Here is a 44,425-nt window from a genome sequence, read left to right as displayed (position 1 = left end):
CATGGAATGATGCAAAGGGATTGGTTAAGGAAAAGCAATTGGAGAATTTATTTTACTCATCGGACACGCATTTTGTTAAAATGAAAGCCGATGAGTAATATGTGTCTGTCAGATTAAGTTTGAGCTACTACAGACTAGATTCACTTTAGTTATTTAAACTAATAACATTTTATTATTAATTAATAAAATGTTATTATTGATTAATAATACTACATATAGTAACAAATTCAATTAATAGGTACTACATATTGTATATTTTGATAAATATCAATTATCATAACTCAAAATATATATTAATGTTGGAATCAAAGCATGAATAAATCAATACTCGTTACTAAAAGAAATGGACAGAAAGAACCTATCAATCTTGATAAAATCCACAAAGTTATTACGTGGGCCGCTGAGGGGTTAGACAATGTCTCGGTGTCGCAAGTTGAATTACGTTCTCACATTCAATTTTATGATGGCATTCGTACTTCCGATATTCATGAAACAATTATTCGTGCTGCTGCCGACCTTATTTCACAAGATGCGCCAGATTATCAATACTTAGCAGCTCGTTTGGCCGTTTTTCATTTACGTAAAAAAGCTTATGGTCAATTTACTCCACCATCACTTTATGATCATGTGAAAAAACTAGTTGATAGTGAACGTTATGATAGGCATTTACTTGAAGATTATACTCAAGAAGATTTTGAACAGATGGACAAAATTATTGACCACTGGCGTGATATGTCGTTTTCGTACGCTGCGGTTAAACAACTTGAAGGTAAATACTTAGTACAAAACCGTGTTACAGGTGAAATATACGAAAGCGCACAGTTTTTATATATTTTAGTTGCGGCTTGTTTATTTGCCAACTATCCCAAAGAGACACGGCTTAACTATATCAAACGCTTTTATGATGCAGTTTCAACTTTCAAAATTTCGCTACCAACGCCAATTATGGCGGGGGTTCGTACTCCTACTCGTCAGTTTAGCTCTTGTGTATTAATTGAATGTGATGATAACTTAGATTCAATTAATGCAACGGCAAGTGCTATTGTGAAATATGTATCACAACGAGCAGGAATTGGGGTTAATGCAGGGCGAATTCGTGCGTTAGGAAGCTCAATTCGTGGTGGTGAAGCTTTTCATACAGGCTGCATTCCATTTTATAAATATTTCCAAACAGCGGTTAAATCTTGTTCGCAAGGTGGTGTGCGAGGAGGAGCAGCAACTGTTTTCTATCCTCTTTGGCATTTAGAAGTTGAAAGTTTATTAGTATTACGTAACAACCGTGGCGTTGAAGAAAATCGTGTCCGTCATTTAGACTATGGCGTACAAATCAATAAATTAATGTATCAACGTTTAATCAAAAACGAAAATATTACTCTATTTAGCCCATCGGACGTTCTTGGACTTTATGATGCCTTCTTTGCCGATCAAGATAAGTTTGAAACGCTTTATCACCAATACGAACAAGATCCAAATATTCGCAAACGCGAAGTTAAAGCCGTTGAACTCTTTGCATTATTAATGCAAGAGCGCGCATCAACTGGACGTATTTATATCCAAAATGTCGATCATTGTAATACTCACAGCCCATTTAATGCACAATTAGCACCTGTTCATCAATCTAATTTATGTATGGAAATCGCACTGCCAACAAAACCGCTTAACAACGTTAATGATGAACATGGCGAAATTGCCCTTTGCACATTATCAGCCTTTAATTTAGGTAAAATAGAATCTCTAGATGACTTTGAAGAGTTAGCCGATTTAGCGGTACGCGCTCTTGATTCACTACTTGATTACCAAGATTACCCTGTACCTGCAGCTCGTAATTCTTCATTAAATCGTCGTACATTAGGTATTGGTGTTATTAACTATGCCTATTATTTAGCAAAACATGGGGTTAAATATTCCGATGGCAGCGCCAACAATTTAACTCACCGTACCTTTGAAGCCATGCAATACTATTTGCTAAAAGCATCGAATAATCTAGCTAAAGAAAAAGGAACCTGCCCATTATTTAGTCAAACCACATATTCGCAAGGTATTTTACCTATTGATACTTATAAAAAAGATTTAGATACCATTACTAAAGAGCCGTTACACTATGACTGGGAATCACTACGAGCATCAATTAAAACCTATGGACTTCGTAATTCGACATTATCGGCATTAATGCCATCAGAAACTTCGTCACAAATTTCCAATGCAACAAATGGTATTGAACCACCACGTGGTTTTATTAGTGTAAAAGCATCAAAAGATGGTATTTTAAAACAAGTGGTTCCTGAGTATAACCATCTGAAAAATTTTTACGAATTACTTTGGCAAATTCCAAATAACACTGGTTATTTACAATTAGTAGGCATCATGCAGAAATTTATTGATCAATCAATTTCTGCTAATACTAATTATGATCCGGCTAAGTTCCCAAATAATAAAGTACCCATGAAACAGCTATTATCAGACTTATTGACTGCTTATAAATTTGGCGTAAAAACACTCTATTATCATAATACACGCGATGGCGCTGAAGATATTCAAGGTGATATTGTTCCAACAACCCATTCGGATGATGGCTGTGAAGGTGGCGCTTGCAAAATTTAACCTTGATTAAAACTAAATAGCTACACGCTAAAATTCAATTTTTTATCGGGGAAAACTAGTAATTTCCCCATTTAACTTGCCTTTTACACTGTCAAAAGGAAGCGGTAAAAGCAACAGTAAATGAGTAGGAGTTCTTTTATGAGTATGAATTACAGTACCTTTTCGCAAGTGCATAACGACCAGCTTAAAGAACCAATGTTCCTTGGACAATCAGTGAATGTTGCGCGTTATGATCAACAAAAATATGAGATGTTTGAAAAGCTAATTGAAAAACAACTTTCTTTCTTTTGGCGCCCAGAAGAAGTCGATATTTCACAAGACCGTATTGATTATGCTGCGTTACCAGAGCATGAAAAACATATTTTTATCAGCAATTTAAAATATCAAACTCTGCTTGATTCCATCCAAGGTCGTAGCCCTAATGTTGCTTTACTGCCACTTATTTCAATACCTGAATTGGAAACATGGGTAGAAACTTGGTCGTTTTCTGAAACCATTCATTCTCGTTCATATACTCATATCATTCGTAATATCGTTAACGATCCATCTGTGGTTTTTGATGATATTGTCACTAATAAAGAAATTCAAAAACGTGCTGGGGACATTGCAGGTTATTATGATGATCTTATTAGCTATGCAAGTTACTATAATTTATTTGGTGAAGGTGAACATAATATCAATAATCACACTGTTTGCATTAATTTACGTGAACTTAAAAAGAAACTTTACTTATGTTTAATGAGTGTCAATGCACTTGAGGCTATTCGCTTCTATGTTAGTTTTGCCTGCTCATTTGCTTTTGCTGAACGAGAACTAATGGAAGGGAATGCCAAAATCATTAAACTTATTGCCCGCGACGAAGCGCTGCATTTAACAGGCACTCAGTTTATGATCAACACACTACGCAGTGGTGAAGACGATCCCGAAATGGCTGAAATTGCCAAAGAGTGTGAACAAGATTGTTATAACTTATTTTTACAAGCCGCTAATCAAGAAAAACAATGGGCCGAATACCTGTTTGAGGGTGGCTCAATGATTGGTTTAAATAAAGATATATTATGCCAATATGTCGAGTATATAACGAACATTCGTATGCAAGCGGTCGGACTAAAATTACCCTTTGAAGCTAAATCCAATCCAATTCCATGGATTAATAACTGGCTTGTTTCTGATAATGTGCAAGTAGCACCACAAGAAGCCGAAATGAGTTCATATCTAGTTGGACAAATTGATTCTGAAATTAATGAAGATGATTTAAGCGATTTTACATTATAATTTTATACTCAAACGCATGCTTTTCCTGAAAGTTTTTTACAAAAGGAATAAATTATTGTAGATAAAGTTATCTAATAATCACTTGTTGTTTTAGACAATAATTTGATTTTATAGATAAAAATAATTTTTAGTGCCTATTGTTTAATTTATTTACTTTGATGGTAAACTACATATTGAAGCTTGTAAGATCTGCATCGTAAATGTTTTTTTTAAATAAAACCCACGTGGGCGAGTTAAAATAATTTGCCCATTTTCACCAATTGCTTCGGTAAGGGCTTTTCCGTTGGCGGCTTTAGGTCTAATTTGTAAATAAGTGCCATATCGAGCAGTAATTTTTTCAACTTTGCCAAGCGTTACCATATCCATTAATTCTTCCCAATCTTGTTTTAGCTGTTGTTCTTGTTCTTGAGTTGGTTCCCATAAAATCGGTTTTCCAACTTTTCGCTCTACAAGAGGAATTGTTCTGTCACCTTCAATTGGAATCCAAAGTACCTTGGCAAGTTTGTATTTAACATGACTTGTTTCCCAAATAACGCCATGATTAGCCATTAATGGCGTAACACTGACAAAAGTTGTTTCTAATGGTTTTCCTTGTTTATCAACGGGGATTGTTTTTAACTCTATACCTAGTTTAACAAAGTCTCGTTCGGCTTTACTACCTGCATTTGCGCCTAAAAAAGTTTCGATGAGGTTACCAACCCAGCCTTTTTGTTTGTTTAAATTAGCAGGTATGGGAATGTTTAAATATTGTGCTATTTCACCAAAGCTATAACCTGCAACTAACTCTGCCCGATTTAATAATTCTTGCTCGCTTGTTGGAATAGATAAAATCATTACAAAAAATCTGAATTAGTTATTAATAAAAAAACAGCCAAAAAATTTGGCTGTGAATATAAAAATCTATATCAATTAGCTTAACTTTTCAACCCAAGCAGCATAAGTATTGATAAATAATGATAAAAATTCTTTGCTTTTTTCGGTAATATTGCCTTGTTCGTCAAAGGCGGTACTTACTCCACCAAAATAAGCTTCCGGTTGCTGTAAGGTAGGCATATCAAGAAACACTAATGATTGACGTAATTGATGATTTGCACCAAATCCACCAATTGCGCCCGGAGAAACAGAAATAATAGCCGCTGCTTTTTTTGACCAAACACTTTTACCATAAGGACGTGAGCCTACATCTATGGCATTTTTAATAACAGCAGGTAAACCTCGATTGTATTCAGGTGTGACAAATATAGCACCTTGGCATTGAGCTATTTCTTGGCGAAAACGAGTATACGAGGCAGGAGGGGTATCAATATCAATATCTTCATTATATAAAGGTAGATCCCCAATTTGAATAATTTGTAACGAAAGTGATGGTGGTGCAATTTTTTGAAAGACTTTTGCTACTTTTAAGTTATAAGAATCTTTACGTAGACTTCCAACTAATACGGCAATTTTTTTACTCATCTTAAATCTCCACTTATTTTAAATAAGAGGCAATGGTTATGCCTCTTATTATTGTCATTAATAGTTAGTTATTAATGTCCTGATGAGTCGACTTTTCGGCCAGCTTCAAATAAGAACCATGCACGTTGTTCTGTTTGATCTATCCACTCTTCAATTAAACTTGCAGTTGCAGTATCGTTATATTTATCACAAATATCATGTGCTACACGCATACGTTCAGTGAGTCTTACATTATCTTGACAAAGTTCAGCAAGCATATCTGATGGTTCGACAAAATCGGCATTATTATCAGAAATGCTTTGTAATTTAGCAATATGACCAATTGATCGTAGCGTTGTGCCACCTAATTTACGTACTCGCTCAGCAATTGGATCTGTCATAGCAAATAACTCATCGCCATGATCGTCCAACATCAAATGGTAATCACGAAAGTGAGGGCCACTAACATGCCAGTGGAAGTTTTTAGTTTTTAAATATAAAGCAAATACATCTGCTAAAACAGAATTCATTGCTCCAGAAATATCTTTTGATGCCTGTTGACCTAAATCAGTTGGAAACAAAATCGCTGATTGTTGTAACTTTTTAGCAGAAGTCGTACTTTTAGCCATGATATATTCTCCTTTAAATTGAATAATAAATACCCGTATTGACAAAATTACGCCAACTTAATGTTAATGTCCAATGAAAAAAGTTATTTTTTTACTATTATTGCCATTACAGTAACCTATGACTTTTTTTATTTTTTCATTATTTTTATTTAAAATATTTTCTTTCAAAATAAAAGAAAATATTTTAAATTGTGATCTAGTTAAAAGTTTTATTCTTTCTTAATTGATAATATTTTCTCGAACTTTAACAAAAACAGGAGGAAATATGATCGACGCTATCTCATTTGGTGCCGAATGGTTTATTGGTTTATTTCAAGAAGGTGGAAAAGTCTTTGTTGGGATGGTAACAGGTATTTTACCTTTGTTAATTTCACTACTTGTTGTAATGAACGCTGTAATTAAATTTATTGGGCAAGATCGTATTGAGCGTTTAGCTCAAGCATGTGCAGGTAACCCTATCTCTCGATATCTTTTATTACCATTAATTGGTACCTTTGTTTTTTGTAATCCAATGACATTAAGCTTAGGGCGTTTTATGCCTGAGTTTTACAAACCAAGCTACTATGCGGCTGCTTCTTATAGTTGCCATTCAATGAATGGATTATTTCCACATGTTAACCCCGGTGAGCTATTTGTGTATTTAGGTATTGCTGCTGGTTTAACTAAATTAGGCCTGCCACTTGGTCCTCTTGCTGTGAGCTATTTTTTTGTTGGTTTAGTGACTAACTTTTTTAGAGGTTGGGTTACTGACTTTTGTACAGCCATTTTTGAAAGAAAAATGGGAATTAAATTAGAAAGAAAAGTTCATCTATAACAGTAATAAGGAATATAAAAATGGCTAAATTTATTCGAATTGAAAAAGGTGAAGCAGGTTGGGGTGGTCCATTAGAGCTTCCAGTAATTGAGGGTAAAAAGATTGTTTATATTGCAGCTGGTACTCGTCCAGCAATAGTTGATACCTTAGTTGAATTAACGGGGTGGCAAGCTATTGATGGTTTTAAAGAGGGTGAACCACCTAAAGATGAAATTGGTGTTGCCGTAATTGACTGTGGTGGTACGTTACGATGTGGTATTTATCCTAAAAATCGTATTCCAACTATCAATATTCACGCAACAGGTAAATCAGGACCTCTTGCTCAATATATTGTTGAGGATATTTATGTTTCTGCGGTTAAATCAAACAACATTAAGGTGGTTGAAAAAGAAAGTGATGTAATAACCGAAGTTCAATCAAATCATAAACAGCAACAAGCCAATAACGCATCATCTGAATATAAAGAATACGATACTAGTAAAAAAATCACTGAGCAAAGCGATGGGTTATTAGCAAAAATTGGTATTGGAATGGGATCTGGTGTTGCGGTCTTTTTTCAGGCTGGTCGAGACACCATAGATACTGTACTTAAAACAATATTACCATTTATGGCGTTTGTATCTGCAATTATTGGGATCATTATTGCATCAGGTTTGGGGAATTTTATCGCTCATGGCTTAGTTCCACTAGCAAACAATCCCATAGGGCTTGTTACCTTAGCTTTAATTTGTTCTTTTCCATTACTTTCACCATTTTTAGGGCCAGGAGCTGTTATTGCACAAGTTATTGGTACATTAGTTGGGGTGCAAATTGGTTTGGGTAATATTCCGCCTCAATTAGCGTTACCTGCACTTTTTGCGATTAATGCTCAAGCTGCTTGCGATTTTATTCCTGTTGGTTTATCGCTTGCAGAAGCAAAACAAGATACGGTACGTGTTGGCGTTCCCTCTGTGCTTGTGGGGCGTTTTTTAACAGGTGCACCAACCGTGTTGCTTGCTTGGGCTATTTCGTTCTTTATTTATCAGTAATCATATTTTGTTTGCTAGCTAGTGTTTGCTAGGAACTAAAACCTTAAAACTATATAAATATTTAAGTAGGTTAAATAATGTCAAAAACTATTTATCAATCAAAAATTAATCATATTGGAGAGTTTGCTCAAGAAGCCTTAGCAGATGGTATGTTAATCCTATTTAAGGAGGGGGCTCCATCAGACTTAGCGGATTATTGCTTTATTCACAGTCATGATAATTTTCAACTAGAACTGTTGGCGGGGCAAACACTTCAATTAGGTAACCAAAGTTATCTCATTACTTCGGTTGGTGAAGTTGCTAATGCTAATTTTCGTCAATTAGGGCACATCACATTAAAGTTTGATGGTAGCCATCAGGCTGAGTTACCCGGAACGGTTCATCTAGATGGGCAATGCCCGATCCAACTTGCTATTGGTGATGAAATTAAAATTTTAAATTGATGAGGAATCTAAAAATGAAACAAGTCGCAGTCATTATTGGTGGGGGACAAACTCTAGGCGAATTTTTATGCAATGGTATTGCTGATGCAGGATATCATGTTGTTGTTGCTGATTTAAATATTGACAATGCCAATAAAGTCGCAGAAGCAATTAATCAAAAACATGGCGTTGGCACAGCCAAAGGTTTTGGTGTTGATGCTACAAACGAAGAAAGCGTGATGCAATTAGCTCAAGATGTTGATAGTGTATTTAAACGTGTTGATTTAATGGTGTATAGTGCCGGTGTTGCAAAAGCATCACCTATTACCGATTTTACATTGAGTGATTTTGAATTATCCATCAATGTTAATCTAACAGGTTATTTTTTATGTGCGCGCGAGTTTTCTAAGCTAATGATTAAATACAATATTCAAGGTCGAATTATTCAAATTAATTCAAAATCAGGGAAAGTTGGTAGCAAACATAATTCGGGATATAGTGCTGCCAAATTTGGTGGGGTTGGATTAACGCAATCTTTAGCTTTAGATCTTGCTGAATATGGTATTACTGTTAACTCTTTAATGCTTGGTAATTTGCTTAAATCGCCTATGTTCCAATCATTATTACCTCAATATGCCAAAAAACTAGGTATTCCTGAAAGCCAAGTTGAACAGGTCTATATTGATAAAGTGCCACTAAAACGAGGTTGTGATTATCAAGATGTGCTTAATTTATTGTTATTTTATGCAAGTGATAAAGCTTCTTATTGCACAGGGCAATCAATTAACATTACAGGCGGACAAGTAATGTTCTAGTTAAAACAAAGTGCGAAAATTAATTTAAAATTTATCGCACTTTTTGCTTCTAACTTAAACTAACTGGAAAATCACACATATGACGACCACTCTAATAGCTATTGCTCTAATTGCTTGGTGCATTCAAATTATTTTTAGTTGGCTTCAAATTCGTCGTTTTAATCGAGCCTTTTTAGCAATGAAACGAGGAACTTATCTGGGGATTGGTCGTAATGAAACAACACGATTTAAGCCAAGAGTATTAATTGCAATTTCATTAGATGAACATCAAGTAGTTATTGATTCTGTATTAATGAAAGGTATTACTGTTTTTGCGTTACCAAAGCCAATTACTCAACTGCATGGATTATCGGTTGCTAATATTATTCCTGAAAATATTTTCCCGAATGATTCTGCCTGCCAAAGCGCATTGATTGTGGCATTATCTGCAAAAAATAATAACTAGCAAACTTTTATTTTGAAAAATATTCCCTTTCATTATGAAATAATATATTTTAAAGCAAGATAGTTTATTATGCGTATCAATAATCATGGTGGTTCTAATAATGAAAGTGAAACAACGACAAACAGCGATTTTGGATTATCTGCAAAAAAACGGGCAAATTAGTGTTGACGCATTAGCAGAGCATTTTAAAACAACAGGCACAACAATTCGTAAAGATCTAACCCAATTGCATGAAAGTGGTTTAGTTTTACGCACATATGGTGGTGCTATGCTCAACCGTGAGGTTGGAGATAGAGCCATTGATCATAAAACCTATATTAATACGGCACAAAAAAAAGCCATCGCAGAAGAAGCAGCTAAACTAATTCACGAGGGAGATTCTATCATTTTTGATGCAGGAAGCACGGTTGCGCAGATGATCCCTATGTTAGCAAGGTTTAATAACTTAACAATTATGACCAATAGTTTACACATGGTTAATGAGCTAGTAGCAAATGATAATGATCAAACCATTATTTTAACTGGTGGCACATTTCGTCGAAAATCAGCCTCTTTCCATAGTAATAATGCTTTAGCTATTGCAGCGTTTGAATCTTATACGTTTGATAAGTTATTTATGGGAGCCGATGGGGTGGATCTAGTCGGTGGAGTGACCACTTTTAACGAAAGTTATCATGGTAGTGTAGCTATGAGTAAAGCTGCTGCGAAATTAATTTTATTAGCAGACTCTTCAAAATTTGGTCGCCGTAGCCCAAATGTTGTGTGCGATTTAAGTGCTGTTGATACGATTATTACTGATGATAATTTAGATAATAAATATTATGATGCATTAACCCAAAAAGGAATTAATGTTATTAAAGTAAAAACTAACGGAATATAATTAGCGTAAATAAAGTAGATTTTTGATGTATTTCATTAAATATGTACTTCATTAATAAAAAGAAAGAAATATTTTGCAACAAAAAGCAGCTTACAACAGAGTGATAAGTTTATGTTATTAACTGCCCAAAACGTTATCAAATGGAGACTTAGAAATTATCGCAATGAGGAAATAACTGCATGGATAAGTCCTTAAAATCAAACTATATTAGATTCGCTCCAACTACTAGCCCATTAAAATAATAGTGATTAGCCACTTATCAAAAAGATTAGTGGCATTTAACCGATGTAAATTAAAACAGCAATCTTGCTCGAATCGTGCCCGGTACACATTTTAATTTTGCAAGCAATTCTTCGGCTTTATTTTGATCAACCCTATCAATATCAATCACAACATAACCAATTTTGGCATCGGTTTGCAAATACTGTGCTGAAATATTTAACCCTTGCTCGGCAAATAGCGTATTAATTGCTGTTAAAACACCAGGTTGATTATGATGGATATTAATAAAACGGCTTGAGCCTTTAGCGGGAATAGGTAAAGAAGCCTCAGGAAAGTTAACGGCTGACAGCGTTGCGCCAGTATCCGAATATTTAGCTAGTTTTGTGGCAACTTCAATACCAATATTTTCTTGAGCTTCGCTAGTAGACCCACCAATGTGTGGGGTAATAATTACGTTATCAAATTGACACAATGGTGATTCAAATGGATCGTTATTACTAGCCGGTTCAGTTGGAAAAACATCAATAGCTGCACCACTAAGTTTATTGGCATTTAATGCTTTGGTTAATGCATCAAGATCGATAACTTTACCACGCGAAGCATTAATTAAAATTGCGCCTGATTTCATCGCATCAATTTCTTTATCGCTGATCATTTTGATAGTAGTTGCGTTTTCTGGTACATGCATAGAGACAATATCGCTTATAGCAAGTAATTCTTCCATTGTTGAAATTTGTTTAGCATTACCTAAAGGCAATTTTGTTTCGATATCGTAAAAATAGACATTCATCCCTAATGATTCGGCCAAAATACTTAATTGACTACCAATATGCCCATAACCAATGATACCTAAATTTTTACCACGAGCCTCGTGCGAACCAGTGGCAATCTTATTCCATTTTCCTTGGTGTGCTTTAGCATTTGCTTCGGGTACTCGGCGCAATAGCAAAATAGCTTCAGCCAAAACAAGTTCAGCAACTGATCGAGTGTTTGAAAATGGCGCATTAAATACAGGAATACCTTTTACAGTGGCAGCATCAAGATCGACTTGATTCGTACCAATACAAAAACAACCAATGCCAGCAAGCTTTGGTGCTGAGTCGATGATCTCTTTGGTTAATTGCGTTCTTGAGCGGATACCAATAAAGCGGACATCTTTTAAGGCTTGTTTTAGTTCTTCGGACGATAGTGCACTTTTTTGATATTCAATATTCGTAAAACCAGCGGATTTTAATACATCTATTGCACTAGGATGAACACCTTCAAGTAACAAAAACTTGTTTTCATCTTTGGTTAAAGTCTGAACAACCATTATTTCCTCTCTTTCCTTTTTTTTCAAAATTCGAATGGATACTTATTGTTATACAACATGATAAGTTGATTCTAATTAGCTAATTTCAGCTCTTTTACACCAGAGCTACAGCCAACTAGAGCAATATCCGCCCCTTTATTAGCAAATAGGCCAACAGTAACCACCCCGGCAATGCTATTAATTCGATTTTCTAACTCTATTGGATTTGAAATGACAAGATCATGAACATCCAAAATACTATTACCATTATCAGTAATGACACCTTGACGATATATTGGTTTGCCTCCCAATTTAAATAATTCGCGAGCGACATAAGATCGCGCCATAGGGATCACTTCAACAGGTAATGGAAACGAACCTAAAACATCAACAACTTTTGATTCATCAACAATACAAACGAATTGCTTAGCAATGGCAGAAACAATTTTTTCGCGCGTTAAAGCTGCACCACCGCCTTTAATCATTTGTAAATGATGATTTATTTCATCAGCACCATCGACATAAACATCTAAGCAATCGACTTCATTACAATCTAATACAGTAATACCATAGCTTTTTAATTTTTGTGTTGATGCTTCTGAGCTTGAAACAGTACCTTTGATCTGATCTTTAATTGTTGCTAATGCATCAATAAAATGAGATGCCGTTGAGCCCGTTCCTACACCAACATAAGAATCAGGTTTGATAAATTTTAATGCTGACCAACCTACGGCCTTTTTTAGTTCGTCTTGAGTCATGGTAGCGTCCTAATTTGAGGATAATTTTCTAAAAAATAAAATTTTGAAAGAAAAATTATTAAATATATGGCATAGTACCCAATTAGAAAGTAAAAATCATCAGGATTTTAAGAAAATATATCAACTTTTTGATATATTTAAAACTTATTGCGATATCAAATTTGCTTGAATATTCAAGTAATAATCAAATCATTAGTAAAGAGATTATGAAGCGTCCAGATTATAGAGCATTACAAGCGTTAGATGCAGTGATAAAAGAGCGAGGATTTGAACGAGCCGCAGAAAAACTGTGTATTACACAGCCTGCAGTATCTCAGCGCATTAAGCAATTAGAAAGCTTTTTTGGTCAGCAATTGTTGGTAAGAACCATACCTCCGAAAGCAACTAAACAAGGTAAGCATTTACTTGGTTTATTACATCAAGTTGAGCTATTAGAACAGCAGTGGTTAGGTGATAACGATCAAAATGCCACACCATTGTCGTTATCTATTGCAATTAATGCAGATTCTTTAGCAACTTGGTTTTTACCCGCATTAAAACCCGTTTTAAATAAAAATATCTTACGTTTTGATATTCAAGTTAAAGATGAAGAACATACTTTAGAATTATTGCGTTTAGGAACTGTAGTTGGTGCAATTAGTATTCAAGCTAACCCGTTACCTGGTTGCCTGTCCGATTTATTAGGTGCTTTAGACTATATTTTTGTGGCTTCGCCTGATTTTGCTAAAACCTACTTTCCAAATGGTGTCAATCAAGACTCATTATTAAACGCTCCAGCGGTTGCATTTGATCATTTAGATGATATGCATCAAGCCTTTTTGCAAGAAAACTTCGACCTTACCCCTGGCAGTGTCATTTGCCATATTGTCAGCTCTTCTGAAGCTTTTGTACAACTGGCTAAACAAGGTTCTGCTTGCTGTATGATACCTAAATTACAGGTTGAACAAGAGTTAAAAAGAGGTGAATTAATTAATTTAACCGAAGGCTTATATCAAAGACGAATGCTCTATTGGCACCGTTTTGCACCAGAAAGTAGAGTAATGCAAAATATTTCTGAGACTTTGATTCGTTATGCGCAACATGCATTATCACTGCCTCAGTCTTTAAGACACAAATAATAGATAAATTAAGTGATTTTTATACTCAAATACATACTTTCCTGAAACTTTTTAACAAAATAAAGTCTATATTTAAAGGCTGAAAATATGAGTCAATTAAAAAATGATCGTTATTTACGCGCTTTGCAGTGCCTGTCTGTTGATTACACACCAATTTGGATGATGCGCCAAGCTGGTCGTTACTTGCCAGAATATCGCCAATTAAGAGCCAAAGCAGGCGATTTTATGACATTATGTCAAACGCCTGAACTAGCTTGTGAAGCAACCTTACAACCTATAGAGCGATATGAACTTGATGCGGCTATTATTTTTTCGGATATTTTAACCATTCCTGATGCTATGGGGCTTGGTTTACATTTCCAAGCGGGTGAAGGTCCTAAGTTTATCCAATCTATCACTTGCATGTCTGATATTGAGCAATTACCGATTCCCGATCCTGAGCAATCACTCAGTTATGTGATGGATGCAATTCGTTTAACCAAAAAAGAACTCAATGGCAAAGTGCCATTAATTGGATTTTCAGGCAGCCCATGGACATTAGCTACCTACATGATCGAAGGGGGAAGTAGCAAAGCATTTACGAAAATAAAAAAAATGCTCTATAGCAACCCCAAAGCGTTACATAGATTACTGGAAAAGCTCGCAGACAGTGTGGCATTGTACTTAAATGCCCAAATCGAAGCAGGGGCACAATCTATTATGATTTTTGATACTTGGGGTGGCGTATTAAGCCATCAAAGTTATCAAACGTTTTCACTGTATTATATGCAATTAATCTTATCAAAATTAAAACGTGGTCACAAAACTCAAGATATTACTTCATATGTGCCTGTTACCTTTTTTACAAAAGGCGGGGGAGTATGGTTAGATAGCATTGTCAATACCGGGTGCGATGCTATTGGCCTTGATTGGACAGTTAATTTAAGTACCATTGCCCAAAAAGGGCACATTGCCTTACAAGGCAACTTAGATCCATCGGTTTTATATGCCGACAAACTAACAATAGAATCTAATGTAGCGAGTGTTCTGAATGAATTTGGTACTTATAATGGTCATATCTTTAATCTAGGTCACGGTATTCATCAAGACATTCCTGTTGAACATGTGCAATATTTAATTGAAGCAGTACATCAGCAGTCAAAAAGGTTTCATCATGATTAAAAATCCCATTCAATTAAGAATAGAAAAATTACCACAATGGCAACAACGTTTATTTATGGCTTGCCTATGTGAACGAATGTACCCTAATTTTGTGTTTTATTGCCAGCAGCAACAAAATGATGAAGCGCCTAAAAGCTATAAAAAAATACTGGACTTAGTTTGGGAATCATTATTGGTTGAAGATGCTAAAATCAATTTTGATTTACAGCTTGAAAAATTAGAAGCGATTATTCCCACGGTAACTAACGATAGCCCTTATATGGTTTACCCTGCTATTGATGCATGTCACGCGCTTAGCGAAATTTTACACTCCTATTTAAGTGGCGAAATTGCCGAACATAGCGCTAAAGTAAGTAGTATATCAGCCACCACAGTTGCTGAATTTGAAATGACCAAAAATAATGTTTCACTAACCGAAAATGAACAACAAGTTTTACCTAGTGTAATTGATGAATTTGATTTACAGTGGGAATTGTTTCGCTTATTGCGTGATAAAAACAACGAACAAAATGAATTAATAAAAAGTTTAAAAGATGAAATTCGAGTAACGAAAACAAGTAATATTGGTGTTTTTTTAGGCGATTAAGCGACTTAAAGTATAATTTTTTTATTTTTTATTAAATTTTTCTTTAATATTAGGCAAATATAGACTACATTTAACAGTAATGTAATCTAAATAACGTTTACAGTAACGGTGCTAAATGTTAAGTTTAGCTCCGTTTATAATGTTAACTTTAACAATAAAATAACATGTAAGGATATCCCCCATGAATAAAACAGAACTTGTCGACGCTATTGCTAGCAAAGCTGATATTACTAAAGTAGCTGCTAAAACAGCGTTGGAAGCTACATTAGCAGCTATTACTGAATCATTAAAAGCTGGTGAACCAGTTCAATTAGTTGGTTTTGGTACATTCAAAGTTAATGAGCGTAAAGCACGTACTGGCCGTAATCCAAAAACCGGTAAAGAAATTAAAATTGCAGCAAGCAAAGTACCAGCATTCGTATCTGGTAAAAGTTTAAAAGAAGCAATCAAATAAATTGTGTTTCTTTCTGTCGATGATTTTTGATGGAACACTTAAGGGCATAAGGCGGCGTCTTATGCCTTTTTTATTGTACTAAAATAAAAGGTGTTATAAAAAAATAGATACCTACCTAGTTACCATATTGATTTTCTAACTCATTGGCTATATTCAAACTTGATTGCCATTAACCATGTTAAGTCGTTATTTCTATTAATTTGGCTTGTAATATGCTAGTTAAATCGTGAGGTGATATTTCAATTTCTAGGCCTCTTTTGCCACCAGATACAAACATAGTGTTGTACTGAATAGCACTTAAATCTATAAGTGTTGGGAGCGTTTGTTTTTGGCCTAAAGGGCTAATTCCCCCAATTAAATATCCGGTTACTTTTTGTGCTAAATTAGGTTCTGCCAAATCTGCCTTTTTGCAGTTTAATGCTTTTGCCACACTTTTAAGATCTAAATAACCATCAACGGGTAACACACAAACAGCTAGAGTTTTAGAGTTACCGTTCAAACATACAACTAACGTTTTAAAAACTTGAGCTGCAGTAATATTTAAGCTTGGATCAAGCTTATCGACAGCTTCTTGCCCATAGTGGGTTTGGTTTGGATCGTGCTTATATTGATGGATATTAAATTTGATTTTTAATTTTTTAAGTAAATTAATTGCCGGCGTCATAATTGTTATCCAAGTAGTTTTTATTGGAACAAATATAATACACAGCGAATGAATATAGCAAGTTAGTTCCCCTCACCAATCAAAATTGGTGAGGGGGAATAATAATTAAACGATCAAACTATCAGTTTCTTGCTGATCATCTTTTGTAGGAAAATTTGAATTAGTATGGTTAGTTGCTAGCGTATAAAGACGATAGAAAAAGCTAGTAACAAAAATATCAAAAAAGATACTACAGAAAGAAAAGAGCGTATCAAGAATAAAATTGTCATTATCAAACGCAATTGCTAATTGAGCAAAAACCATCACAAATCCTAGGCAGATTAATACCATCAAAATAGCTGGGCGCCACTGTGTTTTTGATAATTGAATGCTTGATGAAAGTGAGTCAAGAATATTGTTTTGACCAGGTTCAACTAGCGAAGCCAAAAAGAAGTTACAAAAGATAATTAAAATTAGGATTGGAATCAGTAGTACTAAAAAAATTAATATAAAAATAACTGCTTTAGGTAAAAGCAAATTTAAACTAATCAGCACTATAGATAACATAAATGAGACTAAAAATACAAAGGCACCAATGATAAGATAAAAAAGAATAATTTTTAATGTATTTGATAACGCTTTAGACAGTAATAGATTTAAATTAAGTTTATCGTTGATATAAAGGTTAGAAATTGTTGCTATACTAATTGCTTTTAAAATAATTCCAATTAGTAATGTCAGTATCACGAATAAAATATAGTTAGTTAAATTTCGTGAAACATAGATTTGTTCAGCTAGATTTTGTTTGTCAAAGAAAGAATTAAAAAATGCATGAAATAAAGCTAGCGTTAGACTAACAAGAGCAAATTGCGTAATACGATTACGAACAAAATTGCGTGTTTGTGTAAAAACTAAAGAAAAAGAGATTTTTTTTTGCATTTCCATATAAGTTCCTTATAGGTGGTAACAACTTTAGTTACCACAATTTATAATATAAATAACAAACTTCTAAACTAGGCTTGTAATAATGAAATATCTGCTACTTTTAAAAATAGATTTTGTAGTTTTTCTAAAAGTGCTAATCGATTTACCTTGATTTGTTCATCATCGACCATCACCATTACCGACTCAAAAAAAGCATCGACAGGTGCTTTAAGTGCAGATAGCTCAATTAATGCATCTTGATAACGTCCATGACTAAAATAAGGTGCTAGTTTATCGGCTAACACAGCGACTTGCTTAGCTAATTCACCTTCTGCGCCTTCTTCTAATAAAGCAACATTAATTTTTTCAGGAATTGCAATATTTGCTTTAGATAGAATATTTGACACTCGCTTATTGGCTTCAGCTAAAGAAGCGGCTTCAGGTAGTGTTCTAAAGTGAGTAACCGCCTTAACGCGCGCATCAAAATCAGCAGGCTTGGTTGGATTCAATGCTAAAACAGCTTGAATGGTATCAATGGCAAAACCTTGCTCTTGGTACCAAGCACGGAAACGACCTTGCATAAAATTAACAACATCATCAACCACATTCTTATTGGTTAACTTATCGCCATATAATGAAGTTGCATAACCTGCCAGTTCAACAAGATCTAAAGGCAGAGCCTTTTCAACGATAATACGCAAAACACCAATTGCCGCACGACGCAAAGCAAAAGGATCTTTATCGCCTTTAGGATGCTGCCCAATACCAAAAATACCTGCTAAAGTATCGAGTTTTTCAGCGATAGACACCGCACACGACACTGCGGTACTAGGCAACTCATCGCCAGCAAAACGCGGCTTATATTGTTCTTCAATCGCGATGGCAACCTCACTGCTTTCACCATCTTTTAGAGCCAAATAACGCCCCATAATGCCTTGTGTTTCAGGGAACTCAAAAACGGTATTGGTCACTAAATCACATTTCGTCAACTTACCAGCGCGTTTTGCTTGCTCAACATTGGCTGCTATTTTTTCAGCAATAAAACCAGACAACGCCTCAATACGAAGACACTTATCTTTAACCGTACCTAATTGTTGTTGGAATAAAACCGTATCAAGGCGAGGCAAACGCTCTTCTAAACGTTGTTTCAAATCGGTCTTATAGAAAAACTCAGCATCAGCAAGGCGAGGGCGAACCACCTTTTCATTACCTGAAATCACCACCTGTGGATCTTTCGACTCAATATTGGCAACAAAAATAAAATTAGGTAACAATTTGCCTTGATGATCATAAACAGGAAAATACTTCTGATCCCCTTTCATTGTATACACCAACGACTCAGCAGGCACAGCCAAAAAACGTTCTTCAAATTTAGCGGTTAACACAACTGGCCACTCAACCAATGAAGATACTTCCTCAAGCAGGCTATCGGTCAAGTCGGCTTTACCGTTTAATTTTGCCGCGGCATCTTCGGCTTGCTGTTTAATGATTGCCTTACGCTTATCATAATCAGCCACCACCTTACCACGTTGCTCTAAAATTTCAGGATATTGATCAGCGTTATCAATCGTAAATTCTTGCTCACCCATAAAACGATGACCACGAATAATACGGTTTGACTCAATATCTAAAATGGTACCAGCAACGAGCGTATCGCCATAAAGCATCGTTACCGTATGACAAGGACGAATAAACTCAACCTGACGTGCCGCCCAACGCATAGGTTTTGGAATTGGCAACTTACTCAACGCTGTTTTAACCATATCACACAACAAATTAACCACAGGCTGACCTTTTTGATTTTGAGTATAAGACAGCCACTCGCCTTTATCGGTTTGTATACGCTCGGCTTGATCAACGGTAATAGCACAACCTCTCGCCCAACCTTCAGCGGCTTTAGTGGCATTACCATTGGCATCGAAAGCGGCACTAACCGCAGGACCACGTTTTACAATTTGACTATCAGGCTGGGTATCACTTAAATTTAACACCTTTAACGCTAAACGACGGGGCGATGCATACCAAAGCACCTCGCCATGTTCTAAATTGGCATTATCAAGTTGCTGTATAAAATTAGCCGCAAAGCTTTCTGCTAATGTGCGGAGTGATTTTGGTGGTAACTCTTCGGTACCAATTTCCACTAAAAATGTTTTTTGCATAATCTTCTAATTCCTACTTTGATGCACTTTCGTTAGATTGTGAATTTTGGCACATAGGGAAGCCAAGTGCTTCACGAGATGCATAATATGCCTCGGCCACCATTTTTGTTAACGTCCTAATACGCAAAATATAACGTTGACGCTCCGTGACCGAAATCGCCTTACGAGCATCAAGCAAATTAAAACAGTGGGCGGCTTTCAAAATACGTTCATAAGCAGGTAACGGAAGTGGTTTTTCTAACTCAAGTAAAAACTTAGCTTCTTTTTCGTGTTGCTCAAAACAATAAAATAAAAACTCAACATTGGCATATTCAAAATTATACGTTGACTGCTCAACCTCGTTTTGATGAAACACATCACCATAGGTTGTCTTACCGAATGCACCATCGCTCCAGACTAAATCATAAACACTATCCACGCCTTGAATATACATTGCTAAACGTTCAAGTCCATAAGTGATTTCACCAGTAACAGGCTTACATTCAAGCCCTCCAACTTGTTGAAAGTAGGTAAATTGAGTTACTTCCATCCCATTTAACCAAACTTCCCAACCAAGCCCCCATGCGCCAAGGGTTGGGTTTTCCCAATTGTCTTCAACAAAACGGATATCGTTAACAGTTGGATCAAGACCTAATTGTTTTAACGAACCTAAATACAGCTCTTGGATATTATCGGGCGAAGGTTTTAAGATAACTTGAAATTGATAATAATGCTGAAGCCTGTTTGGGTTTTCGCCATAGCGACCATCGGTAGGGCGGCGTGATGGTTGAACATAAGCGGCATTAATTGGCTCAGGTCCCAGCGCTCGTAAACATGTCATTGGATGAGAAGTCCCTGCACCGACCTCCATATCTAAAGGCTGAATCACACAGCACCCCTGATTAGCCCAATAATCTTGTAACGTAAGAATTAACCCCTGAAAGGTTTTGACATTAAACTTTTGCATGATGTTATCTTTATGGTTGAATTGGTTTTTCGATAATTTAAATAGTGCTATATATTATACTTTTTATCAATACTTGTGAAATGTCTAATTTTACATTGTTTGATATATTACCCAATTAGGTTATTTGTAGGAATGCTTCGCGTTGTTTACACTTTATGATTAAACTAATCCACTAAAAACACATAAGGCGTTTTTCGTAAAATTACTTTATGCGGTTTAACGGCATCATAAAAATTAATAAAATGCTTAAGCTTTTGTTTTCTCTCTTTTGAGTGGCTATATTGGCTGATTCTGCAACTTCCCATTAACGTACGTATCACTATTTCGGCTTTTCCATTGGTTTGGTAGATTTTTGCTTGATATGTTGATTACCGCATAGTTTATCTAAATAAACATTTATCTAAGCAACAAAGACAGCCTTAGTTTTGTGAAAAACTTTCAGGAACGCCCCCTGTTTATGTAAAAAATAAAAATAAATCGTATAGATAAATAAAATCAAACATTCTCTAACTTGATGTTTTGTTTTATTTTTAAGTAAAGATAAACCTTTGGTATCAACGTGTAGTATTTCACCCGATAGGTTTTGTTATCGCCTTTAGCTTGCCGTCTTAGTTTATCTTCAATGAAGCTTTCGACTTTAACCTGACGTTTAATCCGCTAACTGATGGTTTTATAACGTTCATTTTTACTGGTCAAAGGTACAAACAGCTTCAATCGGGCTTTCTTTAGTACGTTATAAATGGCTACGCGACTGACTATAAAGCGTTTAGCCAAATAATTGACGGTTATTTTTTCTTTATGATATAAGCGCATATCTCTTGTCTGTGATAAGGCGTTAGTTTTGTTTTTTAGTTATATTTGACTTTTCGCAAATAACAGTTTTTTCTTAAATTACTGTAGAAAGCGAAAATTATTTCTATATTTAATACTATTTGAGTAATATAAAAACAAATAAAAATAGGTTATACTCTAAAATAATATAAAAAATGTCATGTTTTTAATGTTTATATGCTAACTTAAAGCTTAGTAAAACAAAAAAACATCTTTGATTGTTTTATATTCGATTAATATTGATTTTGTTTTGATAGATAGATAAAAATAAGCGATAATAAAGATTAGAGATCTTTATTATTATTGTTGTTTAAATAATTGACGCGATTTTTAATTGATAAGAATTAACTTTAATAATCTATTGCTGATTATTAATAATAAATAATTGAGAAATAAATATGAAACAAAATATAAAGGATTATCCGAGCTTTTTTACAAAATATTATTTTTTTAATAATATCCATTCTCGATTCACTTTGGGTTTAAATAAAGATTTCGTAGGTGTATCTTCTGTATTTAATACAAAAAGGAAAATTACGAAAATAAGTTTTTTTTCTGCTATTTTTGCATTAAATAGTTTTAATGTGGCTAATGCAGCAATTTCATCCACAACTTCCCAGACAATTCAAGGAACTAAGCCACTATTTTTTGCAACCGAGACTACAAAAAATAAACTTGGATTTAGCTATAAAGAAAACGATTACAGTGAACTAAAGGGAAATATAACAAGTGATAAAACTAAGTATTTTGATGAAAATACTAAACTTAGTGATTTTGTTATAAAGAGTTATTTTACACCTAGAACGTCAAAAGATGACCTTAAGGGTGATTATTTTGATTCTGATGGTGATGCTTTTGATCCTGTCACGCCAATTACAAGTGATCTGACACATGTTTGGAAAGATAGTAGCGGTAAAACTATTGATCAAGCGGATTATGATAATATTGCGTGTAGTCATAATAAATACAAAATGCCTTTACAATTAGAAATTACAGCAAAAGATATTCAAGTTAAAACAGAATATGGCGATCCTAAAGAAAGTGATCCGGTAAGCAGCATTAGCAAAACATATCAAATCGCGATTGCTAAAACATGTTTTGCTAAGCCAAATGGAATCAATTTAGATCCTAAAACTCAATGGCGTTCAGTTAAAAATGATAAGAGCGAAAATGATGCTAAATGGAATCTAACGGGAGCAGGCTTAAACGGTATAGATAAAGATAAACCTAATCCTGAGGTGGGCGGTGGTCATACTGATGATTATGTAATAAACCAAGGTTTTAAAGTTGAACCAAAAGTGGCTAACAAACATTTTCCAACCACTGGATTTCCTGGTGCGCAGTTCCAACTGGTTATGGGCGGAATACAGCAAGATTATACTTTTACAAGTAGTAGTGATCAAGCACCCGTGGATAAAGATGGTATTGTTACTTTAAAAGGTCCAGTTAAAGAGGTCACTATTTCTGCAAAGCTAAAATCAGACAGTAACATTCATTATGATTATAAGTTTACATTAGATCTATGGGTTGAACCTCAGTCTGGATATGCAGCTAACCAAGCAGAAGCAAGATCAAAATGTACCAGCCCTATGCAATTATTAGAACGCAAAGATTTAAATAATGCTTCCATTTTTGCAAGTGCGAATTTAAATAATCATCAAGGCCGTAAATATAATATATTTACTCGAGGTATTGGTTTAGGTGTTTTGGGCGAGTGGGGAAGACCGTTAAAAGCAGCATATGGAGTTATACCGCCTACTTATCCACAGTCAAACTGGAATTTTGGTTGGTATTTTACAAATGAAAATCACCCAACCACTGATAGCGAGAATCAACCTATTATGGAAGGAATCGTGGTTTCAGCTCATGATGGCATGATATCATTTCCAAGTGCATGGGGGCGTGATGAACCTAAATGGGCGGTTTGTGGTAAACATTTATAGTTAACCCTTGTTTAACTAGTAAGAAAGGTATTTAAAGAGCCTTTTAAAAATCTTTATAATTTCTGCTAAAAAGGACTTTTCTTTGGTTTTTATATAAGAGGAGTCCTAACATTTTGTTTTCGTTATACGTAACAGCCCGATGAGCTTATTCTAATTCTAAGTTTTCTATTATAGAAAAACATCGGGTTGTTTATAATAATGATGAAAATAATCTTCTAAAAACCGATAAGGTATTTTATCGAAATTACTTTATGTGGTTTTAATCCTATTATAAAAGTTAATAAAGCAGTTAAAATTTATTTTTATATGTATTTATTACAGTAGTTTCTTAAATTATAGTAATAAGTTTGAATAATTTCTAAATTAAAGCGTAGTAACTGAAGAAATATTTGATTAATTTTTATAACTGATTTGTACTAATTTTATTCTGTCTGTCCGAAAAAACAGTCAATAATAGAAAACGAAAATTATCTTTAATAGCTTATTGTTGATTATTGAATTGTAAATAACAGGGAATTAAATATGAAACAAGATAATAGAAGATGTCATTCAGGCTTTTTAAGTGGAATAAAATATCATTTTTTAGAAAAGTTCAATTCTCACTTAACTTTGGATTTAAATGAGAGTTGCAGATACCCATTTTTTCCTTTAAATACGACTTTCAATACTAAACGAAAAATTGCAAAGATAGGTTTTTTTTCTACTATTTTTGTATTGAATAGTTTTAATGTGGCTAATGCAGCAATTTCATCCACAACTTCCCACACAATTCAAGGAACTAAACCACAGTTTTTTGCAAACGAAACAACAATAAATAAACTTGGATTTAACTATAAAGGAAACGATTATAGTGAACTAAAGGGAAATATAACAAGTGATAAAACTAAGTATTTTGATGAAAATACTAAACTTAGTGATTTTGTTATAAAAAGCTTTTTTACACCTAGAACGTCAAAAGATGATCTTAATGGTGATTATTTTGATTTTGATGGCGATGCTTTTGATCCAACTACACCAATTACAAGTACGCTTATACCTATTTGGAAAGACAGTGATGGGCACATTATTAGTGAAAATGATTACGATAATGCTATTTGTAACCCTAAATATACTATGCCTTTACAATTAGAAATTACAGCAAGGGATATTAAAGTTAAAACAACATATGGTGACCCTAACGAAAGTGATCCTGTAAGTAGCATTACAATATCATCCCAAGAAAAACCAATAACCAAAACATATAAGATAATGATTGCTAAAGCCTGTTTTGCAAAGCCAAATGCAACTATTTTAGATCCCAATACTCAGTGGCGTTCAGTTGATGAAACTGGAATTGATGATCAATGGAATTTAACTGGAGCAGGTTTTAACGGTATAGAGAAAGATAAACCTAATCCTGAGGTGGGCGGTGGTCATACTGATGATTATGTAATAAATCAAGGTTTTAAAGTTAAACCTACTGTGTCAAGAAAGCATTTTCCAACGACAGGTTTTTTGGGTGCGCAGTTCCAACTCGTTATGAGTGGAAAACAAGAAGATTATACCTTTACAACTAATAATAGCCTTGTCGAGGTTGATGCAGATGGCATTGTTACTTTAAAAGGGCCAGTTAAAGATGTTACCATTACAGCAACATTAAAATCAGACCATAATTTCCATGATAATTATAACTTTACATTAGATCTATGGGTTGAACCGCAACCTGGATATGTAGCCGATCAAGAACAAGCAAGCTTAAAATGCACAAGCCCTATGAAATTATTAGAGCGTAAGGATTTAAATAGTGCTTCAAGTTTTGCAAGAGACAATTTAGATAGTTATCAAGGCCGTGTATATAATGTATTTACACGAGGTATTGGTTTAGGTGTTTTTGGCGAGTGGGGAAGAACACTTAAAGCTGAGCATTATGGTCTATCGCCTACTTATCCAAAATCAAATTGGGATTATGCTTGGTATTTTACTAGTGAATCGCACCAAACCACAGATATTAATCAAAAACCGACTACAGAAGAAGGTATAGTGGTTTCAAACCATGATGGTATGATATCATTTCCAAGTGCGTGGGGGCGTTATGAAATTAAACGGGCTGTTTGCGGTAAAAAAATTTACTAATGCCCGATAAGTAAGGGCTTCTTTTTTAACGTTCTAATAAAAAGGGTGCCCTTAATTGCTTTATAAAAAATTAAATAATATTAAACATTAAAATTTTTGAATTTCGTTGATAATTATAAAGTTGTTTCTTTTTAATTGGTAAATCATCTACTTCTGCAGGGCTAAAGCCCTTTTCTCTAAACCAGTGAATGCTACGTGTCGTTAAGACAAAGATTGTTTCAAGTCCTAACTGCTTTGCTTGTTCTATTAATTTCTCAATTAGGATGTTTCCTCGAGATGAGTTTCGATAATTAGGATGAATCGCCACACAGGCCATTTCGCCCATTTTTTCTTCAGGATAAGGGTAAAGCGCAGCACAACCTATGGTCATATTATCACGTTCAATAATGGTAAATTTATCAATTTCCATCTCTAGTTGTTCACGTGAACGTTTAACTAAAATACCTTGCTCTTCAAGCGGTCGAATAAGCTCTAAAATTCCACCGATATCGTTAATTCTTGCCGAACGAACTTGTTCAGAGTGTTCCATTGCAACTTGTGTCCCAATTCCATCACGCGAAAATAATTCTTGTAAAATCGAACCGTCAACCAAATAACTTACCAAATGGCTTCGTCTAACACCACTACGACATGCTTTCGATGCTGCTTGCAAAAAACGAACTTCACTGGATAAATGTTTGCCTTGCTGTTCTTTTTGATTGATATAATTATCTGCATCGACAGGATAAAGGTCAGTGATAACATGACCATGTTCATCTAACACGCCTTGTTCTGCACAAAAACTGATTAATTTATCGGCTTTTAAGCGAATAGCCACTTCAGCAGCAATATCTTCAGAAGCTAAATTAAAACTTTCACCAGTAACAGAAACACCAACAGGGCCTAACAATACAATAGAGCCTTGTTCCAACTGCTTTTCTATGGACTCTTTATTAATACGACGAATTTTTCCTGTATGGCAATAATCAACACCATCATCAACCCCTAAAGGTTGTGCAATCACAAAATTACCACTAACAACACTGATATGTGCACCTTGCAGTGGGGTATTATTTAAGCTCATTGATAAACTTGCTGTGATATTGAGTTGTAGCAGGCCTGTGACCTGTTTAACAATATCTAAAGTTCTTGCATCGGTAATTCTAGTATTTTTGTGATATTTAGGTTGGATTTTATGGTTTATAAGAGATTCATCAATTTGATTACGAGCACCATGAACAATAACCAGTTTGATACCAAGGCTGTAAAGTAGTCCAATATCATTAATGATACTTGAATAATTATTACTTTTTAAAACAGCACCCGTGAGCAAAATAACAAATATTTCACCATGATGTGCATTGATATAAGGTACTGAATGTCGTAATCCTTCAACTAATTCCGTTGTTCGCTCTTTCATTTCGCACCCTTTTAAAATGAATATTTATTCAGATTTTATTTATTTTTGATTTGATCGCAAGATGTTTTTTAAAAAATTAAGCATAAAATTTGTCAAACAATCAATAGTTATCGTAACTAATACATAAAAAATCACACTATTTATATTAGCATTTATATTCAATTAACATCATCCTAATTAGGAATTTCTACATTAAGTGTTATAAATTGCTAGTTATACTCAGCTTATCTTTTTTATTTGTTGCTTTTTTATGTTAAGCGAGGTTAGAACATCAAGAGCAGATAAATTTTTCCAGAAAACTTAGCTAATTAATTTTTTACTATAAGTAACTTCTTTAATAATTAATGATTTTTTTGTTTTATAATTTTTTTTAATAAAAAAACGTGATCTGCTTCAAATTTTGAGTATACTATGCGTCCCATAAACCCCTAGTTTTTTTGAGGATGTTAGTTTGCGTACTGATAAACTTGTGGATTCCTATTCCCCCGCACAAATGACACAAATTGCCGAAGACATTGGCAACTACAAAGTAAATAAACACCCATGTAGCACGATTTTATCTGCAATGCTTGCAGGTGTTTTTATCTCTATTGCGTTTGTTTTTTATATTACCGTTACAACTGGCACTGCAACCGTTGCGTTCGGTTTGGCTAAATTAGTCGGTGGTATTTGCTTTTCATTAGGCTTAATGCTAGTTGTTTGCTGTGGCGCTGATCTTTTTACTTCAACCGTGTTGACTATCTTACCAAGAATGACGCATAAAGTAAGTTGGTTAAAAATGTTCCGTAATTGGATTTTGGTCTATATTGGTAACTTTATTGGTGCTATACTGTTTGTAATGATTATTTGGCTTTCAGGTCAGTATATGGTAGCTAACGGACAGTGGGGATTGAATGTATTGCAAACTGCCGATCACAAGTTACATCATACTTTTGTTGAAGCGGTATTCCTTGGTTTTTTAGCTAACTTAATGGTTTGCTTGGCTGCATGGCTAAGTTATGCTGGCCGTAGCTTACTTGATAAGATGTTAATCATGGTTCTTCCTGTCGCTATGTTTGTTGCTAGTGGTTTTGAGCATAGCATTGCTAATATGTTTATGATACCAATGGGTATTGTGATTAATAATTTTGCTTCCCCTGAATTTTGGCAAGCCGTTAATGTAGCGCCAGATACATTTAAAGATTTAACTGTAACGCATTTTATATTTAACAATTTAATTCCAGTTACAATCGGGAATATTTTAGGTGGTTTAGCGGTCGCGCTACCTTATTGGGCTTTATATTTACGCAAGCCACATTGATTTTATAATATTTACCCTTATATGTTAAAGGATAAATAGTTATTTTTGTAAACCTGAGGTGAAAATTATGAGTAATTTGAACGAAGTACAAGCAGTTGCTTGGAAAGGATTTAAAGATGGTGATTGGCAAAATAATGTTAATGTCCGCGATTTTATTCAAAAAAACTACACGCCATACGAGGGCGATGAATCTTTCTTAGCTGGTGCAACAGAAGCTACAACTAAGTTATGGGATAAAGTAATGGAAGGCATTAAAGTTGAAAATGCGACCCATGCTCCTGTGGATTTTGATACAAGTGTTATTTCGACAATTACTGCTCATGATGCAGGTTATATCGAAAAAGATTTAGAAAAAATTGTTGGTTTACAAACTGAAAAACCACTAAAACGTGCAATTATCCCGTTTGGTGGTATCAAAATGATCGAAAATTCTTGTAAAGCTTATAACAGAACGCTTGATCCTTTAGTCAAAAAAATCTTCACTGAATATCGTAAAACTCATAACCAAGGTGTTTTCGATATCTATACTCCTGATATCCTTCGTTGTCGTAAATCTGGTGTTATCACTGGTCTTCCTGATGCTTACGGTCGTGGTCGTATCATTGGTGATTACCGTCGTGTGGCACTTTACGGTATTGATTATTTAATGCAAGACAAATTTGCTCAATTCAATTCATTACAAGCTGATTTTGAAAATGGTGTTGATTTAGCAATGACTATGCAACGTCGTGAAGAAATCGCTGAGCAACATCGTGCACTTGGTCAAATTAAAGAAATGGCTGCTAAATATGGCTTTGATATTTCTGGACCTGCAAAAACAGCACAAGAAGCTGTTCAATGGACATATTTTGGTTATTTAGCTGCGGTTAAATCACAAAATGGTGCGGCTATGTCTTTAGGTCGTACTTCAACTTTCTTTGATATCTATTTCCAACGTGATCTTGCCGCTGGTTTAATCACTGAAAAAGACGCACAAGAAATTGTTGACCACTTTGTAATGAAATTACGTATGGTTCGTTTCTTACGTACTCCTGAATATGATGAGTTATTCTCAGGCGATCCAATTTGGGCAACTGAATCTATCGCTGGTATGGGTGTTGATGGTCGTACATTAGTAACTAAGACTTCTTTCCGTTTCTTAAATACTTTATATACAATGGGGCCTTCACCAGAACCAAATATGACTATCCTTTGGTCTGAACAATTACCAAGTGGATTTAAAGAGTTCGCATCAAAAGTCTCAATCGATACATCATCATTACAATACGAAAACGATGATTTAATGCGTCCAGACTTTAACAATGATGACTACGCTATCGCATGTTGTGTAAGCCCAATGATCGTTGGTAAACAAATGCAATTCTTTGGTGCACGTGCTAACCTTGCTAAAACACTTCTATACGCAATCAATGGTGGTGTTGATGAAAAATTAAAAATGCAAGTAGGTCCTAAAGAAGCACCAATCACTGATGAGTATTTAGATTTTGATACTGTGTTTGCTCGTTTAGATCACTTTATGGATTGGTTAGCAAAACAATATGTAACTGCATTAAATGCTATTCACTATATGCATGATAAATATAGCTACGAAGCGTCATTAATGGCATTACACGATCGTGATGTTATTCGTACTATGGCATGTGGTATTGCAGGTCTTTCTGTTGCTGCTGACTCACTTTCTGCAATTAAATATGCAAAAGTGAAAACAATTCGCGATGAAGATGGTTTAGCGACTGACTTTGAAATCGAAGGTGAGTACCCACAATTCGGTAACAATGATCCACGAGTTGATGATATCGCTGTTGATTTAGTTGAACGTTTTATGAAGAAGATTCAAAAACTTAAAACTTATCGTAATGCTATTCCTACTCAATCAGTACTTACTATTACATCAAATGTTGTATACGGTAAGAAAACAGGTAATACGCCTGACGGACGTCGTGCTGGCGCACCATTTGGACCAGGTGCTAACCCAATGCACGGTCGTGACCAAAAAGGTGCGGTTGCTTCATTAACTTCTGTTGCTAAACTTCCATTTGCTTATGCTAAAGATGGTATTTCATATACTTTCTCTATCGTTCCAAATGCGTTAGGTAAAGATGATGATGTGCGTAAACGTAATTTAGCTGGCTTAATGGATGGTTATTTCCATCATGAAGCGACAATTGAAGGTGGTCAACATCTAAATGTTAACGTGTTAAATCGTGAAACATTATTAGATGCAATGGAACATCCTGAAAAATATCCACAATTAACAATTCGTGTTTCTGGATATGCAGTACGTTTTAATTCTTTAACAAAAGAACAACAAAAAGACGTAATTAGTCGGACATTTACCCAATCAATGTAATGTGTGATAAATGAGCACTAGCTTGAAGTCAACTTATTGAGTTTAATAATAAGTTGACTAAATTGGATAGTTATTTTTATTATCTAATCTTTCATAATAGCCCCGTGGAAAATTATATAATGTCCACAGGGCTATTGTATAAAAATCAACAAGAAGATATAGCCTTTAACTATTGAAAGTAAATTAGAGTCTAAAATAGCCTATTTTTTAGGATTTCTTTTTTAAATCGATCACAAAAATTCTTTTTTATCCAAAAACGTATTTATACTGAAACCTAGTTTTTCTGAAACTTTTTTTATATTAATATTATTTTTTACCATATGTGACATAAATTAAGCTGTTGAAGATTTATTTTTTGATATATATCAAACTTTGTGAATTCATATCCGTTTTTCCCTTTATTTCCATGCCATTAAATATTATCATTACAATTAATAAGGACGTTAATAACTTCCAATACAATAAATCAAATAATGTAATGTCAGCTTTTTAAGGAGTCCATATGCTATTTAACCGTAGGCAGTTCTTTAAGATCTGCGCAGGAGGTATGGCAGGAACAACAGTAGCCACGCTAGGGCTAACGCCGAATGTCGCGTTTGCACAAACTCGCCAATTTAAATTACTCAAATCCAAAGAAACCCGTAACAACTGTACTTACTGTTCAGTTGGTTGTGGAATGCTACTTTATAGTCGCGGTGATGGCGCTAAAAATGCCGAATCATCTATATTTCACATAGAAGGCGATCCTGATCATCCTGTTAGTCGTGGCTCACTTTGTCCTAAAGGTGCTGGCGTGCTTGACTTTATAAAAAGTGAAAATCGTGTTAAATACCCCCAATACCGCGCGCCAGGTTCTGATAAATGGCAAAAAATAAGTTGGGATGAGGCCATTGACCGTATAGCTCGTTTGATGAAAGCTGACCGAGATAAAAATTTTATTGAGAAAAATGAGAAAGGTATAACAGTTAACCGCTGGACAACAACAGGGTGGCTTGTTACATCGGCTGCAAGTAACGAAACAGGCTGGTTAGCATTTAAAGTTGCTCGTGCATTAGGTATGTTAAGCCTTGAAACTCAAGCACGAGTTTGCCATGGCCCTTCTGTATCTAGCTTAGCAGCTACATTTGGTCGAGGAGCAATGACTAACAACTGGAATGATATCAAAAACGCCAATGTTGTTATTGTCATGGGCGGTAATGCCGCAGAAGCCCATCCAGTTGGTTTTAAATGGGCAATTGAAGCTAAAATTAATAATGGCGCAGAACTAATTGTTATTGACCCTCGTTTTCAGCGAACGGCTTCAGTTGCCGATCACTATGTACCGATTCGTTCAGGATCTGATATTGCTTTTTTACTTGGTATTATTAATTATCTGATTACTCACAACGAAGTTAACTTTGAGTATTTGGTAACACACAGTAATGCTAGTTTAATTGTGCGTGATGATTTTAATTTTGATGCCAATAGCGGATTGTTTAGTGGCTATGATGCAACTAATCGTCAATACGATCAAACTAGTTGGGCATATCAAAAAGATGAAAATGGTTACGCACTTCGGGATAAAACACTAAGCCATCCTCGTTGTGTTTGGAATTTATTAAAACAACACGTTAGCCGTTATACACCCGAAATGGTCAATAAGGTAACTGGTAGCCCAATTGATGGCTTTTTACATGTCTGCCGCTCACTTGCTAGTACCAAAACCAATGATAGAGCCGCAACCTTTTTATATGCATTAGGTTGGACTCAGCACACTTATGGCTCACAAATTATCCGTACTGCTGCCATGATTCAGCTTCTTTTAGGCAATATTGGTGTTATGGGTGGAGGCATTAATGCACTGCGTGGGCATTCAAATATTCAAGGTTTAACTGATGTAGGTTTATTGTCAAATCGTCTGCCTGCTTATCTTGATTTACCAAAAGAATCTCAAGTTTCACTTACTCAGTATCTAGATGAAAAAACACCAAAACCACTCGGTCCAAGTGAAGTGAATTTTTGGGGAAATTATCCAAAATTCTTTGTCAGTTTTATGAAATCAATGTACGGTGATAAATCGACTCAAGATAACGATTGGGGATTTGATTGGTTACCAAAATGGGATAAAACCTATGATGTTTTAAGATTCAGTAAAATGATGCGTGATGGACAAGCCAATGGTTTTATTTGCCAAGGCTTTAATCCACTTGCTGCACTACCCGATAAAAATAGTATTCGTGAAGGTTTATCTAACTTAAAATTCTTAGTTAGCATCGATCCTATGCCGACCGAAACCGCGGAATTTTGGAAAAACCACGGTGAATCAAATGATGTGGATTCTAGCAAAATTCAAACCGAAGTATTTAGATTACCATCAAACTGTTTTGCTGAAGAAAACGGAACAATTGTTAACTCTTCTCGTTGGCTACAATGGCATTGGGCAGCAGCTAGACCACCTTACGAAGCATTATATGATCCTGAAATTATTGCGCGTATCTTTTTAAGAATTAAAGAGCTATATGCCGAAGAAGGGGGCGCTTATCACGAGCCAATTGATAATTTAGTTTGGGATTATCAAAATCCTGAAGGTCCAGCGGCCGAAGAGCTAGCCAAAGATTATAATGGACGTGCACTTGCAGATATCACTGATGCAAATGGAAATGTTATTCTTAAAAAAGGCCAGTTACTCAGTGGTTTTTCTCAATTAAAGGCAGACGGAACAACTTCATCAGGTATTTGGATATTTTGCGGTTCTTGGACTGAGCAAGGCAACCAAATGGCAAGGCGAGATCCAAGCGATCCATCAGGCAAAGGCGTTCATGCTGGTTGGGCTTGGGCATGGCCAATGAATCGACGTGTACTTTATAATCGTGCCTCAGCAGATGAAAACGGCAAACCATGGGATTCTAAACGAGTTTTAGTAAAATGGAATGGCTCAAGCTGGGTTGGTAATGATGTTCCTGATTTTACGGCAACATTATCGCCAAGTGCTGGTGCAGGTGCTTTTATCATGAATAACGATGGTTTAGGTGGATTATTTTGTTTAAATCGATTAGTCGATGGACCATTCCCTGAGCATTATGAACCATTTGAAACACCTATTACCAATAATCCATTGCATCCAAATCAAATAAGCAGTCCAGTTGCACGAGCATTTAAAGAAGATTTGGCTCGCTTAGGGAATGCTAGCGAATTTCCTTACGTTGGTACGACTTATAGCATCACAGAACATTTCCACTTCTGGACACAGCATGCAAGGTTAGCTTCGATAACTCAACCAGAGCAATTTATTGAACTAAGTGAAAATTTAGCCAATAAAAAAGGTATCAAATTAGGTGATACGGTTAAAGTGACTTCATATCGGGGCTATATCAAAGCCAAAGCTGTTGTGACAAAACGTCTTCCTACATTAACCGTGGATGGTAAAGAGATTGAAACCATAGGAATTCCGATTGTATGGGGATTCACAGGGCAAACAAAGAAAGGATTTTTGGTTAATGAATTAACACCTCATTTAGGTGATGCTAATTCACAAACACCAGAATATAAATCATTCTTAGTCAATATCGAAAAAGTTACCAGTGCGGCATAAGGAGGAAGAGCAATTATGTCATTACAAACACAAGATATTATTCGCCGCTCAGGAACCAACGCATTAACACCAGCGCCACGAGCCCGCGATTATCAACAAGAAGTCGCAAAATTAATTGATGTAACAACATGTATCGGCTGTAAAGCGTGCCAAGTTGCCTGTAGCGAATGGAACGATTTGCGAGCTGAAATTGGCAATACTGTCGGCGTTTATGATAATCCCGCTGACTTAGAACCCAAAGCTTGGACAGTAATGCGTTATTCGGAAGTTGAAATTAATGGTAAATTTGAATGGCTGATCCGTAAAGATGGTTGCATGCACTGCTCAGATCCTGGGTGCTTAAAAGCTTGCCCTTCCGAAGGTGCTATTATTCAATACGCAAATGGTATTGTGGATTTTCAATCAGAACATTGTATTGGTTGTGGTTACTGTATTGCTGGTTGTCCGTTTAACATTCCAAGAGTTAGTAAAGAAGATAACCGCTCTTATAAATGCACTTTGTGCGTAGATCGCGTTGCTGTTGGACAAGAGCCAGCGTGCGTAAAAACCTGCCCGACGGGTGCTATTCATTTTGGCACAAAACAAGACATGATTCGCCACGCTGAACACAGAATTGCCGATTTGAAAAAACGAGGGTTTGAAAATGCGGGGCTTTATGACCCACAAGGTGTTGGTGGCACGCATGTGATGTATGTTTTACACCATGCAGATCAACCAGAACTTTATCATGGTCTACCTAAAGATCCACAAATTAGCGAAATTGTTAAATTTTGGAAAGGTGTTTGGAAACCACTTTCAGCCGCAGCATTTGTTGCCACTTTTGGTGGTTTACTATTCCACTATATGGGTGTTGGTGCAATTGATGTCGATGAAGATGATATTGAATACGAAAAAGAAGCAGATAAGCAAGCACGAAAAAAATTAGGCTTGCCAGTTGTTGAATGTAAAAATAGTGATAACTTACCGCAACAGGAGAATCGTCATGAATAAAAAAAGCATGATATTAAGAACACCACTTATTGTTCGCTTCTGTCATTGGTGCATGGTGTGTCTGTTTATTTTAACTGCATTATCAGGTTTGTCGCTGTTTTTTCCATCAATTAAACTGTTTGGATTATTTCTTGGCACACCTCAATTAGTCAGAGAATTACACCCTATTTTAGGCTGTGTTGTTTTTATCTTACTAATGTTTATGTTTTTAAAATTGGCTCATCATAATATTCCTAATAAAGATGATCTTTTATGGATTAAAAACTTTAAACATGTGATTTTAGGTAAAGAAAGAGGCATTCCAATAGGTAAATATAATGTGGGTCAGAAATTTTTATTCTGGTGCATTATGGGGTTAATTTTAGTTTTATTTGTTACAGGCCTCATCATGTGGCGCCGCTATTTTGCTGATAATTTTTCTGTTCCAGTTGTTCGTATTGCGATATTTTTCCATTCACTTGCCGCAATTGGCCTAATTCTACTTGCAATTGGCCATGCTTATATGGCAATTTGGGTTAAAGGTTCAATTAAAGGAATGATAACCGGCTATGTATCGCGTGCTTGGGCTTGTAAAAACCATTCAACTTGGTATGAAGAAGAAATGGAAAAAATCTATCAAGAAGAGCTAAAATTAAAAGCTGAATTAAAAACTGAACAAGCAACCAAACCTGAATAAAAAATTTTTATAAGCAATTTTCAATTAAATAACAATATCGCTGATATTAATCAGCGATATTGTCTATATAGATAAATCTATTATGGATAAAATAATCATCAATGGTAACTAATAATGAGTATAAAAATCATCCCACAAAAACAACTTGAACAACATGCATCAAACTCAGTTATTAGGCAAATTCCATTACTGTTTTACCCATCACCAAAAACCATTTATGCACATCGAGCAAAGCGCTTAAAAACCTTGGCAACCAATAATCCATTTAGTGATTATTTAAATTTTTGCGCTATAATCGCCGAACAACAAGCTAATTTAGTGAAACAAAATCTTATTAATTTTGATTTGCCTGAATATCTTAACAACGAAAATCCACCATTAAGTTTAAGCAACCTACCATTGTCCACAAGTTGGCAACAATACCTCAACCACTTATTAAGTTCGATAACAGCAACAACTGAACAGATAACATTAGTCATTGAGCAACTTAAAAAAAATAGTGTTCAGCAGCTACAAGATAAAGCCCTACATCTACTCAATCATGAGTTTGCTCATGTAGAGGGCAACGAAGCAATATTTATTTGGGCTGCGTTGTCGGTTTATTACAGTCAACTCGCAAGCCAAATTAAAGGCAAAGCAATAGCAGAAAGCACAGATAAAAGCTGGTTATGCCCTGTATGTAATAGCATACCTGTGGCTAGTATCATCCAATTAGGCAGCAACAATGGCCTGCGCTATTTACATTGCAGTTTATGTGAAAGCCAATGGTATGTGCCTAGAATAAAATGTACCTGCTGTGATAACATGAAAGATATTCAATACTTTTCGCTTGATAACGAATTATCCTCCACCAAAACAGAATGCTGTGATGCTTGTCATAGCTATTTAAAAATCTTCGATCAAGATAAAGATCCACACATTGAAATCATTGCCGATGACATTGCTTCATTAATATTAGATATTAAAACAGAAGAAGAAGGTTTTACTAAAAGTGGAATAAATCCTTTTATATTCGCTCAATAAAAATCACTATAACATAATGATTAAAAGAAATTTATGATTATTGATTACCACTTTATAACAGCTTTGTTAACAACAATGGTTAAGTCATAAAATACAACTTAACTTTTGAAGATAAAAGGGCTACAATGGAATTATTGTACTAGTTTGTGAGTGTGTTTTATGAGACGTTTTACTTTATTGATAATAATGATATTGCTTGTGCCTTTTTATAGTTTTGCTGATACAATGAAAAATGTTGCCATTACGGCAATTGTTGAACATCCTTCATTAGATCAAATTCGCGATGGTGTTAAAGATGAATTAACAGATAGTGGTTATAAATTAAATGAAAATTTAACTATTCAATATAAAAGCGCACAAGGAAGTAGTGCAACTGCAGCCCAAATTGCAAGGCAATTTATTTCAGCTAAATCTGACGTTATTGTTGCAATTGCAACACCAAGTGCACAAGCAACAGCAGCGGCTACAAAACAAATTCCTATCGTCTTTGCAGGTATTACCGATCCCATAGCAGCTAAACTAACCAAAGATTGGAAGCCAACAGGTACCAATATTACTGGCGTGTCTGATTATCAAGAAATAGGCCCACAAATTGATTTTATGAAAAAAATTGTACCTAACGTTAAATCAGTCGGTTATATCTATAGCCCGAGCGAAATAAACTCAACAGTGGTATTAAAACACCTGCAAACTCTACTGGCAGAACAAGGAATTGCTCTTTTTGCAGTACCTGCTCAACGAACAGCAGACATTTCAACAGCTGCATTTTCATTAAAAGGTAAAGTTGATTTAATCTATACTACAACGGATAACAATGTTGTTTCCGCTTATGAGTCTTTAGTCAAATTTGCTAATGAAAATAAAATTCCCCTTTTAGCATCGTTTCCTGATGCGATTGAACGAGGAGCCGTTGCTGCATACGGAATGAGTTATTACGATGTAGGTCGTCAATCAGGTAAGCTTGTTGTACGTATATTAAAAGGTGAAGCAGTAGGTACTATTGCCCCAGAATTAGGGCAAGCTCTTCGCCTTGTCATTAATATTGATGCGGCTAAAAAACAAGGAATTACTTTTACGCCTGAAGTGATTGAGTCTGCCGATAAAGTCATCGGTAATCATTAAATTTAATACCACTAAACAAATAATAAGCCTTGCTCGCTGAGCGAGTAAGGCACTTGATATGGCAAAGGATCATTCCCAATAGATAAATATCACTAACTACCGACTTTAGTCTAATGCTAAAATCCCCCTTATCAACATCACTTCTTTAATAACCCTTCATTTCTGTAATGAAATATTTACAGCAAACCTGTTTTTACTCTAGAAAATTATCTATTTTTGCTTTATAGTAGCTTAATATTGAGCTTGGTTGTAAAAAAAATATTACAGGAGTGCTTTCTATGCGTAATTTTATTATTAGACTTTTTATGCTGCTTAGTGTACCGCTTGTAGCATTTTATTCTTCAGCAAATCCTAAAATTGAACAAAAATTTGTAGCCATTACAGCCATCGTTGAACACCCAGCATTAGATAATGTACGTAAAGGTGTTGAAGATGAATTAAAAGATAACGGTTATATTAATGGGGAAAATTTAAAACTACAATTTGCTAGTGCACAAGGCAGTAGTGCAAATGCAGCGCAAATTGCTAAACAATTTGCAGCAAGTAAACCTGATGTTATCGTTGGTATTGCAACTCCAAGTTCGCAAGCATTAGTTGCAACAACAAAACTTATTCCTATTGTTTTTACGGCTGTCACAGATCCTGTTGCAGCTAAATTAACATCAAGCTGGGAAGCATCAAAAACGAATGTAACTGGTGTGTCTGATGCACTGTCACTGGATTTTCAAATTGATATGATGCTTAAAATTAAACCAGATGCTAAAAATATTGGTTATGTTTATAGCCCAAGCGAAGTTAATTCAACAATCATACTTAAACAATTACAAGATGAGCTAGAAAAAAGAGGTATGAAAATTATTGCTGCACCTGCACAACGCACTTCTGATATCTCAACTGCAGCGAGAAGCTTAAAAGGTAAAGTGGATTTAATCTATACAACAACAGATAATAATGTGGTTTCTGCTTATGAGGCTTTAGCTAAAGTAGCTAATGAAAGTAAAATTCCTCTTATTGCTTCTAATCCTGAATCTGCAGAACGTGGTGCTATTGCTGCTTTAGGTATGAGTTATTATGATCTTGGTCGACAAGCAGGTAAAATTGTTATTCGCATCCTTAATGGCGAAAAACCGGGCGATATTCCACCACAAGTGGGTAATATTACTCAACTAACAATTAACAAAAAAGCAGCTGAACGCCAAGGTGTCACTTTATCTGAAGATATATTAAAATCAGCCGCAAAAATTGTCGAAAAATAATGTTTTATTTTTTTATAACTAAACCGCCAGCCTTGGCGGTTAACTTTAATGGATTTTTTCATGTCTTTTGAATTTTTATTTGGCTCAATGGGGATTGGGCTTATTTATGCACTTGTTAGTTTAGGTGTATTTATTTCGTTTCGTTTACTGGATTTTCCTGATCTTACTGCTGATGCGAGCTTTCCTCTTGGTGGCGCAATATGTGGATTATGTATTTATATAGGTATCGACCCTTGGATCGCAACACTATTAGGTATGTTTGTTGGTTGTCTAGCGGGAGCAATGACAGGGCTTTTATACGTTAAACTCAATATTTTACAATTGCTTTCTAGTATTATTGTCATGATAGGGCTTTATTCTATCAATTTAAGAATATTAGGTATTGGGCCTTATGTTATGAATGAAACAACGAGGCTTGCAGGTTCGCCTAATCTTTCATTACTCGGTCAAAATACTATTTTTTCACCGTTTATTTCTGACGATTTTAGTAATCAATATATAGTACAACCCATAATGATCTTAGGATTTGTAATTGTATTTTGGATGTTACTAAATGTGTTTTTAAATACCCAAAAAGGGCTTGCTTTAAGAGCAACAGGCACAAATCCACGAATGGCAAAATCTCAAGGTATTCCAACTGATGGAATTACAATCCTTGGTATGGCAATATCAAATGGTTTAATTGCTTTAGGTGGTTCGTTATTTGTTCAAACGCAAGGAAGTGCGGATATTACTATTGGTGTTGGTACAATCGTTATTGGACTAGCCTCAATTATACTTGGTGAAAGCATTTTTCCAACAAAACGTATTTGGGCTGTTATGCTTTCGGTTATTTTTGGATCTATCTTGTATCGCTTATTTATTGCTTTCGCATTAAGTAATGAATTGCTACAAGATATAGGGGTTGGAACAGAAGACCTAAACCTTATTACAGCAATATTAGTTGTGTTGGCTCTTGTCTTACCAAAGCAGTTAAAAAAATTCTCTAAAAAAAGAGGAAAGTAAACATGATTAAAGCAGAACAATTACAATTAACCTTTAATCAAGGTACACCGATTGAAAATCATGTATTACGAGGGTTAAATCTTAACATCAGCGAAGGAGAGTTTGTCACTATCATTGGTAGTAACGGTGCAGGGAAAAGCTCGTTACTTAACGCAATTAGTGGTGATTTGCTAACTGATTCAGGCTCTATTGTCATCAATGATAAAAATGTTACTCGTTGGCCAGCATGGAAACGCGCAGGTATGGTTGCTCGAGTATTTCAAGATCCAATGGTTGGAACTTGTGAAAACCTAACGATTGAAGAAAACCTTGCTATTGCTTATAACCGAGGTAAAAAATTTACATTATCTTCCGCACTTAACCGTAAAGCACGCTCAATATTTAAAGATAAATTAGCGATGCTAAACCTAGGCTTGGAAAATCGACTAACCGACATGATGGGACTACTTTCTGGTGGGCAAAGGCAAGCTGTTAGCTTATTAATGTCAACTTTACAACCGTCTAAAATACTACTTCTAGACGAGCACACAGCGGCACTTGATCCTAAAACTGCGCAATTTGTTCTAGATCTTACCGATCAAATGGTGTCACAAAACAAATTAACGACCATGATGGTAACTCACTCAATGAAACAAGCCTTGGAATATGGCACCCGAACCGTCATGCTGCATCAGGGGCAAGTGGTGCTTGATGTATCGGGCGAAGAGCGTACAAAATTAACTATCACTGACCTTTTAGCCATGTTTGAACAGACACGCGGTGAAAAGGTTACCGACGATGCTTTACTTTTAGGTTAATAATAAATCAAAAAGCAGTGTCTTGGTTAGATATTGTTTTTTGATAATTATAGAGACACATTTTATTCTAGTAACATCTGCTACTTACCGTGATTTGGAAGAAATAGAAACTAAAAATTGTAAGCTAAAGCAGATGTTTAATTAAGTTAGAAATTATAAGCCACCATAAAAGCTTTCAATAAATTAACACTGTAGTATTACCGATTGGAATTTTTCATTATCCGAGCTTTATCAACTTGCCATTGACGTTCTTTAATATCTGTTCGTTTATCGTATTCTTTTTTACCTTTGGCTACCCCAATTTTCACTTTCGCCCACGCATTCTTCCAATATAAAGAAAGGGCAACAACGGTATAACCTTGGCGGTTAATTTGACCAAATAACGAGTTGAGTTCACGTTCATTTAGCAGTAATTTACGGTTGCGCATAGGTTCGCAAATGACATGAGTTGAAGCAACATTTAACGGAGTAATAGTTGCCCCAAATAACCATGCCTCACCATCTTTTAGCAAAACATAGCTGTCGCTAATATTGGCTTTGCCTGCGCGCAGTGATTTTACCTCCCAACCTTGCAGAGATAATCCCGCCTCGATCTCTTCTTCAATGAAGTACTCATGACGTGCACGTTTATTTAATGCAATAGTTGCCGAACCAGGCTTGTGTGATTTTTTCTTATTCATAATGTGCGTTATTATAGAGTTACGTGATATTATATGCTACTAATTTTATTTTTTTATTTTATTATTATGGTACATGTTTTTCGCGAAGTTATCGAGCCTTATTCAGTTGAGCAAATGTTTGCTTTAGTCAACGATATTGAAAAATATCCAGAATTTATTCCAGATTGTATTGCAACAGGTATTATTAAAAAACAAGATAATATTATTGCCGCATTTATTGAGGTTGAAAAGTTTGGTTTCAAAAAATCGTTCACCACATTAAATCAAATCAATGAACCTAATTCAATTGATATTACGCTTTTAGAAGGTCCATTTAAACAATTATCAGGCCGGTGGCAATTTGTTAAAATTACGGAAAACCAAAGTAAAATCAGTTTTAATTTAGATTTTGAGTTCAAAAATAAATTATTAGATATGACTTTTTCTCCTGTCTTTAAAGAAGTCATGAATGGCATGGTTAATGCGTTTTCAAAACGAGCAAGGCAGATTTATTAAAATGATTAATATTCAAGTTGTTTATGCGTTACCCAATAACTCAATAGTCATTGATTGCAATGTTGATGAACAAACGAATGTCTTGCAAGCAATTACAAAATCCAATATCTTATCATTATGTCAAATCCAATTGGATGAACATCTAATTGGTATTTACGGAAAGCGTTGTGAGCCGACTCAATTGGTAAAAAATGGTGATCGCATTGAAATATATCGGCCATTAATCAACGACCCCAAAGAAATAAGACGAAGAAAAGCGACACAAAAAAACAATCGATAAAGGCAAAGGAAACTAAATGCATAATCTACTAATTGAAAAAATTGAAACTTTATGCAAAAAGCGTGGCATTAAACTGACAACGCAACGCCGAACCGTTTTAGACATTATGTTAACGGCCAATAGAGCTATGAGTGCGTATGATCTGTTAGATCTACTCAAAGTTAGTGAGCCACAAGCCAAACCACCGACCATTTATCGTGCACTTGAGTTTTTACTTGAGCAAGGCTTTATCCACAAAGTGGAATCTTCTAATAGCTATATCATCTGTCCACATTTTCAAGATCCTGAACATATTTCAATTTTATTTATTTGCGATAAATGCCAACAAATTATTGAAAAACATTCTGAACAAATAGAAGAACAACTCAAACAACTCGCACACCAAAATCAGTTTTTAATAAAGCACAGTGTGCTTGAAATACATGGACTTTGTCAGCAGTGTCAACTTTAATTATTTTTCTTTGGCTAATTAACATGGCTTGCGATACCGTTGGGCAAATTGCATTTAAGTATGCCGCGCTCACCTCCAAAAATAAGCAAGGTTTACGTTATTGGCAAACATTATTTAGTAATATTTGGATATGGATCGGTTTTGGTACTTATTTTCTTGGATTTATTTGTTGGTTGGCGTTTTTAAGTGAAGTGCCATTATCAGTAGGCATTTTATTGGGATCATTTAATATTATCACCGTTATGTTAGCAGGGCGAATTTTATTTAAAGAGCATCTAACTTTGTTTCGTATTGTGGGGATATTTTTCATTACTACTGGTGTAATATTAGTGGGGCTGACTTAATGAAAAAATTTTATATTATTGGTTTTATCTTACTACTATTTTTTGATACTTTTGGCCAAACTAGCTTTAAATTAACCGCACTATCAGCCTTACCATTCGAAGTCAGTTTTGATTGGTTAGTCCGCGTATTTTCTTATGGTTGGGCTTATTTAATCATCTTGGGTTATACAGGAGCGTTTATCACTTGGATGATACTATTAAAAAAAGCTCCAGTTGGCCCGGCCTTTGCGGCATCTCATTTACAGGTGGTTACAGTGATGCTAGTATCGGTGATTATTTTTGATGAAAAAATTACATTCACACGCATGCTTGGTGGATTATGTATTATTATTGGTATTGTTTTTTTGGCTATAGCCGAGCAAAAATTGCAGCGTAAATCATAAATCCCTTCTATTTTTATACTAAAACTCCGTGTTTTCTGAAAGTTTTTACAAAATATTACGGTTCTAATTTGTTTAATTTAGTAATTTATTCTATTTTGTGAAATTAATATGCTTTAGTAAGCATATTAATATTCAACCTCATAATTATTAATTTAGAATATTACTTCTAAAAAGATTTTGTTAATAAAAATTATTTTCGGTTTATTTAAATACGGTCACGTTCAAGGATAACTATGTGAGCTTCTCGTTTCCAAAATAGGAACAAGCGACGAATCTCTCTTTCCATAGTAACTACACGCCAGCCTGCTTCAGCATTTCTATTTAACAATTGGGAAAATCTAACGGGATTAACATTGGCTGCGCCAAAAAGAAATGAAGAAAAAGCATTTTCTTGATAAATAACTACCTTATATTCTTTCATAACAATTAAATCTCCAGTACTTTCTTAAATTAACATTAAAGTTTGTAAAATTATATACTTTTTAAACGTTAGTATCTATCACATAACAATTTGGTTTTTTTTATTAAAATATGCTGTCGTTAATTTATGTTTGCGTGTTAATTATTAACTATTTTAATTATTACCTGTTCCCAACAGAATTTTCTTTAGCGATATTCAATGAGCGATGCAACAGCAAGAACTAACCTTTATAAGTGGGATAAATAAAATAGGCTATATTTAAACATAATTAGGGGCTGTTGAACTTTGCTGTACATAAATTATTCAACAATACATTGGCAGCCACATTAACATAAATGCCAGTGATACCATACTGGCATAATTCCTTTCTAACTTATCGTATCGAGTT

The 44,425-nt window shown here is 35.0% G+C and carries 42 protein-coding genes and 1 pseudogene; 29 read left to right on the top strand and 14 right to left on the bottom strand.

Annotated features, from left to right (window positions below; translation table 11 throughout):
- Window positions 1–312: 312 nt before the first annotated feature.
- Entirely contained in the window at window positions 313–2,601 is a 2,289-nt protein-coding gene (gene nrdA, locus GQ590_RS09220) for a class 1a ribonucleoside-diphosphate reductase subunit alpha (RefSeq protein WP_160408274.1), read from the top strand.
- A 144-nt stretch (window positions 2,602–2,745) separates the two neighbouring features.
- A complete protein-coding gene (gene nrdB, locus GQ590_RS09215) occupies window positions 2,746–3,876 on the top strand; it encodes a class Ia ribonucleoside-diphosphate reductase subunit beta (RefSeq protein WP_065575279.1) in 1,131 nt (376 codons plus the stop codon).
- A gap of 150 nt (window positions 3,877–4,026) precedes the next feature.
- Here the strand turns inward: nrdB and mutH are convergent, their stop codons facing one another.
- From mutH to GQ590_RS09200, 3 genes are all read right to left on the bottom strand, one after another.
- Window positions 4,027–4,710 carry a DNA mismatch repair endonuclease MutH gene (gene mutH, locus GQ590_RS09210; protein WP_160408276.1) on the bottom strand — a complete coding sequence of 228 codons (684 nt, stop codon included), beginning with the start codon at window positions 4,708–4,710 and terminating at the stop codon, window positions 4,027–4,029.
- Window positions 4,711–4,785: 75 nt separating this feature from the next.
- Window positions 4,786–5,334, bottom strand: a complete 549-nt coding sequence (locus tag GQ590_RS09205) for an NADPH-dependent FMN reductase (RefSeq protein ID WP_160408278.1) — start codon at window positions 5,332–5,334, stop codon at window positions 4,786–4,788.
- 71 nt (window positions 5,335–5,405) lie between these two features.
- Window positions 5,406–5,942, bottom strand: coding sequence for a Dps family protein (locus GQ590_RS09200; protein ID WP_160408280.1), 537 nt, complete (start codon window positions 5,940–5,942; stop codon window positions 5,406–5,408).
- A 265-nt stretch (window positions 5,943–6,207) separates the two neighbouring features.
- Between GQ590_RS09200 and srlA the strand changes: the two genes are divergently transcribed.
- The 6 genes from srlA to GQ590_RS09170 all read left to right on the top strand — a co-directional run bounded on the left by srlA (window position 6,208) and on the right by GQ590_RS09170 (window position 10,346).
- Window positions 6,208–6,756 carry a glucitol/sorbitol-specific PTS transporter subunit IIC gene (gene srlA / locus GQ590_RS09195; RefSeq protein ID WP_065637004.1) on the top strand — a complete coding sequence of 183 codons (549 nt, stop codon included), beginning with the start codon at window positions 6,208–6,210 and terminating at the stop codon, window positions 6,754–6,756.
- A 20-nt stretch (window positions 6,757–6,776) separates the two neighbouring features.
- Window positions 6,777–7,784, top strand: a complete 1,008-nt coding sequence (locus tag GQ590_RS09190; RefSeq protein WP_160408282.1) for a PTS glucitol/sorbitol transporter subunit IIB — start codon at window positions 6,777–6,779, stop codon at window positions 7,782–7,784.
- Between the two features lie 77 nt (window positions 7,785–7,861).
- Window positions 7,862–8,227, top strand: a complete 366-nt coding sequence (locus tag GQ590_RS09185; RefSeq protein ID WP_065637002.1) for a PTS glucitol/sorbitol transporter subunit IIA — start codon at window positions 7,862–7,864, stop codon at window positions 8,225–8,227.
- A 14-nt stretch (window positions 8,228–8,241) separates the two neighbouring features.
- Window positions 8,242–9,021, top strand: coding sequence for a sorbitol-6-phosphate dehydrogenase (srlD, locus tag GQ590_RS09180; protein ID WP_160408284.1), 780 nt, complete (start codon window positions 8,242–8,244; stop codon window positions 9,019–9,021).
- Window positions 9,022–9,100: 79 nt separating this feature from the next.
- On the top strand, window positions 9,101–9,466 hold the full coding sequence (gene gutM / locus GQ590_RS09175) for a transcriptional regulator GutM (RefSeq protein ID WP_160408286.1): 366 nt from the start codon (window positions 9,101–9,103) through the stop codon (window positions 9,464–9,466).
- A 100-nt stretch (window positions 9,467–9,566) separates the two neighbouring features.
- The gene (locus GQ590_RS09170; protein WP_160408288.1) at window positions 9,567–10,346 is read left to right on the top strand and encodes a DNA-binding transcriptional repressor; all 780 of its coding nucleotides are present in this window, start codon (window positions 9,567–9,569) and stop codon (window positions 10,344–10,346) included.
- A 292-nt stretch (window positions 10,347–10,638) separates the two neighbouring features.
- Here the strand turns inward: GQ590_RS09170 and serA are convergent, their stop codons facing one another.
- Window positions 10,639–11,880 carry a phosphoglycerate dehydrogenase gene (gene serA / locus GQ590_RS09165; RefSeq protein ID WP_160408290.1) on the bottom strand — a complete coding sequence of 414 codons (1,242 nt, stop codon included), beginning with the start codon at window positions 11,878–11,880 and terminating at the stop codon, window positions 10,639–10,641.
- A 71-nt stretch (window positions 11,881–11,951) separates the two neighbouring features.
- Complete coding sequence (gene rpiA, locus GQ590_RS09160; RefSeq protein ID WP_160408292.1) at window positions 11,952–12,617, bottom strand: ribose-5-phosphate isomerase RpiA; 666 nt, start codon at window positions 12,615–12,617, stop codon at window positions 11,952–11,954.
- A gap of 206 nt (window positions 12,618–12,823) precedes the next feature.
- Here rpiA and GQ590_RS09155 point away from each other — a divergent pair, with 206 nt between their 5' ends.
- From GQ590_RS09155 to GQ590_RS09140, 4 genes are all read left to right on the top strand, one after another.
- Window positions 12,824–13,735 (top strand): LysR family transcriptional regulator ArgP, encoded by a 912-nt coding sequence (locus tag GQ590_RS09155; protein WP_160408294.1) that lies wholly within the window; start codon window positions 12,824–12,826, stop codon window positions 13,733–13,735.
- 87 nt (window positions 13,736–13,822) lie between these two features.
- The gene (gene hemE, locus GQ590_RS09150; RefSeq protein WP_160408296.1) at window positions 13,823–14,896 is read left to right on the top strand and encodes a uroporphyrinogen decarboxylase; all 1,074 of its coding nucleotides are present in this window, start codon (window positions 13,823–13,825) and stop codon (window positions 14,894–14,896) included.
- Window positions 14,889–15,482 (top strand): YjaG family protein, encoded by a 594-nt coding sequence (locus GQ590_RS09145; protein WP_160408298.1) that lies wholly within the window; start codon window positions 14,889–14,891, stop codon window positions 15,480–15,482. Before hemE ends, GQ590_RS09145 begins: the two co-directional genes overlap by 8 nt.
- 181 nt (window positions 15,483–15,663) lie before the next feature.
- Window positions 15,664–15,936, top strand: coding sequence for an HU family DNA-binding protein (locus GQ590_RS09140; RefSeq protein WP_065636993.1), 273 nt, complete (start codon window positions 15,664–15,666; stop codon window positions 15,934–15,936).
- A gap of 178 nt (window positions 15,937–16,114) precedes the next feature.
- Here the strand turns inward: GQ590_RS09140 and ybaK are convergent, their stop codons facing one another.
- From ybaK to GQ590_RS12925, 5 genes are all read right to left on the bottom strand, one after another.
- Entirely contained in the window at window positions 16,115–16,600 is a 486-nt protein-coding gene (ybaK, locus tag GQ590_RS09135; protein ID WP_160408300.1) for a Cys-tRNA(Pro) deacylase, read from the bottom strand.
- Window positions 16,601–16,705: 105 nt separating this feature from the next.
- Window positions 16,706–17,524, bottom strand: a complete 819-nt coding sequence (locus GQ590_RS09130) for a hypothetical protein (RefSeq protein ID WP_160408303.1) — start codon at window positions 17,522–17,524, stop codon at window positions 16,706–16,708.
- Window positions 17,525–17,592: 68 nt separating this feature from the next.
- Window positions 17,593–19,665, bottom strand: coding sequence for a glycine--tRNA ligase subunit beta (gene glyS / locus GQ590_RS09125; protein WP_160408343.1), 2,073 nt, complete (start codon window positions 19,663–19,665; stop codon window positions 17,593–17,595).
- 10 nt (window positions 19,666–19,675) lie between these two features.
- The gene (gene glyQ / locus GQ590_RS09120; RefSeq protein WP_160408305.1) at window positions 19,676–20,608 is read right to left on the bottom strand and encodes a glycine--tRNA ligase subunit alpha; all 933 of its coding nucleotides are present in this window, start codon (window positions 20,606–20,608) and stop codon (window positions 19,676–19,678) included.
- Between the two features lie 657 nt (window positions 20,609–21,265).
- Window positions 21,266–21,421 carry an HTH domain-containing protein gene (locus GQ590_RS12925; RefSeq protein WP_160408307.1) on the bottom strand — a complete coding sequence of 52 codons (156 nt, stop codon included), beginning with the start codon at window positions 21,419–21,421 and terminating at the stop codon, window positions 21,266–21,268.
- 602 nt (window positions 21,422–22,023) lie between these two features.
- Here GQ590_RS12925 and GQ590_RS09110 point away from each other — a divergent pair.
- Together GQ590_RS09110 and GQ590_RS09105 are read left to right on the top strand one after the other, a co-directional pair.
- Entirely contained in the window at window positions 22,024–23,382 is a 1,359-nt protein-coding gene (locus GQ590_RS09110; protein WP_160408309.1) for a hypothetical protein, read from the top strand.
- Between the two features lie 522 nt (window positions 23,383–23,904).
- The gene (locus GQ590_RS09105) at window positions 23,905–25,494 is read left to right on the top strand and encodes a hypothetical protein (protein ID WP_160408310.1); all 1,590 of its coding nucleotides are present in this window, start codon (window positions 23,905–23,907) and stop codon (window positions 25,492–25,494) included.
- 70 nt (window positions 25,495–25,564) lie between these two features.
- Here GQ590_RS09105 and argA read toward each other — a convergent pair whose 3' ends face one another.
- A complete protein-coding gene (gene argA, locus GQ590_RS09100; RefSeq protein WP_160408311.1) occupies window positions 25,565–26,893 on the bottom strand; it encodes an amino-acid N-acetyltransferase in 1,329 nt (442 codons plus the stop codon).
- A 451-nt stretch (window positions 26,894–27,344) separates the two neighbouring features.
- Between argA and focA the strand changes: the two genes are divergently transcribed.
- The 10 genes from focA to GQ590_RS09050 all read left to right on the top strand — a co-directional run bounded on the left by focA (window position 27,345) and on the right by GQ590_RS09050 (window position 40,983).
- Window positions 27,345–28,193, top strand: a complete 849-nt coding sequence (focA, locus tag GQ590_RS09095; protein ID WP_160408313.1) for a formate transporter FocA — start codon at window positions 27,345–27,347, stop codon at window positions 28,191–28,193.
- Window positions 28,194–28,260: 67 nt separating this feature from the next.
- Window positions 28,261–30,543, top strand: coding sequence for a formate C-acetyltransferase (gene pflB / locus GQ590_RS09090; protein WP_160408315.1), 2,283 nt, complete (start codon window positions 28,261–28,263; stop codon window positions 30,541–30,543).
- A gap of 502 nt (window positions 30,544–31,045) precedes the next feature.
- Window positions 31,046–34,114: a formate dehydrogenase-N subunit alpha gene (gene fdnG / locus GQ590_RS09085; protein WP_160408317.1), complete on the top strand. Its 3,069-nt coding sequence runs from the start codon at window positions 31,046–31,048 to the stop codon at window positions 34,112–34,114.
- 15 nt (window positions 34,115–34,129) lie between these two features.
- Entirely contained in the window at window positions 34,130–35,104 is a 975-nt protein-coding gene (gene fdxH / locus GQ590_RS09080; RefSeq protein WP_160408319.1) for a formate dehydrogenase subunit beta, read from the top strand.
- Window positions 35,097–35,780, top strand: a complete 684-nt coding sequence (locus GQ590_RS09075; RefSeq protein ID WP_160408322.1) for a formate dehydrogenase subunit gamma — start codon at window positions 35,097–35,099, stop codon at window positions 35,778–35,780. Before fdxH ends, GQ590_RS09075 begins: the two co-directional genes overlap by 8 nt.
- A gap of 114 nt (window positions 35,781–35,894) precedes the next feature.
- A complete protein-coding gene (gene fdhE, locus GQ590_RS09070) occupies window positions 35,895–36,803 on the top strand; it encodes a formate dehydrogenase accessory protein FdhE (protein WP_160408324.1) in 909 nt (302 codons plus the stop codon).
- Between the two features lie 159 nt (window positions 36,804–36,962).
- Window positions 36,963–37,925, top strand: coding sequence for an ABC transporter substrate-binding protein (locus GQ590_RS09065; protein WP_160408326.1), 963 nt, complete (start codon window positions 36,963–36,965; stop codon window positions 37,923–37,925).
- 305 nt (window positions 37,926–38,230) lie between these two features.
- Window positions 38,231–39,181: an ABC transporter substrate-binding protein gene (locus tag GQ590_RS09060; RefSeq protein WP_160408345.1), complete on the top strand. Its 951-nt coding sequence runs from the start codon at window positions 38,231–38,233 to the stop codon at window positions 39,179–39,181.
- A gap of 60 nt (window positions 39,182–39,241) precedes the next feature.
- Entirely contained in the window at window positions 39,242–40,186 is a 945-nt protein-coding gene (locus tag GQ590_RS09055) for an ABC transporter permease (RefSeq protein WP_160408328.1), read from the top strand.
- 2 nt (window positions 40,187–40,188) lie between these two features.
- Window positions 40,189–40,983, top strand: coding sequence for an ABC transporter ATP-binding protein (locus GQ590_RS09050; protein ID WP_065636159.1), 795 nt, complete (start codon window positions 40,189–40,191; stop codon window positions 40,981–40,983).
- Between the two features lie 197 nt (window positions 40,984–41,180).
- Here GQ590_RS09050 and smpB read toward each other — a convergent pair whose 3' ends face one another.
- Complete coding sequence (gene smpB, locus GQ590_RS09045) at window positions 41,181–41,663, bottom strand: SsrA-binding protein SmpB (protein WP_160408330.1); 483 nt, start codon at window positions 41,661–41,663, stop codon at window positions 41,181–41,183.
- Between the two features lie 33 nt (window positions 41,664–41,696).
- Here smpB and GQ590_RS09040 point away from each other — a divergent pair, with 33 nt between their 5' ends.
- The 5 genes from GQ590_RS09040 to GQ590_RS09020 are packed head-to-tail and all read left to right on the top strand — an operon-like array spanning window position 41,697 to window position 43,616.
- On the top strand, window positions 41,697–42,158 hold the full coding sequence (locus GQ590_RS09040; protein WP_160408332.1) for a type II toxin-antitoxin system RatA family toxin: 462 nt from the start codon (window positions 41,697–41,699) through the stop codon (window positions 42,156–42,158).
- A gap of 1 nt (window position 42,159) precedes the next feature.
- The gene (locus GQ590_RS09035) at window positions 42,160–42,438 is read left to right on the top strand and encodes an RnfH family protein (protein ID WP_160408334.1); all 279 of its coding nucleotides are present in this window, start codon (window positions 42,160–42,162) and stop codon (window positions 42,436–42,438) included.
- Window positions 42,439–42,454: 16 nt separating this feature from the next.
- Window positions 42,455–42,889 (top strand): zinc uptake transcriptional repressor Zur, encoded by a 435-nt coding sequence (gene zur / locus GQ590_RS09030; RefSeq protein WP_160408337.1) that lies wholly within the window; start codon window positions 42,455–42,457, stop codon window positions 42,887–42,889.
- Window positions 42,890–42,912: 23 nt separating this feature from the next.
- The gene (locus tag GQ590_RS09025) at window positions 42,913–43,233 is read left to right on the top strand and encodes an EamA family transporter (protein WP_237397847.1); all 321 of its coding nucleotides are present in this window, start codon (window positions 42,913–42,915) and stop codon (window positions 43,231–43,233) included.
- Window positions 43,233–43,616, top strand: coding sequence for a multidrug efflux SMR transporter (locus GQ590_RS09020; RefSeq protein WP_160408341.1), 384 nt, complete (start codon window positions 43,233–43,235; stop codon window positions 43,614–43,616). The genes GQ590_RS09025 and GQ590_RS09020 overlap by 1 nt, the downstream gene beginning before the upstream one ends.
- 205 nt (window positions 43,617–43,821) lie before the next feature.
- Here GQ590_RS09020 and GQ590_RS09015 read toward each other — a convergent pair whose 3' ends face one another.
- Both GQ590_RS09015 and GQ590_RS09010 read right to left on the bottom strand, forming a co-directional pair.
- Window positions 43,822–44,037 (bottom strand): DUF4177 domain-containing protein, encoded by a 216-nt coding sequence (locus tag GQ590_RS09015; protein WP_091120747.1) that lies wholly within the window; start codon window positions 44,035–44,037, stop codon window positions 43,822–43,824.
- 303 nt (window positions 44,038–44,340) lie between these two features.
- A pseudogene (locus tag GQ590_RS09010) lies at window positions 44,341–44,425 on the bottom strand (IS5/IS1182 family transposase); the annotation flags it as partial.

The sequence above is a fragment of the Gilliamella sp. Lep-s35 genome, from assembly GCF_009795845.1.
GTDB lineage: Bacteria > Pseudomonadota > Gammaproteobacteria > Enterobacterales > Orbaceae > Gilliamella.
The sequence above is the reverse complement of the archived record's forward strand: the minus strand, read 5'-3'. Positions and strand labels throughout refer to the sequence as shown.

Coding starts and splice junctions, on each gene's coding strand:
- argA (WP_160408311.1), bottom strand. CDS start 26,893: ATGAAAGAGCGAACAACGGAATTAGTTGAAGGATTACGACATTCAGTA.
- GQ590_RS09170 (WP_160408288.1), top strand. CDS start 9,567: ATGAAAGTGAAACAACGACAAACAGCGATTTTGGATTATCTGCAAAAA.
- fdhE (WP_160408324.1), top strand. CDS start 35,895: ATGAGTATAAAAATCATCCCACAAAAACAACTTGAACAACATGCATCA.
- zur (WP_160408337.1), top strand. CDS start 42,455: ATGCATAATCTACTAATTGAAAAAATTGAAACTTTATGCAAAAAGCGT.
- nrdB (WP_065575279.1), top strand. CDS start 2,746: ATGAATTACAGTACCTTTTCGCAAGTGCATAACGACCAGCTTAAAGAA.
- GQ590_RS09075 (WP_160408322.1), top strand. CDS start 35,097: ATGAATAAAAAAAGCATGATATTAAGAACACCACTTATTGTTCGCTTC.
- GQ590_RS09145 (WP_160408298.1), top strand. CDS start 14,889: ATGATTAAAAATCCCATTCAATTAAGAATAGAAAAATTACCACAATGG.
- GQ590_RS09105 (WP_160408310.1), top strand. CDS start 23,905: ATGAAACAAGATAATAGAAGATGTCATTCAGGCTTTTTAAGTGGAATA.
- GQ590_RS09020 (WP_160408341.1), top strand. CDS start 43,233: ATGAAAAAATTTTATATTATTGGTTTTATCTTACTACTATTTTTTGAT.
- rpiA (WP_160408292.1), bottom strand. CDS start 12,617: ATGACTCAAGACGAACTAAAAAAGGCCGTAGGTTGGTCAGCATTAAAA.
- GQ590_RS12925 (WP_160408307.1), bottom strand. CDS start 21,421: ATGCGCTTATATCATAAAGAAAAAATAACCGTCAATTATTTGGCTAAA.
- GQ590_RS09185 (WP_065637002.1), top strand. CDS start 7,862: ATGTCAAAAACTATTTATCAATCAAAAATTAATCATATTGGAGAGTTT.
- srlD (WP_160408284.1), top strand. CDS start 8,242: ATGAAACAAGTCGCAGTCATTATTGGTGGGGGACAAACTCTAGGCGAA.
- GQ590_RS09065 (WP_160408326.1), top strand. CDS start 36,963: ATGAGACGTTTTACTTTATTGATAATAATGATATTGCTTGTGCCTTTT.
- ybaK (WP_160408300.1), bottom strand. CDS start 16,600: ATGACGCCGGCAATTAATTTACTTAAAAAATTAAAAATCAAATTTAAT.
- GQ590_RS09055 (WP_160408328.1), top strand. CDS start 39,242: ATGTCTTTTGAATTTTTATTTGGCTCAATGGGGATTGGGCTTATTTAT.
- gutM (WP_160408286.1), top strand. CDS start 9,101: ATGACGACCACTCTAATAGCTATTGCTCTAATTGCTTGGTGCATTCAA.
- fdnG (WP_160408317.1), top strand. CDS start 31,046: ATGCTATTTAACCGTAGGCAGTTCTTTAAGATCTGCGCAGGAGGTATG.
- GQ590_RS09025 (WP_237397847.1), top strand. CDS start 42,913: ATGGCTTGCGATACCGTTGGGCAAATTGCATTTAAGTATGCCGCGCTC.
- GQ590_RS09205 (WP_160408278.1), bottom strand. CDS start 5,334: ATGAGTAAAAAAATTGCCGTATTAGTTGGAAGTCTACGTAAAGATTCT.
- pflB (WP_160408315.1), top strand. CDS start 28,261: ATGAGTAATTTGAACGAAGTACAAGCAGTTGCTTGGAAAGGATTTAAA.
- GQ590_RS09050 (WP_065636159.1), top strand. CDS start 40,189: ATGATTAAAGCAGAACAATTACAATTAACCTTTAATCAAGGTACACCG.
- GQ590_RS09140 (WP_065636993.1), top strand. CDS start 15,664: ATGAATAAAACAGAACTTGTCGACGCTATTGCTAGCAAAGCTGATATT.
- GQ590_RS09040 (WP_160408332.1), top strand. CDS start 41,697: ATGCTACTAATTTTATTTTTTTATTTTATTATTATGGTACATGTTTTT.
- GQ590_RS09190 (WP_160408282.1), top strand. CDS start 6,777: ATGGCTAAATTTATTCGAATTGAAAAAGGTGAAGCAGGTTGGGGTGGT.
- GQ590_RS09200 (WP_160408280.1), bottom strand. CDS start 5,942: ATGGCTAAAAGTACGACTTCTGCTAAAAAGTTACAACAATCAGCGATT.
- GQ590_RS09130 (WP_160408303.1), bottom strand. CDS start 17,524: ATGGAAATGCAAAAAAAAATCTCTTTTTCTTTAGTTTTTACACAAACA.
- fdxH (WP_160408319.1), top strand. CDS start 34,130: ATGTCATTACAAACACAAGATATTATTCGCCGCTCAGGAACCAACGCA.
- hemE (WP_160408296.1), top strand. CDS start 13,823: ATGAGTCAATTAAAAAATGATCGTTATTTACGCGCTTTGCAGTGCCTG.
- mutH (WP_160408276.1), bottom strand. CDS start 4,710: ATGATTTTATCTATTCCAACAAGCGAGCAAGAATTATTAAATCGGGCA.
- srlA (WP_065637004.1), top strand. CDS start 6,208: ATGATCGACGCTATCTCATTTGGTGCCGAATGGTTTATTGGTTTATTT.
- GQ590_RS09155 (WP_160408294.1), top strand. CDS start 12,824: ATGAAGCGTCCAGATTATAGAGCATTACAAGCGTTAGATGCAGTGATA.
- GQ590_RS09015 (WP_091120747.1), bottom strand. CDS start 44,037: ATGAAAGAATATAAGGTAGTTATTTATCAAGAAAATGCTTTTTCTTCA.
- GQ590_RS09035 (WP_160408334.1), top strand. CDS start 42,160: ATGATTAATATTCAAGTTGTTTATGCGTTACCCAATAACTCAATAGTC.
- nrdA (WP_160408274.1), top strand. CDS start 313: ATGAATAAATCAATACTCGTTACTAAAAGAAATGGACAGAAAGAACCT.
- serA (WP_160408290.1), bottom strand. CDS start 11,880: ATGGTTGTTCAGACTTTAACCAAAGATGAAAACAAGTTTTTGTTACTT.
- GQ590_RS09060 (WP_160408345.1), top strand. CDS start 38,231: ATGCTGCTTAGTGTACCGCTTGTAGCATTTTATTCTTCAGCAAATCCT.
- smpB (WP_160408330.1), bottom strand. CDS start 41,663: ATGAATAAGAAAAAATCACACAAGCCTGGTTCGGCAACTATTGCATTA.
- glyQ (WP_160408305.1), bottom strand. CDS start 20,608: ATGCAAAAGTTTAATGTCAAAACCTTTCAGGGGTTAATTCTTACGTTA.